53 protein-coding genes and 2 pseudogenes (1 of these 55 running past the window's edge) are annotated in these 56,096 nt (G+C 70.8%); 33 read left to right on the top strand and 22 right to left on the bottom strand.

The features are described from left to right. The 3 genes in view from ACIPW5_RS34935 to ACIPW5_RS34925 are tightly spaced (each overlapping or abutting the next) and all read left to right on the top strand, a layout consistent with a single transcriptional unit that may run on beyond the window. Window positions 1-728, top strand: partial view of a Z1 domain-containing protein gene (locus ACIPW5_RS34935; RefSeq protein WP_401253916.1) — the end only. The gene continues 2,050 nt to the left of window position 1, outside the view; only the last 728 of its 2,778 coding nucleotides appear in the window; the start codon falls outside the window, past its left edge; it ends in the stop codon at window positions 726-728. Then, entirely contained in the window at window positions 725-1,735 is a 1,011-nt protein-coding gene (locus tag ACIPW5_RS34930) for a PD-(D/E)XK motif protein (RefSeq protein WP_401253914.1), read from the top strand. The genes ACIPW5_RS34935 and ACIPW5_RS34930 overlap by 4 nt, the downstream gene beginning before the upstream one ends. Beyond that, window positions 1,728-3,737 carry an AIPR family protein gene (locus ACIPW5_RS34925; protein ID WP_401253911.1) on the top strand — a complete coding sequence of 670 codons (2,010 nt, stop codon included), beginning with the start codon at window positions 1,728-1,730 and terminating at the stop codon, window positions 3,735-3,737. Before ACIPW5_RS34930 ends, ACIPW5_RS34925 begins: the two co-directional genes overlap by 8 nt. 18 nt (window positions 3,738-3,755) lie before the next feature. On the opposite strand, the gene ACIPW5_RS34920 is transcribed toward ACIPW5_RS34925, so the two are convergent. Then, window positions 3,756-3,944 carry a hypothetical protein gene (locus tag ACIPW5_RS34920; protein ID WP_401253908.1) on the bottom strand — a complete coding sequence of 63 codons (189 nt, stop codon included), beginning with the start codon at window positions 3,942-3,944 and terminating at the stop codon, window positions 3,756-3,758. A 55-nt stretch (window positions 3,945-3,999) separates the two neighbouring features. Between ACIPW5_RS34920 and ACIPW5_RS34915 the strand changes: the two are divergent. Next, window positions 4,000-4,173: pseudogene (locus ACIPW5_RS34915) on the top strand (very short patch repair endonuclease); the annotation flags it as partial. A 234-nt stretch (window positions 4,174-4,407) separates the two neighbouring features. On the opposite strand, the gene dcm reads toward ACIPW5_RS34915, so the two are convergent. Further along, window positions 4,408-6,390, bottom strand: coding sequence for a DNA (cytosine-5-)-methyltransferase (gene dcm / locus ACIPW5_RS34910; RefSeq protein WP_401253905.1), 1,983 nt, complete (start codon window positions 6,388-6,390; stop codon window positions 4,408-4,410). Window positions 6,391-6,989: 599 nt separating this feature from the next. Here dcm and ACIPW5_RS34905 point away from each other — a divergent pair. Continuing rightward, window positions 6,990-7,391: a DUF5958 family protein gene (locus tag ACIPW5_RS34905; protein WP_401253902.1), complete on the top strand. Its 402-nt coding sequence runs from the start codon at window positions 6,990-6,992 to the stop codon at window positions 7,389-7,391. 23 nt (window positions 7,392-7,414) lie between these two features. Here the strand turns inward: ACIPW5_RS34905 and ACIPW5_RS34900 are convergent, their stop codons facing one another. From ACIPW5_RS34900 to ACIPW5_RS34885, 4 genes are all read right to left on the bottom strand, one after another. Then, the gene (locus ACIPW5_RS34900) at window positions 7,415-8,251 is read right to left on the bottom strand and encodes a S1 RNA-binding domain-containing protein (RefSeq protein WP_401253899.1); all 837 of its coding nucleotides are present in this window, start codon (window positions 8,249-8,251) and stop codon (window positions 7,415-7,417) included. 87 nt (window positions 8,252-8,338) lie between these two features. After that, window positions 8,339-8,899 (bottom strand): hypothetical protein, encoded by a 561-nt coding sequence (locus ACIPW5_RS34895; RefSeq protein ID WP_401253896.1) that lies wholly within the window; start codon window positions 8,897-8,899, stop codon window positions 8,339-8,341. Window positions 8,900-9,054: 155 nt separating this feature from the next. Continuing rightward, a complete protein-coding gene (locus ACIPW5_RS34890) occupies window positions 9,055-9,879 on the bottom strand; it encodes a DUF4253 domain-containing protein (protein WP_401253893.1) in 825 nt (274 codons plus the stop codon). A 9-nt stretch (window positions 9,880-9,888) separates the two neighbouring features. Next, window positions 9,889-10,377: an ATP-binding protein gene (locus ACIPW5_RS34885; RefSeq protein ID WP_401253890.1), complete on the bottom strand. Its 489-nt coding sequence runs from the start codon at window positions 10,375-10,377 to the stop codon at window positions 9,889-9,891. Window positions 10,378-10,733: 356 nt separating this feature from the next. On the opposite strand from ACIPW5_RS34885, the gene ACIPW5_RS34880 reads away from it, so the two are divergent. Beyond that, window positions 10,734-11,330, top strand: coding sequence for a nucleotidyltransferase domain-containing protein (locus ACIPW5_RS34880; RefSeq protein ID WP_401253887.1), 597 nt, complete (start codon window positions 10,734-10,736; stop codon window positions 11,328-11,330). Here ACIPW5_RS34880 and ACIPW5_RS34875 read toward each other — a convergent pair. From ACIPW5_RS34875 to ACIPW5_RS34865, 3 genes are read right to left on the bottom strand one after another with little or no spacing between them, the layout of a single operon-like run. Continuing rightward, complete coding sequence (locus ACIPW5_RS34875; RefSeq protein ID WP_401253884.1) at window positions 11,317-11,775, bottom strand: PPC domain-containing DNA-binding protein; 459 nt, start codon at window positions 11,773-11,775, stop codon at window positions 11,317-11,319. The two genes, ACIPW5_RS34880 and ACIPW5_RS34875, sit on opposite strands and share 14 nt — an antisense overlap. A gap of 27 nt (window positions 11,776-11,802) precedes the next feature. Continuing rightward, window positions 11,803-12,804 carry an asparaginase gene (locus ACIPW5_RS34870; protein ID WP_401253881.1) on the bottom strand — a complete coding sequence of 334 codons (1,002 nt, stop codon included), beginning with the start codon at window positions 12,802-12,804 and terminating at the stop codon, window positions 11,803-11,805. Window positions 12,805-12,863: 59 nt separating this feature from the next. Then, on the bottom strand, window positions 12,864-14,276 hold the full coding sequence (locus ACIPW5_RS34865; RefSeq protein ID WP_401253878.1) for a helix-turn-helix domain-containing protein: 1,413 nt from the start codon (window positions 14,274-14,276) through the stop codon (window positions 12,864-12,866). 306 nt (window positions 14,277-14,582) lie between these two features. On the opposite strand from ACIPW5_RS34865, the gene ACIPW5_RS34860 reads away from it, so the two are divergent. The 11 genes from ACIPW5_RS34860 (at window position 14,583) to ACIPW5_RS34810 (ending at window position 23,636) form a co-directional block, all read left to right on the top strand. Beyond that, window positions 14,583-15,344, top strand: coding sequence for a hypothetical protein (locus tag ACIPW5_RS34860; protein ID WP_401253876.1), 762 nt, complete (start codon window positions 14,583-14,585; stop codon window positions 15,342-15,344). Then, window positions 15,341-16,027, top strand: a complete 687-nt coding sequence (locus tag ACIPW5_RS34855; protein WP_401253873.1) for a dTMP kinase — start codon at window positions 15,341-15,343, stop codon at window positions 16,025-16,027. The genes ACIPW5_RS34860 and ACIPW5_RS34855 overlap by 4 nt, the downstream gene beginning before the upstream one ends. Beyond that, complete coding sequence (locus ACIPW5_RS34850) at window positions 16,020-16,889, top strand: isocitrate lyase/phosphoenolpyruvate mutase family protein (RefSeq protein WP_401253870.1); 870 nt, start codon at window positions 16,020-16,022, stop codon at window positions 16,887-16,889. The genes ACIPW5_RS34855 and ACIPW5_RS34850 overlap by 8 nt, the downstream gene beginning before the upstream one ends. Before the next feature lie 29 nt (window positions 16,890-16,918). After that, a complete protein-coding gene (locus tag ACIPW5_RS34845) occupies window positions 16,919-17,350 on the top strand; it encodes an NUDIX domain-containing protein (RefSeq protein WP_401253867.1) in 432 nt (143 codons plus the stop codon). Window positions 17,351-17,355: 5 nt separating this feature from the next. After that, window positions 17,356-18,021 (top strand): TylF/MycF/NovP-related O-methyltransferase, encoded by a 666-nt coding sequence (locus ACIPW5_RS34840; RefSeq protein WP_401253864.1) that lies wholly within the window; start codon window positions 17,356-17,358, stop codon window positions 18,019-18,021. Further along, the gene (locus ACIPW5_RS34835; protein ID WP_401253861.1) at window positions 18,018-18,941 is read left to right on the top strand and encodes an NAD(P)-dependent oxidoreductase; all 924 of its coding nucleotides are present in this window, start codon (window positions 18,018-18,020) and stop codon (window positions 18,939-18,941) included. The genes ACIPW5_RS34840 and ACIPW5_RS34835 overlap by 4 nt, the downstream gene beginning before the upstream one ends. Further along, the gene (locus ACIPW5_RS34830) at window positions 18,938-19,804 is read left to right on the top strand and encodes a hypothetical protein (protein WP_401253858.1); all 867 of its coding nucleotides are present in this window, start codon (window positions 18,938-18,940) and stop codon (window positions 19,802-19,804) included. The genes ACIPW5_RS34835 and ACIPW5_RS34830 overlap by 4 nt, the downstream gene beginning before the upstream one ends. Window positions 19,805-19,834: 30 nt before the next feature. After that, window positions 19,835-21,718 carry a radical SAM protein gene (locus ACIPW5_RS34825; protein ID WP_401253855.1) on the top strand — a complete coding sequence of 628 codons (1,884 nt, stop codon included), beginning with the start codon at window positions 19,835-19,837 and terminating at the stop codon, window positions 21,716-21,718. Continuing rightward, window positions 21,715-22,434, top strand: coding sequence for a 2OG-Fe(II) oxygenase (locus ACIPW5_RS34820; RefSeq protein ID WP_401253852.1), 720 nt, complete (start codon window positions 21,715-21,717; stop codon window positions 22,432-22,434). The genes ACIPW5_RS34825 and ACIPW5_RS34820 overlap by 4 nt, the downstream gene beginning before the upstream one ends. Before the next feature lie 92 nt (window positions 22,435-22,526). Next, window positions 22,527-22,688 (top strand): hypothetical protein, encoded by a 162-nt coding sequence (locus ACIPW5_RS34815; protein ID WP_158718651.1) that lies wholly within the window; start codon window positions 22,527-22,529, stop codon window positions 22,686-22,688. 57 nt (window positions 22,689-22,745) lie between these two features. After that, entirely contained in the window at window positions 22,746-23,636 is an 891-nt protein-coding gene (locus ACIPW5_RS34810; RefSeq protein WP_401253849.1) for an aKG-HExxH-type peptide beta-hydroxylase, read from the top strand. Window positions 23,637-23,888: 252 nt separating this feature from the next. On the opposite strand, the gene ACIPW5_RS34805 is transcribed toward ACIPW5_RS34810, so the two are convergent. The 9 genes and pseudogenes from ACIPW5_RS34805 to ACIPW5_RS34765 all read right to left on the bottom strand — a co-directional run bounded on the left by ACIPW5_RS34805 (window position 23,889) and on the right by ACIPW5_RS34765 (window position 36,779). Further along, a complete protein-coding gene (locus ACIPW5_RS34805; RefSeq protein ID WP_401253847.1) occupies window positions 23,889-25,934 on the bottom strand; it encodes an Hsp70 family protein in 2,046 nt (681 codons plus the stop codon). Beyond that, the gene (locus ACIPW5_RS34800; protein WP_401253844.1) at window positions 25,931-26,533 is read right to left on the bottom strand and encodes a hypothetical protein; all 603 of its coding nucleotides are present in this window, start codon (window positions 26,531-26,533) and stop codon (window positions 25,931-25,933) included. The genes ACIPW5_RS34805 and ACIPW5_RS34800 overlap by 4 nt, the downstream gene beginning before the upstream one ends. Further along, on the bottom strand, window positions 26,530-28,260 hold the full coding sequence (locus ACIPW5_RS34795) for a hypothetical protein (protein WP_401253841.1): 1,731 nt from the start codon (window positions 28,258-28,260) through the stop codon (window positions 26,530-26,532). Before ACIPW5_RS34795 ends, ACIPW5_RS34800 begins: the two co-directional genes overlap by 4 nt. Before the next feature lie 77 nt (window positions 28,261-28,337). Next, window positions 28,338-31,874, bottom strand: a complete 3,537-nt coding sequence (locus ACIPW5_RS34790; protein ID WP_401253838.1) for a HelD family protein — start codon at window positions 31,872-31,874, stop codon at window positions 28,338-28,340. A gap of 285 nt (window positions 31,875-32,159) precedes the next feature. After that, window positions 32,160-33,755, bottom strand: coding sequence for a recombinase family protein (locus tag ACIPW5_RS34785; protein WP_401253836.1), 1,596 nt, complete (start codon window positions 33,753-33,755; stop codon window positions 32,160-32,162). Between the two features lie 70 nt (window positions 33,756-33,825). Continuing rightward, window positions 33,826-34,272 (bottom strand): annotated as a pseudogene (gene rsgA, locus ACIPW5_RS34780) (GTPase RsgA); the annotation flags it as partial. Between the two features lie 245 nt (window positions 34,273-34,517). Beyond that, the gene (locus tag ACIPW5_RS34775) at window positions 34,518-35,201 is read right to left on the bottom strand and encodes a response regulator (RefSeq protein ID WP_401253834.1); all 684 of its coding nucleotides are present in this window, start codon (window positions 35,199-35,201) and stop codon (window positions 34,518-34,520) included. Beyond that, on the bottom strand, window positions 35,198-36,286 hold the full coding sequence (locus tag ACIPW5_RS34770; protein WP_401253831.1) for a sensor histidine kinase: 1,089 nt from the start codon (window positions 36,284-36,286) through the stop codon (window positions 35,198-35,200). The genes ACIPW5_RS34775 and ACIPW5_RS34770 overlap by 4 nt, the downstream gene beginning before the upstream one ends. A 28-nt stretch (window positions 36,287-36,314) precedes the next feature. Next, on the bottom strand, window positions 36,315-36,779 hold the full coding sequence (locus ACIPW5_RS34765; RefSeq protein WP_401253829.1) for a DUF1453 domain-containing protein: 465 nt from the start codon (window positions 36,777-36,779) through the stop codon (window positions 36,315-36,317). 364 nt (window positions 36,780-37,143) lie between these two features. Between ACIPW5_RS34765 and ACIPW5_RS34760 the strand changes: the two genes are divergently transcribed. Then, entirely contained in the window at window positions 37,144-37,560 is a 417-nt protein-coding gene (locus ACIPW5_RS34760) for a VOC family protein (protein WP_401253826.1), read from the top strand. On the opposite strand, the gene ACIPW5_RS34755 is transcribed toward ACIPW5_RS34760, so the two are convergent. Then, the gene (locus ACIPW5_RS34755) at window positions 37,476-38,225 is read right to left on the bottom strand and encodes a helix-turn-helix domain-containing protein (RefSeq protein WP_401253823.1); all 750 of its coding nucleotides are present in this window, start codon (window positions 38,223-38,225) and stop codon (window positions 37,476-37,478) included. The genes ACIPW5_RS34760 and ACIPW5_RS34755 overlap by 85 nt on opposite strands. A 26-nt stretch (window positions 38,226-38,251) precedes the next feature. Then, window positions 38,252-39,376, bottom strand: a complete 1,125-nt coding sequence (locus ACIPW5_RS34750; protein ID WP_125815009.1) for a YihY/virulence factor BrkB family protein — start codon at window positions 39,374-39,376, stop codon at window positions 38,252-38,254. 17 nt (window positions 39,377-39,393) lie between these two features. On the opposite strand from ACIPW5_RS34750, the gene ACIPW5_RS34745 reads away from it, so the two are divergent. The 14 genes from ACIPW5_RS34745 to ACIPW5_RS34680 all read left to right on the top strand — a co-directional run bounded on the left by ACIPW5_RS34745 (window position 39,394) and on the right by ACIPW5_RS34680 (window position 53,470). Further along, window positions 39,394-41,037 (top strand): acyl-CoA dehydrogenase family protein, encoded by a 1,644-nt coding sequence (locus ACIPW5_RS34745; protein WP_401253820.1) that lies wholly within the window; start codon window positions 39,394-39,396, stop codon window positions 41,035-41,037. 399 nt (window positions 41,038-41,436) lie between these two features. Continuing rightward, window positions 41,437-42,705 (top strand): GAF domain-containing protein, encoded by a 1,269-nt coding sequence (locus ACIPW5_RS34740; RefSeq protein WP_401253929.1) that lies wholly within the window; start codon window positions 41,437-41,439, stop codon window positions 42,703-42,705. A gap of 5 nt (window positions 42,706-42,710) precedes the next feature. After that, the gene (locus ACIPW5_RS34735; protein WP_401253817.1) at window positions 42,711-43,274 is read left to right on the top strand and encodes a GNAT family N-acetyltransferase; all 564 of its coding nucleotides are present in this window, start codon (window positions 42,711-42,713) and stop codon (window positions 43,272-43,274) included. A 611-nt stretch (window positions 43,275-43,885) separates the two neighbouring features. Beyond that, a complete protein-coding gene (locus tag ACIPW5_RS34730) occupies window positions 43,886-43,969 on the top strand; it encodes a putative leader peptide (RefSeq protein ID WP_312847410.1) in 84 nt (27 codons plus the stop codon). A gap of 219 nt (window positions 43,970-44,188) precedes the next feature. Beyond that, on the top strand, window positions 44,189-45,895 hold the full coding sequence (locus tag ACIPW5_RS34725) for a nitrite/sulfite reductase (protein WP_401253814.1): 1,707 nt from the start codon (window positions 44,189-44,191) through the stop codon (window positions 45,893-45,895). A gap of 28 nt (window positions 45,896-45,923) precedes the next feature. After that, entirely contained in the window at window positions 45,924-46,103 is a 180-nt protein-coding gene (locus tag ACIPW5_RS34720; protein ID WP_401253811.1) for a hypothetical protein, read from the top strand. Further along, window positions 46,100-46,798 (top strand): phosphoadenylyl-sulfate reductase, encoded by a 699-nt coding sequence (locus tag ACIPW5_RS34715; RefSeq protein ID WP_401253808.1) that lies wholly within the window; start codon window positions 46,100-46,102, stop codon window positions 46,796-46,798. Before ACIPW5_RS34720 ends, ACIPW5_RS34715 begins: the two co-directional genes overlap by 4 nt. After that, window positions 46,798-47,379 carry an adenylyl-sulfate kinase gene (gene cysC / locus ACIPW5_RS34710; RefSeq protein ID WP_401253805.1) on the top strand — a complete coding sequence of 194 codons (582 nt, stop codon included), beginning with the start codon at window positions 46,798-46,800 and terminating at the stop codon, window positions 47,377-47,379. The genes ACIPW5_RS34715 and cysC overlap by 1 nt, the downstream gene beginning before the upstream one ends. Next, window positions 47,376-48,317, top strand: coding sequence for a sulfate adenylyltransferase subunit CysD (cysD, locus tag ACIPW5_RS34705; RefSeq protein ID WP_401253802.1), 942 nt, complete (start codon window positions 47,376-47,378; stop codon window positions 48,315-48,317). Before cysC ends, cysD begins: the two co-directional genes overlap by 4 nt. A gap of 2 nt (window positions 48,318-48,319) precedes the next feature. After that, on the top strand, window positions 48,320-49,648 hold the full coding sequence (locus tag ACIPW5_RS34700; protein WP_401253800.1) for a sulfate adenylyltransferase subunit 1: 1,329 nt from the start codon (window positions 48,320-48,322) through the stop codon (window positions 49,646-49,648). A 217-nt stretch (window positions 49,649-49,865) separates the two neighbouring features. Continuing rightward, window positions 49,866-50,996 carry an ABC transporter substrate-binding protein gene (locus ACIPW5_RS34695; protein WP_401253797.1) on the top strand — a complete coding sequence of 377 codons (1,131 nt, stop codon included), beginning with the start codon at window positions 49,866-49,868 and terminating at the stop codon, window positions 50,994-50,996. Window positions 50,997-51,029: 33 nt separating this feature from the next. Beyond that, window positions 51,030-51,821, top strand: coding sequence for an ABC transporter ATP-binding protein (locus ACIPW5_RS34690; protein ID WP_401253794.1), 792 nt, complete (start codon window positions 51,030-51,032; stop codon window positions 51,819-51,821). Then, entirely contained in the window at window positions 51,808-52,701 is an 894-nt protein-coding gene (locus tag ACIPW5_RS34685) for an ABC transporter permease (protein ID WP_401253791.1), read from the top strand. Before ACIPW5_RS34690 ends, ACIPW5_RS34685 begins: the two co-directional genes overlap by 14 nt. A gap of 7 nt (window positions 52,702-52,708) precedes the next feature. After that, complete coding sequence (locus ACIPW5_RS34680; protein WP_401253789.1) at window positions 52,709-53,470, top strand: sirohydrochlorin chelatase; 762 nt, start codon at window positions 52,709-52,711, stop codon at window positions 53,468-53,470. Window positions 53,471-53,490: 20 nt separating this feature from the next. Here the strand turns inward: ACIPW5_RS34680 and ACIPW5_RS34675 are convergent, their stop codons facing one another. Further along, a complete protein-coding gene (locus ACIPW5_RS34675) occupies window positions 53,491-54,492 on the bottom strand; it encodes a ketopantoate reductase family protein (protein WP_401253786.1) in 1,002 nt (333 codons plus the stop codon). Window positions 54,493-54,536: 44 nt separating this feature from the next. On the opposite strand from ACIPW5_RS34675, the gene ACIPW5_RS34670 reads away from it, so the two are divergent. Further along, entirely contained in the window at window positions 54,537-55,388 is an 852-nt protein-coding gene (locus ACIPW5_RS34670; RefSeq protein WP_401253783.1) for an aldo/keto reductase, read from the top strand. Between the two features lie 57 nt (window positions 55,389-55,445). Here the strand turns inward: ACIPW5_RS34670 and ACIPW5_RS34665 are convergent, their stop codons facing one another. Beyond that, on the bottom strand, window positions 55,446-55,994 hold the full coding sequence (locus tag ACIPW5_RS34665; protein WP_401253780.1) for a DUF1697 domain-containing protein: 549 nt from the start codon (window positions 55,992-55,994) through the stop codon (window positions 55,446-55,448). Between the last annotated feature and the right edge of the window lie 102 nt (window positions 55,995-56,096).

Genomic DNA, 56,096 nt, shown 5'->3' with positions numbered 1-56,096 from the left:
AGACGGTGATCTTCAACCTCTCCGACGGGGTACCCGAGCACAACCTCAAGGTACTCGGGGACTTCGTCCGTAGACTTGATGGCCTAGCCACCGCCCAGCAGAAGGCGGCGGGCGCCAACGTGACATGGAAGCAAGTGTCCTCCGACGCCATCGTGGACTTCCTCACGCGCTACGAGACCGACCGCATGGCCCAGAGGGTTCGCCCCCGCTTCATCGCGAAGTACATCGAACAGTGCATGGCCGTAGGTGAGCTCCCGCAGTGGACGGTGGTCCTAGTTGGCAAGCAGGCAGCCAAACCAGAGGACATCGCCGGTTACAGTCTGGGGCCCGTAGAGCGCGCGGCGCTCAACGATGTCAGCAGCGACGGTCGGTACACGATTCGCCGGCTGCTCAGTCCTCCCGACGAGTACCGCGACCTCGCTCCCGACCAGGTGAAAGCCGCCCTGGAAGCGACACAGAAGGCTGCAGCCCTCAAGAAGCGGGAGAAAGTGCCCCAGTCACCTTCGGGAGATCACGTCCGCTGGCAGCGCCGCGCCGACCAGGCGCTTCTGCTCGTCTACCTGGTCGAGCGGCCGGCGACCGAAGACGGTCCGGCACAGCCGCCACTGGTCGGCTTCAAGGTGAGCTTCCCACGCTCCGAGCACCAGTCCGACACCGAGTACGTGGTCAACGCCATCTGGCAGAAGGAGGGCCTTGACACCCTCGACGACGAGGAGGACGGGGAGTGACCGTCACCGAAGCCGAGTGGCGTGACCTGGAGGCACCCCAGGGGGCCCCGGGCAGGTCCCGTATCCGCCTGTACCCAGACGCCCCGTTGGACGTCTTCCTCTCGGTCTCCCACCCGGCACAGCAGCGCATGCTCGTGCTCAGGGCCGACGCTCGCTCCGCCGACCACATCGTGCGCTCCGTGCGCCAGCTGCCTCGTGCTGCCGGGCTGGAGATGAACGTGAGCGCCGTGTCCCGTCTCGAGTACGAGCTCCAGGTGGTCCTCACCGCTGACGAGCTGCGCGAGGTGTTCAACCCGCTCGTCACGGACGTGGCTGACACGGTCCGAGAGGCCCCCGGTGCCGCAGCAGCCCTGACAGCGGCGGTGGAGAGGTTCGAGCGGTGGCAGGACCTCCTTCGCGCCGTCGGCAGAGACGGTCTCGGCCCTGAGGCCCGTCGTGGACTCGTCGGCGAGCTCCTGGTGCTGCGCGACCACATCCTGCCTGTCGTCGGGCCGGCCGAGGCCGTCGATGCATGGACGGGGCCGAGGGGAGCCAATCAGGACTTCCAGCTGCCCGGAGTCGCCGTCGAGGCGAAGGCCAGCACCGCCAAACGGCCCCGCAGCATCCGGATCGCCAGCGAGCGCCAGCTGGACGGCACCGGGACGCGCGCGCTCCTGTTGGCGTTGGCGATGCTTGACGAACGGCGGGGTGGATCAGGGGAGAGTCTGAACCGCTTGGTGGACCGCATACGCGAGCAGCTCACGAGCCCTGTCGTCCGAGCCGCCTTCGACGGGCGTCTCGTGCAGGCCGGCTATCTCCCCAGCCAGCGAGACGTGTACGAGGAGCCTCGCTACACCGTTCGCGACCTGCGCTTCTGGCACGTGGGGGAGAATTTCCCGAGACTCGTCGAGGCAGATCTTCCCGAAGGTGTCGGTGAGTGCTCGTACCACGTGAACACCTCGGGACTTGACCACCACCGCGCCACGACCGACGAGGTGACCGCACTGATCGGGGGACCCTGTGCCTGAGCTCGACCTGTCCCAGTACGCCCACGACGTCGTCACGGACGTCCAGGCCACCGCCGACGCCGAGGGGACCACCACCCCGGAGACGTTCACGCGGCGCGTGTTCGAGGACCTGGAGCGGGCCGGCATCGTGTCCAACACGTTCACCGCCTACCACTCGGCCCACGGTCATCTCGTGCACGGGTACGGCATCGGGGACTCCGGGGAGTGCCTCGACCTCTTCGTGACAGACTTCGACCTGGACCCGCTGGAGTCCAAGCTCACGAAGGGGCAGGCCGAGACCGCGTTCAGGCGCCTGCTGACGTTCGTCCGCCGCTGTCAGGACGGGCTGCGTCAGCACATCGACGAGTCCTTCGACGTGTACGACATGTGCGCGGCAGTGGAGAAGGCGCTCACCGAGGTACGGAGGGTCCGGCTCTTCCTGCTCAGCAACCGCGTCGGCACGAGTACCGCCTTCCCGCCCACCGAGTTCGACGGCCTCCCCGTGACCCACGAGGTGTGGGACCTGGCACGGCTGCACCGCCACGAGACGTCCGGCAGCATCAGTGAGCCCATCGTGGTCTCGTTCGATCCCCCGCTGCCCTGCGTCTCGGCACCCAGCAGCGAGCCGGACCACTCGGTGACCATGGCCGTGATCCCCGGTCAGAGACTGGCCGAACTGTACGGGGAGTACGGGACCAGACTTCTCGAGTTGAACGTCCGGTCATTCCTGCAGGCCCGCGGATCGGTAAACCGAGGTATCAGGGAGACCCTGCTGCACTCACCCGGCAGGTTCCTGGCGTACAACAACGGCATCACGGCTACCGCGTCCCAGGTCGACTTCGTGCACGGCCCGGACGGCACCCCCACGGGTGTCTCCCGGGTGCACGGGCTCCAGGTGGTGAACGGCGGTCAGACCACGGCCTCGTTGCACTACGCCTCGAGCCGGGACAAGGCCGACCTGTCTCACGTGACCGTCCAGATGAAGCTGACGAAGGTCTCTCCCGAGCGGCTCTCGGAGATCGTCCCGATGATCTCCGAGTACTCCAACACCCAGAACCGCGTGACGCTCGTCGACTTCAGCTCGAACCACGCGTACCACGTGGCCGTCCAGCGGATCACCCGATCGCTGTGGGCGCCGGCGACGGACGGCAGCGGCCAGGAGACCCACTGGTTCTACGAGAGGGCACGCGGCCAGTACACCGACGAGGTGGCCAAGGCCCGGACGCCGGCGAAGCAGCGCACCTTCAAGAAGCTCAACCCGACCAGTCGGAAGTTCACCAAGGCGGACCTCGCGAAGTACGTCAACTCCTGGAGCCTCCTCCCGTTCAGCGTCAGCCGCGGCGCGCAGAAGAACTTCGTCGCGTTCATGGACCGCATCAGCGAGGCGCCCCCGCGGGTCGACGTCCAGTACTGCCAGCGCGTGATAGCCATGGCGGTCCTCTTCAAGGCAGTCGACCGCATCGCGGCGAACCACGAGGCGGGCAGCTACAAGAGCATGATCACGACCTACACCATGGCGCGTCTGGCGCTCGCCACGGAACAGCGCATCGATCTTGACAGGATCTGGCGTGAACAGAAGGTCTCGCCAGCCCTCGAAGCCGCGATCGACGACCTGTGCCCCCGGGTCATGCGGGTTGTCACCAGGCCGCGTGAGGGCAACCACGTGGGTGAGTGGGCCAAGAAGCCCGCCTGCTGGGACGCCGTCTCCCGTGTGGCCTGGTCCGTGCCTCGCGATCTGGAGGCCGAGCTCCGTGATCATCCGCTGGACGACGCGGCCCTCGCTGGCGGTGCGGAAGGCGATCGGGGGGCGAGCTGCGAGGTGACGTCGGTCCCGGCGGACGAGTGGTACGCCATCGAGCGATGGGCGAAGGAGACGCACAACCTGGATCCCTCGCAGCGCCAGCTCACGAAGTACGTCGGTCGGCGACTCGAGCTCGAACAGGAGGTTCCCGAGCCGCAAGCGGTACAGGCACTGCACGCGCGCAACGAGGCGCTTTCGCTCGGGTTCGTCCCTGGTCCGTAGGTCCGACTCGTCCCGCCCTCAGAGCTCCCCGCGCTCGAGCAGGTCCCTCATGGCGTCCTCGGCGCGGCGGAGCACAATCCGCCCGTCTCCGTCGCTGAAGGCCAGGAGGTCCGCCCCGGGTGCGATGCCCGCCTCCGTGAGCAGGCCGATGGGGAGCTCGACCCGGCCGTGGTCGTCGACACGGAGTTCTGCAGGTTCACGAAGCATGGGACGAGTGTGGCACCCTCGCACTCGTAGGCCGACGACGGGCTGGGGCTGAGGCATGGCAGCACGTGAGGAGACCACGGGCGCGGATTGGGTCAGCACCGAGCTGAGCGGCCACCTGCGTGGTCGGCGCGTCCGCGACACGAAGCCGGAGGTGGCCCTCCGGCGTGCCGTACACCGGCTCGGCCTCCGGTTCCGCCTACAGCGCAAGGTGGCTGCCCGTTGCACGGCGGAATTCGTCCTCCCCAGGTACAACGTGGCGGTGTTCGTCGACGGGTGCTTCTGGCACGGATGTCCTGTGCACGGCCGAAGGCGTTCCGCGGCCCGAACGCCTCCCTGTGGGAAGCGAAGATCGAGACCAACAAGGATCGCGACCGCCGGAACACCGCAGCAGCCCAGGCCGCCGGCTGGACCGTCGTCCGTGTCTGGGAGTGCGAGATCCGGGCGGACGTCGAGCACGCTGCGCTCAGCGTCGCCCGGCAGTGCGACCAGGCTCGCGAGCCTGGGCCGGCACCGTCTCCCGTCCGTGGGTCCCGGTCAACGCATCTGTGAACAGGTCGCCCGAGACGCTCTCCCTGGCAACGCAGTACTTGCTCAGGGGGCACAGCTCGCAGAGCGGCTCCTTGGCTCGGCAGAAGCTGCTTCCGATGAGCCGCAGCGCCGCCATACGCAGAGGCGCGTCCTCGCCGGCTCCGACGAGCTTCACCAAGTCCACTCGACCGTCGCTGAGCCTGTTCGTGCGATCCGAATCGCTGCCGTGCAGACGGGCGGCGACGCGCAGCGCCCCCTGCCCGATCCACAGGAGATCCTCGCCGACCAGCAGCCGGTAGACCGTGGCCTCAGCCGGCCTCAGCTTCAGCTGCTCGCGGACCTTCTCCTCGTCGCCCCAGACGCTCGACTTGCCGATCACCGCGGCCAGCCGGGCGACCCGCGCCTTCGCTGCCTCGGAGGGTGCCGCCGCAGTGAGTGCCTCGAGCGCGGCCTTACTGAGGGACGTCCGCCCCCGCACGACCTCGACCATCTCCGCCAGCTGCGCGGGCTGGATCCGGGTCCCGGACAGTATGGCCACGACGGCGGCCTGCAAGCCGGACATCTGCTCGCCCGGAAGCTGGTACCAGTCCTCCGACTCACGCCGTCCTTCGGCCCAGGCGGTCAGATCCCTTCGCACCGTGCGCCAGTGCGGCTGGAGTCCACCCTCGCTCGGTCCCTCGTCAGCCACGGCCAGCAGCGCCTCCGCCGCAGCCTCGCCAAGAAGGGGCGGCACAGCGTTACCGATCTGGCGGAAGGCGTCACTGCGCGTGCCGGCGAATCGGAACTTGTCCGGGAAGGTCTGCACCCGCGCGGCCTCACGCACGGTGAGGGTGCGCGGCTGATCCTGGTCGGGGTGGATGTACCAGTAGCCGTCCTTGGCGATGTGTGCGGTGATCGACCTGCTGAGGTCCGCCCAGTCGAGCTTCTTGTACTTGTCCGTGAAGTGGTCGGCCTTGTAGCGCTGCAGATCCGGGGTGATCTCCGAGTACAGGGTCTTGGAGTCCATGCTGGAGAAGATCTCCGCGTCGTCCTTCCGGACCCGTCGGGTCATGTGGTCCCATACCCGGTCCTTGCGCGCCCACTTACGCATGTCCTGAGCGAACTTGGAGAGCTCGGACGGCTCGTCGTACGGGAGTTCGCGCTGCCCGACACGCTCGGTGGGCACGACAGGCAGCACCGGAAGGTCACCGATGGCGTCACGCAACGTGGTCCGCTGATCATGCTCCAGCTCCTGCCGCCACGAGAAGCGCTCCACGTCGTTCCTCGCCAGCAGGATCAGTCGCTTCCTGTGCTGCGGAACGCCGTACTTCCACGCATCGACGAGGCGGACCTGCGTCGCGTAGCCGAGGCCCTCCAGCTGCTCCTCGATGGTGCGTACCACGAAGAAGTCGTCGCCGAGACCCATGTCCGGCACGTTCTCCATGAGGACCGCACGCGGCCGGAGGCGCTTCACGACGTCGAGGTAGGCGCTCCACAGTTCCTTGCGGCGATCATGAGGATCGCGGCCGTGATGCTCCACGAGGCTGCGGATCTTGCTCCGGCCAGCCCTGCTGAACGGCTGGCACGGCGGGCCGCCGGCCACCAGATCGATCTTGGCCGGCGCCAGCATCTCGACGAGCCTGTCACGCTCGTCAGGATTGCCCAGGTCCATGTGGAGGCTCATGCCAGGGAAGTTCGCGGCGTGCGTCTGGAGGGCCCGCTCGTCGAAGTCGACCGCGGCTGCGACCGTCCACCCGGCTCGCTCCAGTCCGAGGCTCAGTCCACCAGCTCCGGAGAAGAGGTCGACGGCCAAGCGCTTGCCAGCGCCGAAGCCACCCAGCCATTTGTCGAAGTTCTCGGGCTTGCAGCTGTTCCTGTGGCGCTTGAGCTCCAGGTAGTCGCTTCGCTCCAGAGGCACCCCATAGTGCTGCCTGCGCACTGCGCCAACCTCCATCGGACGAGAAGAACGAGCACCAGGAGATCACACAACCTCTGGCAAGATCAAGAATCCGGCGTCTACCTCGGAAAACAAGATCGATTGGACGCCCCAGGCGCCCCGAGAATATTACGCGGCACCCACCCCTGTGACCGAAAGCAGCCCCCAGTAACTCCAGAGAAGGTCAATCATACGGACAAACACTGACAACATCACTAGGATTCCTGTTATCCATGCCACCCCGCAGACGGGCATCGCTCGCGGCAGCGCAGACACCGAGGCTCCGGCCATTACGACGTCCGCGGCAGCGGGTTTGATGCCCGGATCCTGCGGTCGGCCGATCTCATGGTCGAGCTGGAAGGCCCCCGGGGTGTTCACGAGCGTCCCTGACCAGGCGCTCCCGAGGCGGGAGAACAGCGCTTCCCGGCTGACTGGAGATCGTTTCCCCCGACACTGCACCGATGCCGCTCGTAGTGGGTTGGTGTTCGAGCGGCTGCGCACGGCAGAGTGGCGTGGTCAGTGGACTGTGGGCACGCATCCTGACGAGGGCGGATGAGTCCACGCCAGCGCCGCGGCCGAGTGCCGCCTGATCTTCCGGGGGCATGGTGAACGAACGGGACGTCTTGCTCAATGAACTCGCGCAGGGACTGCGCCCCATGTCCGAGGGCATCGAGTGGTTCGACAGCCTCGGCCCGGATGAACAGTCCGTGGTGCTGCTATTCCTGCGTCATCACTGTATCCAGGCGCGCGCTGTCGCTGCGGATGCGCCGGAGAGCATCCGCCGTGCTGGGCTGCGCCCGACGCATACGCCCGCGGTGCTGATCTCACGGGGCCGGATCGACGAGCAACTGGGAAAGATCGCCGGTCTCAGGCCTCGCGACGAACGCCGCAAGGCATTCAGGCTGCTGACCGCGGTGCTCACGGTCGCCGACGCCCGACGCCGCGAGCTCTACTGCTCCGGCGGCTGCGGTCACTGGTGGCACCATCTGTCTGCCGCTGAATGACTGCTCACAGCCTGCTTCCTCCCTCAGGAAGATCGCTTCCCGTCCTGTGGCATGTTTCTGGCGGACAGGGTGAGGCGGTGGCGTGTGAGGTCGACCTCGAGGATCCGTACGGTGATCTCGTCGCCCTCGCTCACGATCTGGCCGGGGTCCTCGACGGGCTCGTCACCGAACTCGGTGTTGTGGACGAGGCCCTCAACTCCGTCGGCGATCCGGACGAAGGCTCCGAACGGGATCAGCTTGGTGACCCTGCCGGTCGTGACAAGGCCTGCTTGGTCGGCGAAGGGAGCGAGCGGGTTCTCCTGGAGTGCCTTCAGTGACAGGTGGACCTGTCCACGCCGGGTGTCGACGTCGATGATCTTGCCAATGACTCGTTGGCCAGCCGTGACGGCGTCTGCGGGATGGTCGATCCGCAGCCAGCTCAGTTCAGGGCCTCTGATGAACCCAGTGCACAGATCGGCCGGTTCGCCGTTGAGGTTCACGAACACGCCAAAGTTGTGGACGCTCAGCACCTGACCTTGGTGTGTTGCGCCACGTGTAAGGCCAAGAAGGAACGCTCGCAGAGCCGGGTCCTCACACGCTGAGGCGGAGGCCCAGACGCACTCCTGCTGCCGGTCGACGGCTATCACTTCGAAGGTGAGCCGCTGTCCCTTGCTCACGACTTCGGACGGATGCCCGATCGCCTTGCGGGTCAGATCGCCACGAGGGATACGACCCACTGCTCTACCGGGACCGGAGAACCCGTCCAGTTCGACGAGCACCTCCCGGTCTTCGACGCTGATGACGCGGCCGGTGCGGACTTCGCCGGCCCGCAGCGTGTTCAGAAAGCTCTTCAATGCCTCGCTCGACTGGGGTTCGGTCACGTTCGTGACCCTACGACGCAGAGATCGCGCAGTGCCAAGGCCGTTGCGGGCGCGTGCAGTCCCCTGGTGAAGCCGGCGGCAGGCCTATCACCAGGCGCGGTCCCGCCACTCCTCAGCGGGGATGCAGCCTTCAGTGACGTCACAGCAGCGCTCGGCCCAGGTGGAGGCGACCAACACCGGCCTGCTCAGGACAACGTCCCCGGCGCGCTGGGCGCGGAGGACGAGGCCGAGCGTCTCGGAGCCGGGGTCTGCGTGCTGGGAGTACCGCAGGTCATGGCCGTTCGTGGACGTGTACTCGGTGAAGGCGTCCTCGAGCTCAGATGGGACGCGGCCGACGAGCCGCAGTCCGTCCAAGGTGACCTGTGGACCGCGAAGTGCGTTCACGGCGACGCAAGCCAGGCGGCCGGCGTCGTAGTAAGCCGTCACTGCCGGCGCGATTGCTGCACCGACGAGGGACAACTCCGAACTCTCAACAGGGCTGCCATAGCCGCCACGAGTGGTGAGGGGGCTCAATACGTCCGCGATCGCTGCGGCCGCTTCGTTGTGCGACATGCCGAACTTCAGCGGCCCGACACTCTCACCAGGGAGCATCTCCCACTGAACGCGGTCAGCCTCGTCGACAACCGTCCAGACGCCCACCTTCCACACCGCCTCACCCTGATCACTCAGCCGCCTACAAGGCAGCACAGATTATCTACCTCCGTCCGCGCCCAGAAGGCTTCGGTTGTTCGCCGACGCCAGCCGGATCGCAGGGCTTTGAAGGACGCTTCACCCGGGATGGGTGAGCGTTCCTGGGAAGCGGATCAGTCCCACCAGAAGTCCCAGTGATGGGCACCGGTGATCCGCTCAGCGTATGCGGCCAGTGTGTACGGCCTGTTGCCCTGCCAGATGTTGTCTGGGCAGAAGGCGAAGTGCTCGGCCGCGACCGGGAGAGCCTCGTGCTCGTCCACAGGTGGCGCGGCGAGGCTGAGGTGCAGCGTGGAGAACCCGACCGCGACGACACGGGCACCGAAGCGGTGTTCCCAGTCACGGAGGACCGCGGAGAACTTCGCGGTGTCGTTGTCGTAGTTGCAGGGTCCGGCCCAGCCCGCGGCCGTCAGCGCCTCGGCACCGGATGCTGCGGCGACCAGCCCCAGACGCGTCTGGGGGCGGTCGGCGAGGAATCCCTGCGCGAACTCGGCAGCCAGTTGATCGGGGTTCGTTGTCGTCTCCCGACTGGGCGCGAGACCGGGCCAGGTCTGTCCGAAGGGAGCCGTGACGGCGAGGCGCCTGTCGGCGTCGAGCATGTCGTCTTCGTCGACCGCTGTGTAGGTATCCCACCACCGGGCGAGGAGGTCGGACGAGTCGTGGCTCGCCGGGGAGGACATCTGCTCGGGAAAGACCTCTCCGGATCCCCACGGGCGGAATTCGCCGTCGTTCGGATCCAGCGAGTCGAGCAGCAGCGGCCACAGGCCGGAACGTGTGTGTTCGGTGTGCATCCGCGTCCACAGCTCGATCGTGGCCGGCCCGTCACTGAGCCACAGGGGCTGTACGTCTCCGTCGCCTTCATCGGACGTGACCATCCGACCGGGCGGAAGGCGACTCTCGTCGGAATCGGCGAGCAATTCGGTCAGGTGTCCCACGTTCATGGCGGCACCCTAACCGTGTGCGCTGACAAGGGCCGCCTGCTCAGCCGGCAACGCCGGGGCCAGTACGATCCAGGCGGCCTTGGCGCCACGTTCCGTGAAGTGGAAGCCCCACTGCCCCTGGGCCAGCTCGTTCACGATGCGCAGGCCCCGTCCACGCTCGACGAGCAACCTGCTCGCCTCCTCGACCGGTTCGGCGTCCGACGACGACGTGTCACCGTGGTAGAGGCCCGCGGGGAGCAGAGGGTCCCTGTCATGGATCTCGCAGATGTACCTGCCGGCGACCGAGCGGACGTGCACCTCGCACGGGCCGTACGCGTGCTCGTGCGCGTTCGCCACGAGCTCCGAGACGGCCAAGACCCCGTCACTGACGCCGTCCCCGGACAGCCCCAGGTCCTTGAGGACACGTCGCAGGACCGCGCGGGCTTCGCCCGTCGGGTTGGGAGTGCGGTCGGTCCAGCGGTACACGAGGCCGAGAGCGGCGGATGGCGCGCTGATCATCGGGCGACGGACCTCCTGTGGGTGACAGCGATGACCTTCTCCCGGCGCTGCGACGTGGTCGACGAAGTGCCGCCAGTACGCCGCTGAGAGGCATACGGCCGCAGGAAGCACCTGGCTTCGGGTGCGCGGCCCCGGAAGGATCGTGGCTCAAGCACCGGCCACGAGGCCGGTCTCGAGTCACGCAATCAACGATGGATGCCGGTGTCTCTGATGCTCATGGGCGTTTATGAGCTCAGGAGGCACGAGCGGGTGACAGGGCCCTCCAGCGAGACCGCCGACCCGCCGTCGGCCTTCGTCTCCGCTCCTCCGATCACTGGGAGTATGGGCGGGTGAGTACTGACGTGTTGGGACGCTGGGTGCCGGATCGTCCCGAGGATGTGGCCGCCGTCTTCGCCAAGGCGGACTTCCCGTGGTGGATCGCCGGTGGCTACGCGATCGAACTCGCGGTCGGCCGCGAGCTGCGCGCACACGGCGATCTCGACGTCCTCGTCCTCCGGCGCGACCAGGCCCTCGTACGTGAACTGCTGGCCGACTGGGACCTGTACGTGGCGGACCCGCCCGGCCAGGGACAGCTTCGACCGTGGCGTCCTGGAGAGGTCTTTCATCCGCCGCTCCACGACATCTGGTGCCGCCGCAAGCGCAAGGCGCCCTGGTCGGTGCAGCTCATGCTGGACGAGGCCGAGGGCACCCAGTGGGTCTCGCGGCGTGACCCGGCGATCCGGCTCCCGATCAACCAGCTCGGGCGCACGAGCGAGACAGGCATCCCGTATCTCGCGCCCGAGGTCCAGCTCTTCTACAAGGCGAAAGCGACCCGGGACAAGGACGAGACCGACTTCGAAGCGGTGCTGCCGCTGCTCGGCGCCCCGGCACGCGCCTGGCTGGCGGACGCGATCAAGGTGACCTCGCCCACCCACCACTGGCTCCGGCGGCTCCTGCCGGTCAGCCGAACGTGAGCAGCGGCACGTCGTAGAGGTCGGGGTTACGGGGTCGGGTCATCGTGGGCGACGTGACCTCCACGATCAGCAGCTCGCTGAGGAACTGGACCTTGGCACTGAGGAGGTGGCTCGTCCTGCCGTCGGCCGACTGGGCCTTCAGGCCGGCGGAGACGTGGATGTGCGGAAGTATCCCGCCGGTGGCCGGGTCGTGAGCGAGGGTGCCGGCGCCGAACGCCTCGACGTTGGTGACGTACGTCTTCGCCCAGACCGGTGCGTCCGGGTCGGCGAGCTTCTCGCAGGCACCCACGATCTCGGCCTCCGCGAAGGCCCCGATGAACGAGGGGATGTAGCCCTGCCGTACGCCGTTGTCCCGGCAGAAGGTGGACAGCGCATCGAAGAAGTCCTCCCCGTGGTCGAAGGTGACGCCGAAGGTACGGCCAACGGTCAGCTCGTGAGCACGCATGTGCGGGTGTCTCCTGAAGAGGTGGGGTCAGCGGGCGAAGGCGGCGGTGAAGGTCTCTCGGACTGCGGCCCCGTCGGCGCCCTGGGCGAGCAGGGCCTGCAGCAGGAGCCGGGCCTGGTACGGGCCGAGGTCGCCGGCGCCGATGAGTCCTCGTCCGAGGAGGTCCTTCTCGGAGCCGGGGAAGCCGTACGTGTCGGACAGGACGGGGCCGTTGCCGATACGGGAGGCGAGGACCACGGGGATGCGGGACGCGAGCTTGGTGAGCCCTTCCACGAGACGCTCCGGGACGTGGCCGACGCCGAAGGCCGCGACCACGAGCCCGTCACAGCTGCCGTCCCACAGGTCGAGCAGTGCACCGTCGTCGCCAAGGGCGACGACGTAGAGCCCGACACGCGCCTCACGGTCGGGGGCGCCGACTAGCGGTCCGCGGGGCAATAGGCCGCCCACCATCCGCACCCGGTTCTCCGCGACCCGCGCGATCGGTCCGCACGACGGTGAGGTGAAGGCGGCTGGGCTGGTGGTGTGGGACTTGCGGACGGTCCGGGCAGAGTGGATCTCGTCGCCGAGTACGACGAGGCAGCCGGCGCCCCTGAGTCCACGGTCGGCGGCGGCCAGGACAGCGGCATAGAGGTTGGCCGGGCCATCGGCTCCGGGCAGGGTGGGGTTGCGCATCGCGCCGGTGACGACGACCGGCTGCTCGTGACCGTGGTAGAGGTCGAGGAGGAAGGCGGTCTCCTCGATGGTGTCGGTGCCCTGGGTGATGACGACGCCGTCGACGTCTCCGGTCTCCAGCTCCGCCGCGATAGCGGCCGACAGCGCGGTGAGGTCCTCGAAGGTCAGGGAGGCGCCGGGCAGGCGCCGGAAGTCCCGCACCTTGAGGCCGATGCCGCTCGTGGCCAGGGCGGGTACCGCGGCGAGGAGTTCGTGGGCCGAGAGCGCGGGTACGACGCCTCCGGTGGTGGGATCGGTGGTCATGGCGATCGTGCCGCCGAGGGAGAAGACCGCCACGTTCCTGACCGACTCCGTCATGTCCCCTGCTCCCCTGTCCGGACGCCGCCGAGCGCGGCCTCGCGAGTGGTTCAGGCAGGCTATCGGGTCGGCGCCGTCCGGGTACGCGGAATGATCACCAGCTGTTCGGCCACGAACCGGCAGGTGGCCTCCAGCCCTTCGAGGCCGAGCAACCGGCTGCGCGGCCGGGCCAGCCGCTCGGTGCCGACGGCCGACAACTGTGCGCACCTGCGACCGAGCCAGGACGCATCGAGGTTGAGGTACTCCGCCGTTGCCGCGAGGCGTTGTCCGGCCTTCTCGGCCGCCGTGGCCGAGTGGTGGCTGACGTGGCCCGTCACCTCGGCGAACGTCCGCAGGGCTCCCGGCCGCGCGGTGACCGCGAGATGGGACGCCCCCTCGGTCCGTACCCATGAGGCGATGACGGCTCGGCGCCCGTGGGAGAGGGCGAAACCGTCGGTGTGCGCGAAGCCTCCGTCGTCCGTCACCCAGGTTCGGATACCGAAGGACTCCATGAGCGCGATGGCGAGGAACATCAGAACGCGCTCGTACGCCGGCGAGGAGGCGACCGCCGTCTCGGGGATGCAGAACCCCCGGCCGCTGGTACCGCCTGGATGCCGGGGCGCCATTCGTTCGAGGTAGCGGTACTTGTGCCGGAAGAACAGCCAGGTGGCGGCCTCCTCACCGCGCTGTTCCCTGGTCCAGAAAACCGGTGCGTCGCCCAGGTGGTCACGGTGGCCCAGGATGTACCGGGCTGCGGTCTCCGAGCCGATCAGCATCGTGGACACTTCAGTCAGGCCGTGGTCGGAGGCGAGCGGCGAGCCGGGGGAAGCGGTGAGCGAAGCCAGCAAGGTGTGCAGGGCCTGGTCGTCGCCGAGCAGCGCCGCCTCGAATCCCGACACGGCCCACAGGATGCCGTAAGTCAGGTCGTCCAGTTCGTACGCGGCCGGGATGTCGACCGGTTCGGAGGCGGTGCCGCGTACGCCGCTCGGCCTGGCGTCGGTGACGAACTGCCGGACCGCCCCGTCCACCGTGCGGTTCGCGACGACGAGCGCGCGCATCGGCATGGTGCGCCAGGCGTCCAGCTCCGGGCGGGAGTCGAGTCTCAAGCTGTCCCCGAGGAAGGAGGCCGCTGAGAGGCTCAGCACGGGCAGCGCCGTCGTCGAGACGGACCGGCCGGCGGGTAACAGGAGCTGGCCTGGGCCTTCGGGCAGCGCCACGTACCCACGCGCTGCGGTGTCCGCCGTTCCTGGTCGGCTCGTGGCGTCCGGGGTGTGCGGATCGGCCGTGGGGAGGAGCCCGAGCAGCTCTTCCGGAACTCCCAATGCATCGGTCCACTGAACGAACTGCCGTCGGTCGCGGATCTGTTTGAGCCCGCGCTCGAGTCTGCTGACCTCGGCTTGGTCGATGCTGACCATCCGCGCCACGCCGGCCTGGGAGAGGCCCGTGTGCTTCCTGAACAGCTTGACGACGGCGCCGAGTTCCCATGCGGCCACGGCTCGCCGGACCGTCGGATCACGCCAGAAGGCCGGGTCGGCCCGTCGGGCGGCCGGCCCGTCCTGGCACGAGGCGCATCGTGTACCGGCGTTGAAGCGACTGAGAAGGGCACCGCAGCGCGTGCACCGCCGCTGTCCGCTGTCGACCATGGTCGGCATTCTCCCTTTCTCTGCGACCACCCGGACACGTTCCGCTGGTGGCGCTCATAAACACTCATGAGCGTGGGCCTTCGTGGCGGCCATCTTGGTGGAGCACCACCGACCGGAGCCGCGTGCCGCGACTCCCCGGACGTGAGGATCCGACCTGTGACCTCCTTGACCCTGCCGCCTCGGCCTCCCGGTTCGCCGCCGCTGGCCCATGCCTGGCAGACGCTGGCGGACGGACTGCTGACGCAGCGGCTCCATCTCCATCTCGACGAATGGCGGGCTGCCGTCGCCGAGGAGAAGGCGCTGCCGGACGTGCCGGGCGCCGATCTCTCCGTGCTGGCCCAGCGCCCGTCTCCGCTGCCGGCAGGCAACGGGTCCGCGATGGCGCTGCTGGAGGACGCCGGGCTCGGCTTCTGGTGGGAGCTGCCCCAACGACACGGAACGGAGTCGCGGAACCAGCGCGGGGCGCTTCACCGCGCCGCCGACACCGCTGCCCAGAGCATCCTCGCGGAGCAGTCCGGGGCGGCCTGGTCCGACGCCGTGACGGCCGTCAGCGCCGCCGCCGCGTGGTGGGTGGGCTTCTTCACGGTCATCCGCCACCGCGGGGTGCACCACATCACGCTGGAGCCGCACCCGGGCCCGCTCCATGAGCAGGCCCTGGGCACCGCGGTGAGCGTCGTGGCCCACGGCATGGCCACGCGGGTGCTGGAGGCGGCGCTGCGTGACTCCGACGATGACCCGGCCCTCCGCGCCGCGTACTGCCGGGCCATCGAGGCCGGCATCTGCGCCGAGCCCGAGCTGCCCCGCCTCATCGACGAGTTGGCGGAGCTCCGGCTTGTGGACCTGGTATCCATCACGGCCCGCTGGCGGGGCCGCTTCACCAAGTACGCCGGCGGCACGGGAGCGGGGCAGGTCGAATGAACCACCGCTATCCGTTCATCGTCGTCGAGGGGCTCGACGGCACCGGCAAGACGACGCTGCGCAAGGGCCTGTTCCGGCTCTGGGAGGGGCTCTACGGCGTCACCCCGCTGTGCGTGCTCACCACCAACTTCCTCGCCGCCGACCAAGCCGCCGCCATCGTCACCGGCAAGTACCAGCCGAACGCAGGGAACCGTGACGCCTACCTGTCCGCGATCGCGGCGGACAAGCGGGCCACGCTGGATCGCCTCGTGCTCCCCCAGCGGCGGGCCCGGCCGGTGATCGCGGATCGCTGGCTTCTCAGCGAGCTGGCCTTCTTCGCCGTGAAGCACGGTATGAGGGCGTCGGAGACGTACGAGACGCTGGCCGCGCAGCTCACCGTGGCCCCCGATCTCACACTCGTCCTGGACCTGGAAACCGACGCCTCGATGAGCCGGGCGCAGGCCCGCCAGGGTGACGCCGTCCGGGCCGACTGGGACGTGCACGACGTCCAGAGCCGGGTTCGCGAGACCTACGAGGCCGTGGTCTCGAAACCCGACGAGTTCCCGCTCCTCGGCGACGTGGTCCGCCTGGACGCCCGCCGGCCCCGGTCCGAGGTGCTGCTCGCCGCCTGGGACGTACTGCGTGAACGGCAGCTGGTGCCGCCGGTCGCCGCCCGCACGGAAGGAGGAGAGACCCATGGCTGACGGCACGAAGGCGATGCATCTGCGCAGGGCCCTCGCCGACAGCGAGCGGAAGCACCCGCTCCTGGCGATCGGTGCGGTGAACGCACTCGCCGCACACGTCGCAGCGGAGGCGGGCTTCGACGCCCTGTGGGTGAGCGGCCTGGAGGTGTCCGCCGCCTCCGGGCTGCCGGACGCCAACGTCCTGGGCCCCCGGGACCTGTCCGACGTGGTCGCCTCGCTCGGCCGTGTCACCGAACTGCCCGTCGTCGTGGACATCGACAACGCGGGCGGCTCGGGGCGCACGGCGGAGCGGTTCGCGTACGACCTGATGCGCGCCGGAGCCGCGGCGGTGTGTGTCGAGGACAGCGCGTACCCGAAGTGCAACAGCTTTGCGGCCCACCGGGCCCAGAACCTCGCCGACCGGGACCTGCTGTGCGAGCAGGTGGGGCGCATACGGAAGATCGCCGGTGACGGCCTCGTGGTCGTGGCCCGCACCGAGGCCCTGATCGCCGGTGAGGACATGGCCACGGCGATCGCCCGTGCCGAGGCGTACGCCGAGGCCGGAGCGGATGCGGTACTCATCCACTCCAAGGACGCGGCCGGTGAGCAGGCGCGGGCCATCGGGCGAGCGTGGAGCCACGGCGTGCCGCTGGTCAGCGTGCCCACGGCGTTCCCCGACCTGAGCGCCGCCGAACTCGGCGAGGCCGGCTTCCGCCTCTGCATCTACGCGAACCAGCTCAGCCGTGCCGCCCTCGCGGGTATGCGCACCGCCGCCCGTCAGTTCCGGCGTGGTGGGAGTTTCCGCTCCACCGTCGCGGGATCTCTGGCGGAGGTCGGCGACCTGATGCGCGTCGGCGAGCCGGAGGCGCTGTCGTGCCTCTGACGCCCGAGCTGCCTCGGATCAGCGTGTCCGTGAAGGCAGCGATCGTGCGCGACGGCGCCGTCCTGCTGCTGTCGTACGACGACGAGGCCGGGTTCCACTACAACCTTCCCGGCGGCAAGGCCCAGGTCGGCGAGGACCTGCGCCAAGCCGTGAACCGCAAGGTCGCGCAGGAAACCGGCCTGCAGGTCGTGGCCCGGCGTCTGTTGTGCGTCGTCGAGTACGTCCCCGAGTCGTGGCAGGGCGAGTTCGGGGACGTACAGAAGGTCCAGTTCAACTTCCTCGCGGAGCAGGTGGACGACGCGGAGCCGCGCATGCCGGAACCGCCGGACCCCATCCAGGTGGGCTTCGAGTGGGTTCCGCTGAAACGTCTTGGCGACGTGTACCTGTTACCCCGGATCAACCGCCCGCTGTCGGCGGCGTTGAGCGGGGAGCTCGTCGACCCGTTCGTGGACAGGTGGTGACCTTCATGGATCCGACGTTGAAGGATCTGCGGGAGTGGCTGCTGCGGGAGCACGCCGGGACGGTCTGTGCCGACCGGCTCCGCGTGATCGCCGACGAGCTCGCCGACCTGACTGCCCGCGGTCTGCAAGGCGCTGTGGTGGAACTCGGTTGCTACAGGGGCGCGATGGCCCTCTGGATCCGTGGCGTGCTCGAATCGCTGGGCGACCACGACCGCGAGATCCACGTCTACGACTCCTTCCAGGGCATGCCCGCGCCCGGCACCGAGGACTCGGACCATCTGGCGGCGGGCGAGCTCCGGTCGTCCCCGGACGACGTGCGCGCCACGCACACGACCTGGGGCAGGCCGGCACCGGTCATCCATCCGGGGTGGTTCGACGAGACCCTTCCCAAGGAGCTGCCCGATGACATCGCGTTCGCCTACCTGGACGGCGACTTCTACGACTCGACCCTCACGGGCCTCACGCACTGCGTCACCCGCCTGGTGCCGACCGGCGTGCTGCTCGTCGACGACTACGCGGACTCGACGGTCAACCCGCGGGCCTGGGACGGGCTCCCGGGGGTGAAGCGCGCCTGCGACGCGTACTTCGGCACGCCTTCGCCCGTGACCGTCGTCGTCGGCGAGGGCGATCTCGCCTTCGGCCGGTACGAGAAGTCGGAGTTCCCCGGATGAGCGCTGTCCTGGTGCTACGCGGTGCGGCGGACGCGAGCGCGATCCGCCGCGCCCTGCCCGATGTCCTCGTACACGAGTTGCCGAACCTGGACTCGCCTATACCCACCGACACGGCCGTGCTCGTCCTGCGCTCCGGCATCCGTGTCGGCGAGAGGGAGCTGGACGCGCTCCCTCACCTGCGGCACGTCGTACGGGCCGGCTCCGGCATCGACCACATCGACGTGAACGCCCTCCGGCACCGTGGCATCACTCTGCACCGCAACGCCGAAGCCGGCGCGGGCGCCGTGGGCGAGTGGGTCCTCGCCGCTGCACTCGCCCTGGCCCGGCGGATCCCCTTGGGGCATCACGGGCTGCTGCTCGGCCAGCACGAGAAGCAGGCGTGCATGGGGGCGTCACTCGGCACCCTGGCCGCAGGTATCTGGGGCGCAGGTCCGGTCGGACTGGCCGCCGACTGGGCCCTCGCCCCCTACGTAGGCCGCACGGCCTTCGCCGCGTGGCCGTCGAACCCTCCCGGTCTGCGGGAGCTGACGCCGACAGCCCTCATGGAGCAGTCGCAGGTACACGTGATCGCTCTGCCGCTGCGTCCCACGACCGAACAGCTCATCGGCGAGGACTTCCTCGCGCGCGTCGCTCCGCAGCGGCCTCTGCTGATCTGCGCCGGGCGGCTGGAGACCCTCGACGTCGCCGCCTGCCTGCGGGCACTGGCGGACGGAAGGCTCTCGGGCCTTGCACTCGACCCGGTCGAGCGGGAGCACCTGCCGCTCCTCACCGGCTCCACGACGCCGCTCAACCTCCTGGCCTCACCCCACATCGGGGCCCAGCGCTCCGACGTGCGCGGCGCGCTCGACCGATGGGCCGTCGATCTCCTCAAGCAGATCACCGCTGACGACAAGATCCTGATCGAAGGAGGCCACCGGTGAACCCATCGGCACGACTGCGCCGGGAGATCGCCGACAAAGTCGCCCAGGCGCTGGTCGCTTCCGGCGAGGCCCGCGAGGTCTGGCTGGAGGGAGCCCTCGCCTGCGGCTTCGCCCACGCGGCAAGCGACATCGACCTGCGCGGCATCGTGGACGGCGAGCTTCCGGCGTGGGAGTCGCGCATCGTGGACGGCGTCCGCGTCGACCTCCAAGCGGCGGGGCCGCAGAGGGCGGGGGAACTCCGTCACCTGCTCCGCTCCTTCGACGTGCGCCGCGACGACCTCGGATCGTTCCGCCGGGTACGCGCCTCGATGCACGACCTCATGTGTCTGCGCACCGCCCTCTCATACGGCTCCGGGCGATGGGATCCGGTGCTCGATCCCGGGGAGCGCCAGGGCTACCGACGCTGGGCGGTCGCCGACCAGGCCGAGGTTGCGGCGAGTCTCGCGGAGGACCTGACCGGCCTCGTCGAGGACGGCCTGGCCGAATCGGCCGGCGTCGTGTGCCGGAAGCTGGAGACCTGCCTCACCGCGCTCGGCTGCGCGGCGGCCGGCCACCCGGTCCTGGGCGACAAGTGGCTGCCGCTGCTTGCCGACGCGCAGCCCCGCCCGTCGATCGACCCGGCTCGCGCAGAGACGTGGGAGTGGTTCCGTCCGGTTCAGCGAGGCGTGACGAGAGCGCTTCTGGTCTGCTGGCCCGTCGACGACCCGCTGCAGAAGCCTCCCCATCTTGGTGCCCCTGACGCCGGCTGGCTGCCCCAGCGGTACGCCGACGGGTGGTTCCTTCGCCGTGGCGACGTCCACATCCCCATCACCGGCGGGCAGCTTCTCGGGTGGCTGTCCACGGTCTCCACCGATGACGCCTAGACCGCGTCTCTCCTCCTCCGGAGTCCTCTGATGCCCGTCACCCGCACCGCCTCCATCGACCTGGAGAGTCTCTACGCCCCGCTGCCGAGCACCGGGACGGACACGGCCGTCTCCGTGATCCTCAAGCTCCGCGGGGAGACCTGCGACATCGACTGCCTGTACTGCTTCGAGAAGCGCAAGGAGTCCCCGGGCGGCGCCCGGATCAGCGCGGAACAGGTCCACCGCCTCGGTTCGATCTTCTCCAGGCGTCCGCTCAGCGTCGAACTCCACGGCGGGGAGCCCCTGACCGCCGGCCGGGAACAGATCGCAGAGATCCTGGACGCGCTCGCCGCACAGCCGAACGTCATCCGCGTGAGCCTCCAGACCAACGGCCTCCAGCTCGACGACGCCTGGCTGGACCTGTTCGAGCGGCACTGCCCCCAGCTGGAGATCGGCATCTCCCTCGACGGGGACGCGCTCGGAAACTCGTGGCGCGTCGGTTACGACGGCAGCCCCACGTACCCCCGAGTGGTCGAAGCCCTGGAACTCCTCGGCCGTCGGGAACGCCGCGTCGGCGTCATCTGCGGCGTCACCCCATACGTCCTCGGCCGGGCCTCCGAGGTCATGGAGCACCTCGCCTCCTTTCCCGCCGTGACGACGGTCAGCCTGGTGCCGTGCTTCGACGCGGCGGTCACTCGGTCGACCACGGTGGCCGGATCCCGCACGCCGACCAGCCGGGCACTCCAGCGACGGGCCATCGGCCCCACCGGCCCGGCCTGGGCCGTCACGCCGCGTCAGTACGCCGACTTCGTGCTGGAGGCCGCCCACCACTGGGTCGCCGACGGCCTGTTCCGCCGCGTCAAACTGGAGCCCGTCGTCTCTGTCATCCGCCGCCTGAGGGGACTACAAACCCGTTCCTGTCACTTCTCCGACTTGAAGTGCGACCACGTCCTCACCCTTTATCCCGATGACCGCCTGGGAAGCTGTGACGAGCTGCCCTGGCCGCAGGCTGGCCTGGCCGCGCTCGGTGACGTACACGCTGAGGCGGACGTGGCCGGCGCCCAGGGCAGCTCTCCCCTGCTCCGGCAGGCGCGCTCCCTGGTCACGAAGTGCACGACCTGCGACTACCGCGACACCTGCGGCGCGGGCTGCCCGGCGGTCCGCCTCCGCTTCGCCGCCGCAGGCGACGAAGACGCGTACTGCGACCACCGCATGCGCCTGATCGACGGCGTCGCCGCCCTGCTCGCCCAGCCGGACCTCCCGCCCGGTGCCTCCTGTTCCCGGCTACGCTGGCGTCCCGTCCGCCCCAACGACATGCACCACGTCGTGGCGTTCCTGGCCCGCTGGGATGACCCCGCCGCACCGCGCCCGCGAGCACGCCTCCAGGTAAGCGCCCAGGGCAACATCAACACGGTCGGCCTCCCCGGCGTTCACGAGGCGGACGATCTCGACCCGCGACACCCCCAGTGGTACGAGGGCATCGAGTCCGGCGTCCGCCCGGTCGTCGACGCGCTCACCGCGGGCTGGAACACCGTCACCTATGACAGCTGCCAGGGCCACGCATACGCCGACCTTCCCGGAGCCGAGCCCCGATTCCTCTCGGTCGGCAGCCTGCCGCGCGACCGCGCCGAGTACGCGCGAACAGCGGCACGCCTGTGCCGTGCCGCCGGCCGAGCCGAGTCCTCCCTGCCCGGAGCGTGTTCGCTGGTCCTCGGCCGCAACGAGCTCACGTGCCGGACCACCGGCCGGGCGTATCCGACGCTCGACCTCCATCTCGTACCCTCTGCCGGCACCACACCTGCCCAGTACTTCGAGAACCTCACCGACGCCGTGCACGTACTCACGGAGGCCCTGGCCGAAGCCGCCTCTGCCCCGCCGTCCGCCCTCTGCGCCTGCGCGACCGCAGCCCGCTCCAGCGATGGAGGCGCGCAGTGATCCACATCGCTGAGACGCTGTCCGTCCAGACCGTGGAGAGCTTCCTCAGACCGAACGAGATCGAGCGCCTCAACGACGTCATGGACGACGCGCTCGGCCCCCTCGGGCGCGACCGGTACGGCGCGGGCCGACATACGACTATCCACGAGATCCCCGGCCACTCCCCCGCCGAGGCGCAGGACGTCTACGAGCCAGTCGGTCGGATCGAGATGACCGACATCCCGTACGAGGCGACCGCCCTCCTCGACCAGGCCCTCAAGCTCCACATGGCCGCCATAACGCGCACCCTGCCGTCGGTCACCGGCCACCGGCCGTGGATTTACCTCGAATACGGCGCCGGTCAGTACATCACCCCGCATGCGGACGGCATCGCCCCCGATCCCCTCTCGCGTCCCCGGCAGATCGCCGCCGCGACGGTCACGCTCACGGACACCCAGGACACGGGCGGGGCGTTCTACGTGGAGACCACGGGCAGCGACGCCGCCTGGACCACCGACGAGGCGCCGGCCGGGTCGGGTTACGCCCCGGGGATGCGCTTCGCACACGACGGGACGGACTTGTCCTCTCCCTGGTTCCGCAGCATGCCGCGCACCCGGTGGAGCGTCGCACCCGCTCCCGGCACTCTCGTGGTCTTCGGCAGCCAACTCGTCCACGGCACCGAACCGGTCCGCGCCAGCTGCGTTCGCAAGTTCCTGACGCTCTTCGTCTCCGAGTAAGGAGCCGTGCATCCGTGACCGGCCCCCGCGGCCCGCCCGCACCAGCCCTTCGCCCCGACCCACCGCCCCTACCTGAGGAGAGAGAGCGAGCAGTGGCAGACGACAAGACGTTCGACGAGTTCCTGGAGGCGGTCGCGTCCCTGCGTGACAGCGACCCGGTGCGCACCACCGCGCACACCTCCAACGCGGCCACCGAGACGTGGCTGGCCACCACGGTGCAGCCTGACGCCGCTGAGCCCACCACCGAGTCCTGACCCGCCACGGGGCCGGGCCCGTCCCGGTCCGGCCCCGTTCCACTCCCGGAGCCACGCATGAGCGCTCTCTCCCCGGAAGCCCTGGTCGCCCTCGACGGTATCGCCGACCACCAGCGCCAACGGACCAGCCGGATCGCCTCCGTACTCGGCAACCGCCTCGGCGCGTTCGCCCTCGACTACGCCGTCGCCCACCACCTGCTCGAAGGCGCCGAACACACGGCGCGCGCCCGGGACGCGGACCGCCTCGCCTGGTACCGCCGTACGACGGTCCGAGACCTGACCCACCTGTCGGCCGGCCCGCACATCGTGCTCAGCCCGCGCCCCGCGGACCTGCTCCGCTCGGAGATCTCCGAAACCGCGTACTACCTCGTCCGCCCCGACACTAGCCCTGCCCCAGCCGAGGCCCATGGCCTCGTTCGTGCCGCCCTCGCCTCCGCGACCGAGCACGGCTTCGGCACCCTGCTCACCCAGCATGCCCCCGTCATCTGCCTGCTCAACCGTCGCCGGCTGGACGAGACCCTCCACAGCTGGGCCCTCACCCGCCTCCCGGGCACGGTCTTCACCGACTACACCCCCCACCCCGAGGTCCTGGCCCGCGACCTCATCCACGAGGCCGCCCACAACTGGCTCAACGACGCACTGGCCGCACACGACGTGCGCCTCCCCGCCGATGTCACCTTCTTCTCCCCCTGGCGGGAAACTCCTCGTCCCGTCTACGGCTTCCTTCACGCCTGCTGGGCCTTCTCCCTCACCGTGCTGTACGCACGGCAGGCCCGCCGCGACGCCACGGGTGCTGTGGTCCCCTTCCTCGACGTGCATCTGCGCCAGCAAGAGAGCCAGTTCGCCTCCGCACTCGATTCGCTGGCTAAGGCACTCTCATACGTCTCCGCTGACTCGCTCCGTGATCACGTCAGCCATGCCGTGAGCAAGGCCGTCGAATCGGCGTAACCCGGGGGCTGTCCGAGCTCCCACCCCTGACAGCGCCGTAACAAGGATGCGAACGGAGTTCCTGATCAATAGCGCTCTACGCGGTCGTGAGCAAGGTCGGGGCGCTCGACGGCACCGAGCTGTACCTCAAGGTGGGCCGTAAGGTCGCCGTCTGAGCCTGGGCCCCGGTGCCTACCCACCCGTGTGGGTAGGCACCGTTCTGGTTGGGAGACCGAGTCGCTAGGGGGCACCGCCAGCACACCGGGGTTCCCCTTACCCCCGCCCCCGCGGCGCCACACAGGTACGTTCGGTGAAGAACCAGCCCCCTTTGGAGCAGGTGGCGCCCAGAACCCGGCCTTTCTCCCGAAGCCAGGGATAGCGGCCTTGCAACTCCGCAAAGTTGTCGTTCGTCACGACCGTCGCGCCGGATTCATCCGCGATGACTGCCACGAGGGCGTCGCCCTTGCCCTCGGTGCCGGCTGGCGGCTGGATGATGTCTCCCTTGCTGAGGGCGGCCTCCACGGCCTCACGTTCCGCGTTTGCGACCTTGTGCCGGAAGCTGGCGTCAACCACGACATGAATGTCGGCCTGCGGATACTTCTTGGCCAGCGCCGCCCGCGCGGCCTGAAGCTGAGAGAAACTCGGGTGATCGTCGTCCTCGTAGATCCCCGGGCGAACCGGTGAATGACCGATCCAGGCGAGGTTGGAGCCGTCGACGACTATGGTGTGCGGGCCACCGTCGAGCGGCACCGGACGCGCCTTCGGAGGCGCGGGAACGGGGCGGGTGCCTGCTGCCGAGGCTGCCGTCCCGAGAGGGTCCGGATTCGAGTTGCCCTTCAGCAGGCGGTCCAGCTCTTCTCGGACCTCGGGCGTGGGGCCACCCGAACCGAAGCTCTCGACCTCTTGGTCGACCACGACCTCGCCCGTGTGCTCCAGGGTGGCCTTGACGTGGAGCAGGCCGTTGGAGTCGTACGTGTACTCCAGGTCGAAGCGGGACTCGTCGCGGACCCGCGGCGTGGGGTACGTGAGGGTGAGTTCGGTGAGCTGCACGTTGTCGCGGTGGGCGAGCTCCTTGTCCGGGTCGCCCTCCCAGATCTCCACGGACAGCTTCCGTGCGTGGTCCTTCTGCGGCGTGTAGCTCTTGCGCTCCTTCCAGGGCAGCGGCGAGTTCCTGGGGATGATCTGGCTGAACCGCTTGCGTCCCGAGGAGTCCTTGACCATCGTGCCGAGGGCATGGCTGGTGGCGACCTGGATGACTCCTTCGGTCTCACCGGCGAGCACAGCCGCCGCGATCGACGCGCCGCGCGCGACCGCTGTCATCGGATCGCACAGTTCGGTAGGCACGGGCTCCGTCTGGAGTGCCTCGGCGACTGCGGCCCGCACGCTGGGGATCTGGCTCGTACCGCCGATCATGAGGATGTCGTCCACGTCGAGCGGGGCCATGTGCAGGTCCTTCAGGCATTGCTCCACAGGCCCGAGGGCGCGGTCGACGAGGTCGCCGATCGCCTCCTCCAGTTCGCCCTGGTGGATCTCGACACCGACACCGTCGGGGGTGACCACCGTGACGGACGGCTGGGAGGAAAGCAGGATCTTGTTCCGCTCCACGTCCAGCCGGAACTGGCGCTCCTGTGCCGGAGTCCAGGCCCTGCGCGCAGGCGCTCGCTCGAGCACAAGTTCACGCAGCCGCCGGTCGATCTCCAGGCCGCCGAGCTCTGTCACTCCGCGTGACGCGCGCTCCTCGAAGAACCCGTCCGAGTAGTCGAGCACGGTCACATCAATGGTGCCGCCGCCCCAGTCGAAGACCAGGATCTGGGAGTCCTCGCGGAAGTCGTGGACATACGAGATGGCAGCCGCTGTCGGCTCGTTGAGCAGAGCCTGGACCTCGATGCCGGCGAACCGCGCCGCTGCCCTGGTCCGATACCGGGCGGCGCCCGTCGCGTTGGCGGGCACAGTAATGACGGCGCGATCGATGTCGGTGAGGTTGTGCTGGGCGCCGTCGCGCATCGCGGTGAATACACCCGCCGCGACGGTGGTCGCCGCGAAGCGCCTGCCCTGGATGGTCACGTACTCGTCGCTCTTAAGGAGACGCTTGCAGGCTTCAGCCGCCTCCTCGGAGCGGAGCTTGGCCTCCCAGCCGAACAAGGGGCCGCGTCGAAGCGAGCTGACACCCACGACCGAGGGGAAGAGCTGCTCAAACCCGGGCCGCCGCCAGTCGGCATCAATGTGGTGAGCGTCGAGTGGCAGTACCTCGGCGTTGTCGCCCTGCCACTGGGCCACGACGGAATTGGTCGTACCGAAGTCGATTCCTGTCGAGGTCACTTGGCATCGCCTCCCCGCACGTCCGCCGCACTGGTCCCGTCACGCTCCGCCAGGGTCCTCGGGGCTGGGATGCGGCGGAGTTGGCCGGCGAGCAGCAGCTTGTCCGTCGCCTGGTCCACGTAGGCCGGCCGGAGCAGCTCGAAGCCCTCACCTTCGCCCTCGACGACGACGAAGAGCTCCTGCTCGTCGGCCTCCTCGACCACACGGACCCCCATGTCGATGAGGGAGGCGCGCACCGCCCGGCGGATGGCCTTCGCTCCCTGTTCGGGCGTGCTTGCGAGGACGTCGGTCTCGACCAGCCGCGCGATGTGCTCGTCCCGCGTCCTGAATGCCTCCAGCACCCCCTGACGCAGCGCCGCGTTGACTGTGGCGGGGGTCGGACGGGCGTCCTGCGGAAGCTGCGCGATCAGCTCCGAAGCTCGCTCGGTGAATCGGGCAAGGAGCTGCGCCGGATGAAGGAGTTCCTCCGGCCTGAGGGTGCGCAGTTTCATGTCCGCCGCGAACTCCTGGTTCTCCTTGCGGCGGGTCCGCCCCGTGGGCTTCTTGGTCTGTCCGGCCGCGTTCGGGCTGCTCTTGCGGCGTGCGGACTCGCTGCTCATGAAGTCGTCCTGTGGTCGTGATCGGGGCGCCGGGGCGCGGTCAGCAGGGTGGAGAGGAGATCGGCGATCGCGCGGTTGCGTATCGCTGCGAGGTCAGCGTCGGCCCGGTGCGTGGTCCGGCGCGGCATCGCGACGAGTCCCGGCGTCAGGGACCTCGGTCGCACCGTGAGCAGTCGCAGGGACGCAGGGTCCAGCGGCAGCACGAAGAAGTCGGACCAGTCCTCGGTCCGCTCAGCCTGCTCAATCCGGCGCTTCGCCCAGTTGGCCTGCGCCGCCAGGTCGAGGTCGTCCCGGTCGGCCCGTCTGCGCTCGCGCCACTGGTGCTTCCACTGCTCACTCTTGTGCGGCAGCCCCAGCTCCAGATACGGATTGGCGGGCTGGTCCCGATCGTTGCGCCTGGTTCCCCGCCGACGGTCCAACAGAGCCAGGTTCTCCTCGACCCGCTGGTCGGTTCGGGCGACACGCGCCAGCGAGACATAGGCGAGGTCGAGATCGTCATTGAGCAGAGCAAGGTAGGCGAACATGTTCCACGCCTCAGCCGCGTGCTCGGCTGACGCGCCTTCGTGATCGACGAGCTTGTCCACCTGTGCCTGGGCTTTCTTCCTCTCGCCCTGGCAGATCAGGTCGTAGGCATGCCGCAGCGCCACGAGGGCGTAGAACGGCCCGCGCGCCGGATTTACCGCGGCCCTCGGCTCCCACAGGGAGCACATCAGCCGCCACAGCCCGCGGTCGGCGGGGATGTCCGGGTCCCAGGAGCCCGTGACAGCGCCATCGCGCACCTTGCGCAGGCGAAGCACCAGCTCGCGAGGCAGCAGCCTCTCGAGTTCCTTGAGGACGTCCGTCTCACCATCCGCGACACGCAGGAGCAGGTCGTAGAGGCTGCCCGGTGCCGGCTGGACCGGGTCGCCCGCCAGGAACGCCTCCCGCTCGCCGGGCTCGTCCCAGCCGAGCGAGCGGGCAAGGGCGGCATCCGTCTTCTCCGGTGCGAGCCTGGCAAGCAGGTAACGCTGTTCGCCGGCGTCCGCCCGCAGGGCCCACGGCTGATGGCCGCGGTCCAATACGCCTGCCTCGATCAGGTCGTCGATGATGCCGAGGGGCGCCCAGGGGACGATGGCCCCCAGATGGTGCGTGGACAGCTCTTTCAGGTTCCTCCGGGCAAGAGCCTGCTGAAGCGCGAAAGCCCCGGTGGGGTCCGCCTCGGCACCACGGGGGATGTTGTCCGTGCCAAGGTCAGCCGCCGGGGCCTCTCCCATGATCACCGCGAGTCGGCGCTCACCAACCGGGGAGAGCCAGGGCAGGCCGACTTCGTAGACGGTGGAGAGCACGGCGGCGGTCTGCTCGACGGCCCGGCCCGGTTCGACGGCTTCGAGCAGGGCCTTAACGGCGTGGACGAGTTGGGGTGTCGGCTGTCCGTCCAGACAGGAACGAACGGTGTCGGCGCCCCACCGCAGGGTTTCGTCCTCGGCGTTCGTGGACTCCAGCAGCCCGCGCAGCACATCCTCGACACGCGCCACCGCCTCCGCACCGAAGACCCCGGCCCTGCGCCACTTGCGCAACGCGAATCCGTCGACCACGCCCCCGGAACTGGTGACCGCGGCGGAGCGTCGGGCGGACCGCCGCGCCCGCCACGCCTCGACCATCTCAGCGCGTGTCATCGCCTCCGTAAACGGCGGTGCCCCCGCTCCGAATCCACCGATCCGATCGGCCGAAGCGTCCTCGTTCCCCATGCGCCCCGCTCGTCTCCCGCGTTCGAAACCTGCATCGTATTTTGACAGGTCTTCTCAGGTGGCGGCAGGCACCCTCACTAGGGCGCGATGTGCCGCGCGCCCGGCCCAGCCCAGGTCCCGTCGGCTCGCCAGGTGAGGAGCACGCTGAAAGCGCCATCGACCGCGTCAGCCACCCATGGCTCCGCCGGTTCGCCGCCCAACACGACGACGAGGAACTCCGCCTGGCCTTCCGTACGCAGGTGGGACACCTCCATGAGGTGAAGCACTGACTCCCGGATGGACGGGTACATGCTGTCCTCGCTGCCCAGTACGTCGAAGAGCACGGTGCCGTCAGCCCGCGTGCACCAGGCGTCCACGAAAGCGCTCTCCCCGACCTCCGACGCACTGTCGTAGAGGTCGGCGAGCAGGCGGTGCCGGAGCGCTTCGTGGGACCGGTTCGACCGCGCCGCCACCGTGCGGGCGGCCACCAGGTCTTCCAGGCCGCTGCTCGCTGCGGCCGGCTGGTCTTCCTTCGCCTGCTCCTCTTCGACGAGCAGGGGTGACGGGTCGGTGGGGGACATGGTCGTCCTTCGGGGCTCGGGAAGGAAGTCGGTGACGGCCGGCGGTCTGAGGTAGTCCGTACCGGGTTCGCGCACGGTCAGCAGGGAGCGGCCGTCGGGCGAGAGCCGCCACTGGAAGTGGCTGCCCTTGACGATGACACGGGTCTCGAACAACTCGATATCCGCAGTCCGCAGATCATCGGCGAGCGCTCCACGCATCGCGCGTACGAAGGTTTCATCGGACACACCGCGAATCTGCCCCACCCGCTCGTATCCGGCGCAGGCCGAGGCGGTAGCGTGCACCGCTTCTGCGTCGAGCAGGCGGACCGGTTCCTCGGCACCGAGCAGTGGTCCGCTCTCCCTCACCGGCGCGGTCAGCGCCGATCTCCGCGCAGCCCGGGCGTCCTTGCCCACCCGGGAAGCGACGCCCTCCTCGAACTGCGCGAAGCTCCGCTCCGCGTGCACCGCGTCGTAGCCCGTGATCGTGTCGGCCTCGGGACTGAGCACGATGCGGAATCCCTCGAGGTCTAGCACCCAGGTGCCATCTGCGGCGCGCAGGTGCCGGGCCCGCTCGACGAACGCGGCCAGCATGGTGTGCAATTCCACCGCCGCTTCGCGCAGGCCGCCCCGGTGCCGTACGACAAAGGCCCCGCACGCCCCCGAGCTGAGCCGCACGGCGGCACGCTGCCGCGCATCGAGGTTGAGACGGCCCTGGTCCTGCGCACCGACGATTGGAGCAAGCCTCCGGGGCTGGGCCACGACCACCGGTTCAGCCGTGCGGAAGCCCCCGCAAGGGGCCGTCCTGCACCATTTGTCTGGGTGGTGAGTGGAATGGGTGCACGGAGTCCCGTCAGCGAAGTACCTGCTGCACAGGCTCGCCGCAGGATCCGCGACCGAGCCCTCCGCCTCATGAGGGGACGGCGAAGGAGCGGATGAGGCAGTGGGGGCGGGAACGCGGTCCGGGCCTCCGATCTGCGGGGGCAGAGGCAGGGCGTGGACGACGGTCAGCGACTGGGTACACCGGGTCAGCGCGACATACAAATGCCTCAGGCCGACAGCCTCGTCTGTGACAATCTCGGCAGGCTCCACCACGACGACGTGGTCGAACTCGAGACCCTTCGCCTCAGCCGGGGTGAGGACGGCAAGGTTCCCGAGACTCTCTGAACCGAGCGCGCGCGCGATATCGCTGGCCCACTCCCCGACCGGCGGCACGATCACGCCGATCGAGCGTTCATCCAATCCGGCAGGTGCGCTCGCCCGTAGCCGTGCTACGGCCTCGGCGACCAGAGTGCCTACCTCCGCCCCCTGGATCACGGCGACGCCCGCGCCCGTGTCGCGCACCGAGTCGGGCACTGTCACGCCGGGCGCGCAGTGCTCGCCCAGCCGGGCCACGAAGGCCATGACCTCTCCTGGTACGCGGAACCCCGTGAGCAGCTGAGTGACCCGCCCTCCGCCCTGGCCGGCGAGCACCACCCCAAGGCCGTCCCAGTCCTGGTGGACGTAGGGCCCGGTCGACTGCGCGAGGTCGCCGAGCACCGTCATCGAACCGCTGGGGCAGCGCCGTGCCAGGGCCCTGGCCTCCATCGGCGTGACGTCCTGTGCTTCGTCGATGACCAGGTGCCCGTACACCTTCTGGGGGCGTCCGCCCAGTACGTACTCCAGCTCATCGAGAAGGACCATGTCTTCGCGGCTCAGTTCCGTCCGCGAACGCGCCGTACGGCTCACCGGACCGGCTCCTAGGCGGGATGCGGTGAACAGATCCTGTTCGGCGGCCGACAGAATGCCCTCGGCGGCCCGGCTGAGGCTGGCCCCGCCGGAGAACAGGCCCCGCAGAATGTCCTGGGCCGCAAGGCTGGGGCAGATCCGCTTGAGGAGGCGTACGATGGGGCGGGCCCTGGCCGTCTCGGCCAGGTAGTCGATGTCGGCAGGGCCTGGCAGCAGCCCGACGTAGACATCGGTCAGGTGCTGCGTGATCCGCTGTGTGCAGCGCTCCCGACGCACCTGGTACGGACTGTCGCCGGCCAGCGCCGCAGCAGCGATCTCCGCTATCTCCTCCACAGGTACAACGACTTCGCGGCGGTTCAGCTCGAAGGTGAAGACCGGCCCGCCCACGAGCGCGGCCAGCCGTTCCACCGAGCTCGTCGTCTCGCAGTCGACGGCCCTGCGCAGCACCGCGGCCATCCTCGGATCAGCCTTCACCGCGGCGATCGGACGGGGGTCTCGGGGCGACGCTGCTGCCGACCAGAGCGCGGGAAGTTCGAGCATCGACACGTCGTCACTGCCGAGTTCGGACAGGGTGACGCCCACGTAGTCGAGGAATCCCCGATTGGGGCCGATGACGAGTATTTCCTTGGCGGTCCGGTGCTTGTTGTCCAGCAGCCAGGTCACGCGGTGCAGGCCGACCGCCGTCTTGCCCGTGCCCGGACCGCCCTGGATCACGAGCACGCCCGCAGGCTCCTCCGCCACGAGCCGAAGCTGTTCCCGCTGGATGGTCTCGACGATGTCGTGCATCGAGCCATCACGCGCACGGTCCATCTCGTCGAGGAGCGGATCACGCCACGCCGGCTCCTCGGTCGCTGTATCCGGCGCGTCGGCGGCGGCCGGTGCCGCCGGTATCTCCGGTACCGCCGGTGGTCCCGCTTCCGACCCATGGAGATCGAGATAGCGCTTGACCACCTGCTGGTCACAGATGATCTGGCGCAACAGCCGCACCTGCCCCGGATCCCGCTCGCTGGTCAGCCGCCAGTTCACCGCAGCCTGCGAACTCCAGGAGACCACGACAGGATTCCGCTGCTCGTCGCGCACCACGCGCCGCCCAACGTAGAACGTCTCGCGGCCCTCACCCTCGTCGACATCGGCCCTCATGAAGACGAGGGACTTGCCTCCGATGTCGAAGGACGCCAGCTCCCGCTCCCAGGTCTGCCGGGCGTCAATGGAGTCCTTGCCGCTGGCCGCGACGTCGAGGCCGCTCAGCTCCGACGCCTCCTGCCGGGCCCGCTCCAGACAGGAATACGCATGGTCAACCGCACGCTGTTCAGCAGCAAGCACGGTTGCACGTCGGGTGCGCTTCGGCATCCTCGCTCATCCCCTCCTTCCGCATGCAACGCAACGGGCCAGCGAGCACGGCGGATGTTCCTACTGTAAATGCGCGTTGATCGTTGCTCGGCGCTGCTGCAGGAGAATTAGCCCTGCGGGCGGCTCTCCACGACAGCGGGCTCCCCCGTACTGTGCGCAGCGGTCATCCTGCCGAGGAGCATCAGAAGCTGGACACTCTCCCTCGTCTGACAGATGCACCACCTCTCGCAGATTCCTCCGGAACAGGGTTCTCCCTGTTCCGGGACCACAGCCTCACGAACTACGTCAGGCGGCCCACTGGGGAACAACCCGGCCGAGAATCGGCGTCCGGTCCCCGGGGAACCGTGCGGGAACGATCGTCAGCGACTTCAGGACGCAGCCCAGGAGCATGCGCCGGTCCGCGAGCGTCGACTCCGCCCACGCGTCCGCCAGCGCCTCGCCGTCGGCGAAGAAGACAGAGAGGTCGGCTTCCCGTGCGACTTCGGCCGCTTCGAGGTCGAGTGACCCGATCACCGCTGACTGCTCGGCTGCCAACGTCTTGAACCGGTCTTCGGACAACGTGCCTCCCACGTAGAAGTCGTGTTCCAGTTTGTCGCGGCGTGTCCTCGCCGCATCGAGGCCGGCCATGACCTCCTTGCGGCGCTGTTCCTTCTCCACGTCGTGGAAGACCGCCCAACGTCGAACTATGGCGTCGAGGCCCGGGGATCCGTGTTCGAGAGCCGAGACGTGGCTAAGCCACATCGCCTCGACCGCCGCGTCCATACGCGGCGCGCGGACCACCACACCGGGGCAGGCGTCCTTGCCGTACGCCGATCGGGTGCGGCACCGGTACATGAGGCTGCGGGCGCTGCCGCTGCCGCTCCCGGTCATGCCCTTCCCGCAGTACGGGCAGGAGAAGATGCCTCCAAGCAAGGTGGTGTGCGGGCGTTTCCCGCGTGATCCCCCACCCATCTTGGTGACGCGCGCTTCGATCAGCGCGAGGATCCGGAGCCGCTCCCCCGGGCTGACGACACCGGTCCCGATCACCACCGGGTTGCCTTCGGCGTCCCGCACGGGCTCGGCGGAGGGAACCCATATGTCGAGGGGCTGGCCGTGCTCGTCGAACCGCCTCTCCTTGGTCGGCAGCAGGCCGGCCCATGCCGTCGAGCGCACCATGCGCGTGATCGCGCGGGCGTCCCAGCGGGCGCCGTCGCGCGTCCGAATGCCGTCCCGTTCCAGGTCGTGGGCCACGCGCATCGCGGACTTCCCTGCCAACAGCTCGTCCGCGATGCGGCGGGCGTGCGGGTACTCGGCAGGGTCCGGTTCGATGTGTCCCGACCCCCTGGGAGACCGGACGCCGTACGGGGTGCGACCGCCCGGCCACCGGCCGGCGGTGCGTGCCGCGTTCTTTCCGGTCGTCACCCGGAGGGTGAGGTCCTTGATCTCCTTGCGAGCGCGTTCGGCCAGGATCGCGAAGACGATGCGGGTGCCCGGCTGGCTGGAGTCCAGGCGTTCCTGGAGTACGAAGAGCCGAGCCCGCCGGCGGTCGAACTCGTCCAGGGCCGTGCCTATGGCAGCCATGCCCCGTCGGTCGAAGCGGTCCGTCTTCCAGACGGCGAGCGTCTTGATCTCGCCGTCCATGACGGCGGCCATCGCGCCTTCGAGCTTCTCGCGCCGCACGTGCTGCTTGGAAGCGCTTCGCTGCTCCAGCCAGACCTTGCGGACGGTGAGCCCCTGCCTGTGCATCTCATGGCGCAGGTCGCGCGCGTGCTGCTTGAGGGTCTCGACGGTCTCCCTCTTCTTGCTGCGGCGCAGGTAGAGGTCGACCAGTTCCTCCGGGGTCTTCCCCGCCAGTTCCTCGGGAGAACCGTCCCGGAACTCCTCTGCCGTTTTCTTCGCCATAGTGCCCTCCTACCTCACAGATCCGGCCGCTCCAAACGGCATCTGTGCAGGTGAGGGCTGGTGTGTACTACGCGGCGCTCTCCCAGGCGAGCGCGAGGAACCGCTCGATGCGGCCGAGGTCGAGCTCGACTGCGAGGGAGACCGCGATGACGGCGTGGTCGACGTTGGCGGCGAGGATCTGTCCCTCGGAGCGCTGTGAGGAGGTGGACCGCACGAAGGCGGTCCGGCGCGGCAGGTACGCCTTGACGTAGCGCGGGCTGCCGGTCGTCTCGACGGCGGCCCAGTCGCCCGTGCAGATGACCCGGAGCGGGTCGTGGGGGGTGACGAACGCGGTGTCGGCGCGGATCACGCCGTCTTCCGTCATCACGTCGCACTGGCCCCGGTCGACCCGCACGACGCGGCCCGGGACGAGTCCCCGGTCTGCGTACGGGGCGAACTCGGCCGCCCATGCCTCGTCCCAGCCGAGGGCGGCGAGGGACGGGGTGGAGGAAGAGGAGGAAGCGGAGGAGGAAGTCAAGGGGGACCCTTCACAGGGTGGCCCCGGCAGCGCCCGCCCGGAGGCGGTGCGAGGTGTGTGTGAGGTCAGCCGGAGGCCACAGGGGCGGAAACGATGATGAACTCCTGAATGCGGGCAGTGCCCGTCACCGTGACAGTCATCAATGTCCTCACCTCCTGCTTCCTGCTGGTCAGGGCGGCCGCGGCCGGACGCCGCGTGCCGTTCCTCCGGAACCCTAGACCGCCCCGTCCGGCCGCACCACCGAATTAATCCGCGAGGCCGTTGCGGAAGGCGTAGCGGACGGCCTGGGCGCGGTCGCGAACTCCGGTCTTGGCGAAGAGGTTGTTGACGTGCGTCTTGACCGTGGACCGGCCGATGGTCAGGCGCCGGGCGATCTCGGAGTTGGAGTGCCCCTCGGCGATCAGGGTGAGCACCTCGCCCTCACGGGCCGTCAGGCCGTCGGGCAGGCCCGTGCGGGGGGCCTGCGGCGGCTCCGCGGCGACGGCCGCGGCCACCAGGCGTTCCTGGGCCGCCCGCCCCAGGCTGGTCGCCCCGTCCCGGACGGCCGCGAGGGTGCGGGCGATCTCCTGCGCGTCGGCGTCCTTGGTGAGGTAGCCGCGGGCGCCGGCCCTGAGGGCGGCCAGCACGGACGCGTCGTCGCTGTACGTGGTGAGGACGACGACCCCGGTGCCGGGGTGGCCGGCGGTGATCAGCCGGGTGGCCTCCACCCCGTCCATGCGGGGCATGCGCAGGTCCATCAGCACCACGTCGGGGGCGTGTTCGGCGACGAGCCGGACCGCTTCGGCGCCGTCGGCGGCGGAGGCGACCACCTCGGTGCCGGGGAGCAGGCCGAGGAGGAGCACCAGGCCCTCCCGGACGACGGTCTGGTCGTCGGCCACGACCACGCGTACCGGGGTGTCGGGAGCGGTGGCGGGATCGGTGGCGGTCACGGTGACAGGGGTCCTTCCAGCCGGACGCGGAAGCCGGTGCCGTACGGCCCGGCGTCGAGGGCGGCTCCGATGAGTTCGGCCCGTTCGGCCATGCCGAGGAGCCCGTACCCGCCCCCGGAGGCGGCCCGGTGGGCCGGACCGGTGCCCCCGGAGTCAGTGACGCACAGCGCCCAGCGCTCCGCCGGGTAGGAGAGGGTGATCTCGACGTCGGCGCCGGCGGCGTGCCTGCGGGCGTTGGTCAGGGCCTCCTGCGCGGTGCGGACGACCGCGAGGGCCTGCTCGGGCGGCAGCGGGCGCGGGCCGGGGGTGACGGTGAGGGCGCAGACGGAGCCGGTCGTACGGCGGTACTCCTCGGCCAGGCCTGCGAGGGCCTCGTGCGGGGCGGGGGCGTCGCCGCGCAGCACGGCGACGGCGCGGCGGGTCTCCTCCAGGCCGCCCTTGGCGAGGGCGCGGGCCCGCTCGACGAGGGCGGACGCCTCCTCGTGGCGTCCGGCGGCCAGGGTCAGGCGGGCGCTCTCCAGGTGGATGAGCTGGGCGGAGAGGGAGTGCGCGAGGATGTCGTGGACCTCCCGGGCCACGTGGGCGCGTTCGGCCAGCAGCGCGCGTTCGCGCTCGGCCTCCTCGGCGGCGAGGCGGGCCCGGCGGGCGCGGACGTACGCGTAGGTGCCGCAGAGGCCGACGACGTTCCACAGTTCGACGGGGTCACGGCCGTGCAGCAGGGTGACGGCGGCGACGGCGGCCGCCCCGCAGCCGAGGAGAGCGCCGGCGACGGCCCTCGTGTGCCGGGCGGCGGCGAGGCCGCAGGCCGCGAAGACGAGGACCACCCACGGGGTTGCGGGTGCCAGCAGGCCGGTCGCGCAGGCGGCGGCGAGCCCCGCGCCCAGGGCGGCGGCACCGGCGGGGGTGCGGTCGAGTGCGGTGGCCCCGAGGACGGTCATGCCGAGCCCGGCCAGACCGGAGCCGAGGGCGGCGGCGCCGGGCGGGGGTGCGAGCAGGCCGTAGAGGAACCAGCCGAGGAGCGCCACCAGCACGGCGACCCTGATGTGGGTGGTCGTGAGCTGGGGCAACGGGCGTGACATCGGCATCCGGCCCACTCTAGGGGCGCCGTGTGGATCATGCGGGCAGCGGGACCCGGCGGGCGCGGGCGGCCAGGACCAGGCCCTGGGCCAGGACCCAGGCGGCGAGGGTGAGCAGCAGCGCTCCGGTGTGCGGGGGTATGCCGCCGGCGTAGCCGAGCAGGGCCAGGGCGGCCCGGGTGGCGAGGGAGAGGGCGAACAGGGCGAGGACGGCCCGGTTGCCCTTCGCCCACGGGGTCCCGTCGGGCTCCCGCCAGACGGTCATGGCGCGGCCCATCAGGAGGCCGAGCCCGAAGGCCACCCCGGTTTCGGCGGCGAGCAGCAGGACGGCGGCCACCGGGTGCCGGGGCTCGACCAGCCCGCCGCCGGACACGGCGAAGAAGGCCAGCACGGCGGGGAGCGTCCAGAGCCGGCCCTGTTCCTTGACGGGCCGCCCGGTGAACCGGCGGACGACGACGAGGGCGATGACGAGGGCGGTGACGAGCAGGCGTGCGGCATCCATGCGTTCCACGCTAGGAGCGGGCCGGGCCGTTGTGATCGGCGCGGGGGTGGATCCCGGGTGGACCTCCGCCCTCCACCCGGGGGTGGAGAGCGGAGGTCCCCGGGGCCCGGGAGCGCGCACGCCGAGGGGGCGGGACCCGCGCACCGGGGCGGGACCCGCGCACCCCGGGCCCGGGGACCGCGCGCCGGAGTCCGGGACCCCGCCCCGGAGCCGGACCGCCGGGCCGCGGGCGGCGGCGGCCGGAGGGCCGCCGGCGTGCGCTGCCGCGACCGCGCCACCCGGCCGGACGGTCTCGGGCGGCCGCCGGCGGCCCGTGTCCGTTTCGTTCAAGACCGCAGGCCGGCCGCGTGCCTAGCCTGCGGGCATGACTCCACGACTCGACATGATCGGCCTGGTCGTCTCCGACATGGCCGCCTCGCTCGCCTTCTACCGCCGGCTCGGCCTGGACGTCCCGGCCGGGGCCGAGGCCCAGCCGCACGTCGAGGCCGTACTGCCCGGCGGGCTGCGGATCGGCTGGGACACCGAGGAGACCGTCCGCTCCTTCGACCCCTCCTGGAGCCCGCAGCGCGGCGGGCAGCGCCGGGAGCTCGCTTTTCTGTGCGAGTCCCCCGCGGAGGTGGACGGGCTGTACGCGGAGCTGACGGGCGCCGGGTACGAGGGGCACCTGGAGCCCTGGGACGCCTTCTGGGGCCAGCGCTACGCGGTGGTGCTAGACCCGGACGGCTGCGGGGTCTCGCTGTTCGCCCCCGCCGCCCCCGCCGCGGCCGCCGACGCCGTGTAGGCCCCGAGGGTGGTGCCGGCCAGCGCCCGCACCTCGCGGGCCAGGTGCGCCTGGTCGGCGTACCCGGCGGCGAAGGCCACCTCGGCCTGCGGCAGCCCCCGCCGGGCCAGGGCCAGGGCGTGCTGGAGGCGCAGGATCCGGCCCAGGGTGCGGGGGCCGTACCCGAAGGCGTCGAGGGACCGCCGGTGCAGCTGGCGTTCCCCGAGCCCGACGGCGGCCGCGACGGCCGACACCGGCTGCCCGGCGCGGAGGCGGGCCGTCACCTCGGCGGGGAGCGGGTCGGGCGGGCCCGCGGCGGCGAGGCGGGTCCGGGCCAGCGCTTCGAGGGCCGCGCACGGGTCCTCGTACGCGGCGGTGCGCTCGGTGAGCCGGCGGACCTCGGCGGCGGGCCACAGGTCGGCCAGCTCCACCCGCCGGTCGCGCAGTTCACGGGCCGGTACGCCGAGCAGCGCGGGCGCGCTGCCGGGGGCGAGGCGGAGTCCGGCGAAGGAGCGGCCCGGTACCTCCCCGGCGGGGTGCGGGCCGGTGTCGGGGCCGGCGACCAGCAGCCGGCCCCCGGTCCAGAGGAGGTCCATGCACCCGTCGGGCAGCACCACCCCGCCGGGCCCCTCGGCCCGCCAGCGCACGGCGCCGGGGACGGCCCCGGACGGTGCTTCCTCGTACACACCGCCACCGTACGGGCCGGGGCCGGTCAGTGCTTGCGCAGCCGGGAGGTGTAGTCGTCCGGCGGGAGGAAGTTCGACCAGCGCTCGGGGAACTCCGAGGGCATCCCGGCGTCCTCGTCGTCCTCGGACTCCCCCTCGGCCAGGGCCCGCCAGGCGGCGGCGCGGGCGACGAGCTGGGCGGCCTCGGCCTCGCGGACCCGCTCGTTGGCCTCGCGGGCGGCGGCGGTGGCCACCGAGGGCCAGACCCGGTCGATGGCGGCGTTGACGGCGGCGCCGACGAGCACCGCGAAGGCCGAGATGCCGATCCACAGCAGGATCGCGACGGGCGCGGCCAGGGACCCGTAGATGGTCGGGCCCTCCACCGTGTTGGTCAGGTAGATCCGCAGCAGGAACGATCCGAGCACCCACATCGCGAGGGCGACCAGCGCGCCCGGCACGTCCTCGATCCACGGCGACCGGACGGGGACGGACACGTGGTAGAGCGTCGTCAGGAAGGCGATGGAGAGCAGGGTGACCACCGGCCAGTACAGGACGGCGATCACCTCCGTGCTCCAGGGCACCAGGCGGACGACGGCGTCGGGCCCGACGACCATCAGCGGCAGCACGATCGCGCCGATCAGCAGGGCGATGACGTAGAGGAGGAAGGCGAGCAGCCGGGTCTTGACGATGCCGCGCTGTCCGTCGAGCCCGTACATGACGGTGATGGTGTCGATGAAGACGTTGACGGCGCGGGAGCCGGACCACAGGGCGAAGGCGAAGCCGAGGGAGATCAGGTCGGGGCGGCCCCGGCTGGTGACGTCGTCGAGCATGGGTCTGGCGATGTCGTTGACGCCCCGGTCGGACAGGACGGTGCCGACCGCGCGCAGGATGTTCTCCTCGATGCTGGCCACGGACTGGGTGTTCGTCCAGCCGTCCACGTAGCCGAGGAGGCCGAGCAGGCCGAGGAAGAGCGGGGGCAGGGAGAGCAGGGTGAAGAAGGCCGCTTCGGCGGCGAGGCCGAGGATCCGGTACTCGATGCACGAGTTGACGGTGTCTTTGAGGAGCAGCCAGCCCATCTTGCGCTTGGAGACGTTGCGGTAGAGGGCGCGGGCCCGGTGGAGCCTTCCCGGACGTACCGGGGTCCCCTCGGGTGTTTCTTTTGCTGGCTGCACGTCCTTACGGTATCCGCATGGCAGCCACCACCCACACAGTCAGCAACCAGGCCCCGCCGCTCGTCGGGTACGAGGTCTACCTCGGCGACCGGGCCCTCACCGAGGGCGTGGAACGGCACCTCGCCGACGCGGCCCCCGAACTCCGCGACGAGGTACGGGGGGAGCTCACCTCGCTCGGGCGCGCCGCGGGTTCGGCGCAGGCCCAGCGGTGGGGGCGGGAGGCGAACGAGAACCCGCCGGTGCTGCGGACGCACGACCGGTACGGGAACCGGATCGACGAGGTGGAGTTCCACCCGTCGTGGCACCGGCTGCTCGGGCACGCGGTCGGCGCCGGGCTCACCGACGCCTGGGGCCGTCCGGCCGGGCACCTGCGGCGGGCGGCGGGCTTCTTCCTGTGGTCGCAGGCCGAGTCGGGGCACGGCTGCCCGGTCTCGATGACGCACGCCGCGGTGCCGGCGCTGCGGACGGATCCGGAGCTGGCGGCGGAGTGGGAGCCGCGGCTGACCTCGCACGTGTACGAGGAGGGGCTGCGGCCGGCCGGGCGGAAGGCCGGGGTGCTCTTCGGGATGGGCATGACGGAGAAGCAGGGGGGCAGCGACGTCCGGGCGAACACGACGACGGCGGCTCCGCTGGACGCGTCCGGGGAGTACGTGCTGACCGGGCACAAGTGGTTCTGCTCGGCGCCGATGTCGGACGGCTTCCTGGTGCTGGCGCAGGCGCCGGGCGGGCTGACCTGCTTCCTGGTGCCGCGGGTGCTGCCGGACGGGACGCGGAACGCGTTCGCGATCCAGCGGCTGAAGGACAAGCTGGGCAACAAGTCGAACGCCTCGGGGGAGATCGAGTTCTCCGGGACGTGGGCGCGGCGGGTGGGCGAGGAGGGCCGGGGGGTGCGGACCATCATCGAGATGGTCGCGGCGACCCGGCTGGACTGCGTGATCGGCTCGGCCTCGCTGATGCGGCAGGCGCTGACCCAGGCCGTCCACCACGCGGAGCACCGCTCTGCTTTCGGAGCGCCGCTCATCGAGCAGCCGCTGATGCGCAACGTCCTCGCGGACCTCGCCCTGGAGTCGGAGGCCGCCACCGCGCTGACGCTGCGCCTCGCGGCCGCGTACGACGCCGGGACCGACCAGGAGCGGGCCTTCCTGCGCCTCGCGGTGCCCGCCGCGAAGTACTGGGTGACCAAGCGGTGTACGCCGATGGTCGCGGAGGCCCTGGAGTGTCTGGGCGGCAACGGCTACGTCGAGGAGTCGGGACTGCCGAGACTGCTGCGCGAATCCCCGGTGAACTCCATCTGGGAGGGCTCGGGCAACGTGCAGTCCCTGGACGTGCTGCGCGCCCTCCAGCGGGAGCCGCAGGCCCTGAACGCGTTCCTCCAGGAGATCGGGCTGGCGAGGGGCGCGGACCACCGGCTGGACGCGGCGATCAAGAACCTGCTGACGGAGCTGGCCGACCTGGAGGGCATCGAGGCCCGGGCCCGCCGGGTGGTGGAGCGGATGGCGCTGGTCCTGCAGGGCTCGCTGCTGGTCCGCTGGGCCCCGCCGGAGGTGGCGGACGCGTTCTGCGCGTCCCGGCTCGGCGGCGACTGGGGGGCGGCCTTCGGAACGCTGCCGCACGGCCTCGACCTGGCCGGGGTGGTGGCACGGGCGCGGATCACGGGCTGACGGCGGTCCCCAAACCACCGTGCTCCCGGGCCGCGGTGGTCCCCAAACCACTGCACGGCCGACGGAGCGCTCAGCGCCGGATCCGAGCCCGTGGAGGTGGGACCCGGGGTGGCGCCGCGCCGACTCGGCACCACCCCTGGTCCAAGAGCCCCGAGGAAGGAGCTGTCACGCCGCTCGGCGGCGTGCCGATAGTTTCGGTCGGGTGACCGGAGGTTGGCGAGGGTTGCATACCGTTGCAACCCTGCATTCCTTACGGCTCGGAATTCGCCCGCCGCATGTGCCCGGGAAGTACGCGCGTGCGCCACGGGGGCGGCTCGCGCCGTACGTCCTGTTCAGCACGGGGAGGTTCCGGTGGCCAACACCGCAGGCAGTGCGGTCGACGTGGCGCGCATCTCGGCCATGGACGCGCGGGACGCCACGCGCCTGCTGAAGGGGGTGCGGGCCGCGGCGCTGGCCGGGGACCGCCCGCCGGCCGCCCCCCGGCCCGAGATCGCCGAGTCCTGGCGGCGGATGCTCGCCGGCGGGGTGCACCCCGACCGGGACGCCCGCTCACGGCTGCTGTCGGCCGCCGAGACCGAGGAGCGCCGGCAGGTCTCGCCGCTGCGGGAGATACTCCCGGTGCTGCGCGAGGGGCTGCTGCCCGCGCTGGACGAGGCCCTGCACATCATGGTCGTGGCCGATGCCGACGGGCGGCTGCTGTGGCGGGAGGGGCACCGGTCGATCCTGCGCAAGGCGGACCGGCTGGGCTTCGCGGTGGGGGCCGACTGGGACGAGGCCGTGGTCGGCACGAACGGGGTGGGCACGGCCCTGGTGGCGCGGCGTCCCGTCCAGGTGTTCTCGGCGGAGCACTTCGTCTCCAGCCACCACGACTGGACCTGCGCCGGGGCCCCCGTGCACGACCCGAGGGACGGGCGACTGCTGGGCGTGGTCGACGTGAGCGGGCCGCTGGCCACCATGCACCCGGCGACCCTGGCGTGGGTGAGCTCCGTGGCCCGGCTCGCCGAGCGGGAGCTGCGGGTGCGGCACCTGGAGTCCCAGGAGCGGCTGCGGGCCGTGGCGGCCCCGCTGCTGGCCCGGCTGCCCGGACGCGCCCTGGCCGTGGACCCGCACGGCTGGACGGCGGCGGTGACGGGGCTCGCCCCCGCCGACCGGGTCGCCCTGCCGAAGGGGCTGGGCCCCGGGCCGGTGTGGGTCGCGCAGCTGGGCGACTGCGTGGCGGAGCCGCTGCCCGGCGGCTGGCTGCTGCGGCTGGCCGAGTCCCGGGCCGCGGCGGCTCCGGCGGTGAGCCGGGTGGTGCTCGACCTGAGCCGGCCCCGGTCCTGGTCGGCGACCGTGTACGGGGCCGCGGGCAGCTGGTCCCAGGAGCTGAGCCCGCGCCACGCGGAGCTGCTGTTCCTGCTGGCGGAGTCCCCGCGGGGGCGTACCGCGGCGGAACTGGCCGCCGAGCTGTTCGGGGACCCGACGCGGACGGTGACGGTGCGTGCCGAGCTGTCGCGGGTGCGGAGGCACCTGGCGGGGGTGCTGACGCACCGGCCGTACCGGTTCGCGGAGGACGTGGAGGTGGAGCTGATCCGCCCCCCGGAACCGGGCCGGCTGCTGCCCCACTCCACCGCCCCGGCCGTGATCCGGGCCCGCCTGAGCCGCGGTGGGACACCCGTGATTCCCTGAACGGCATGAGCACCATCACACTCACCACCTGGTCCCTCGAGATGACCTCGCCGTCGGCCCTCGTCCCGGCGGCGGTACCGGGCCCGGAGATCACCATCACCCGGGCGGAGGTCCCGTCCCCGGAGCTGAGCCGCTTCCTGTACGCCTCCGTGGGCGGGGACATCCACTGGACGGACCGGCTGTCGCTGACCCGCGCGGAGTGGGTGGAGCTGCTGGAGCGGCCGGGGGTGGAGACCTGGGTCGCGTACGACCGCGGCACCCCGGCCGGCTACGTCGAGCTGGACCCGCAGCCCGACGGCGTGGTCGAGATCATGTACTTCGGCCTCCTGCCGGACTTCCGCGGCCGCCGCATCGGCGGACACCTGCTGAGCTTCGGCACGGCCCGCGCGTGGGACCTCGCGTCCCGCTGGCCGGACCGCGAGCCGACCCGCCGGGTGTGGGTCCACACGTGCAGCCAGGACGGCCCGACGGCGATGGACAACTACCGGCGCCGCGGCTTCGAGGTCTTCAAGACGGAAACGGAAACCACGGAAGAGTCCCCGACCCCGGGCCCCTGGCCCGGAGCGTGACCCCTGGCCGGGGGTTGCAACGGGACCCCTGCCCTGCCCTGGCCGGGCGGGGGTCGGGGGGTCGCTGCCCTGCTGATCGGGGCTCCGCTAAGCCGCTGCCCTGGCCGGGCGGGGTGTCGGGGGCGTGCTGCGGGGGCCGGGGATGGGGACGGGGTGGGGTGTCGTCCGGGACGGGCTTCGATGTTCGGCGCCTGTTCCGGATCCGGTTGTGCGAGGTACCTCGCGCCGAAATCATCTCGTTTTAGTCCCGGACGACACCCCACCCCGTCCCCACCCCCGGCCGGGCGGCATATCCAGCCTCGCCGGCGTTTGAGGCGCGGGGGTGCGGGGGCGGAGCCCCCGCAAGGGGTCCGGGCGCAGCACGGGGAACGGGCGAAGGGTGGGTAGGGGACCTCGCCCCGCGCAGCGGCAAACCCGGCACCGGCCACCCGCACCGGCCCCGGTCCGACGGCCGGAGGCTGTCGCAGCGGGGGCGAAGCCCGCGAAGCGCCCCGGCGCCGAGCCGCGCGAAAAAGGTGACCCGGGTCACGTGATCTCATGATCCGGGACGAGTTCGTCCGCATCGTGGACAGTAGTGGACTCCTCCAATCGCCACATGCCACGCTTCGGCCATGAATGGAGCTGGAATTGCCTTGGTGAGTCGGCGGCACGTCGACCTCGGCCGCATGTCCAGCGCCATCTGTCCGGCGCGCTGACGGAACCAGCACCCGCCGCACATCGCCGCAGTCCCCGCCGCCGCGGACGCGTCGATCACCCGCAAGCCCCCTGAGGCCGAACTCCACCGCCCGCCCGTCGGCAACCCCGACGCACGGGCGCACCTCGGCCACACCTGCTCAGAGACTCCAGCGTGACAGGGGCGCGCCGCCGCTCCCCCCTGCCTCCGCCTAGAGCCGTTGAAGAAGGACGTACCCGCCATGGCCGCCACCCCTGAAACGCCCGCAGCCGCCCCCGCAGCCGCAGCGCGCCGCAAGACCGGCCGTCACCGCGGCGAGGGCCAGTGGGCCGTCGGGCACCACACCCCCCTCAACGGCAACGAGCAGTTCAAGAAGGACGACGACGGTCTCAACGTGCGGACGCGCATTGAGACGATCTACTCCAAGGCGGGCTTCGACTCGATCGACCCCAACGACCTGCGCGGCCGTATGCGCTGGTGGGGCCTCTACACCCAGCGCAAGCCCGGGATCGACGGCGGCAAGACCGCGATCCTGGAGCCGGAGGAGCTGGACGACAAGTACTTCATGCTGCGCGTCCGCATCGACGGCGGCCGGCTGACCACCGAGCAGCTCCGCGTCATCGGCGAGATCTCCGAGGAGTTCGCGCGCGGCACCGCCGACCTCACCGACCGCCAGAACGTGCAGTACCACTGGATCCGGATCGAGGACGTCCCCGAGATCTGGCGCCGTCTGGAGGCCGTCGGCCTGTCGACCACCGAGGCCTGCGGTGACACGCCCCGCGTCATCCTCGGTTCGCCCGTCGCCGGCATCGCCCAGGACGAGATCATCGACGGCACCCCCGCCATCGACGAGATCTACCGCCGCATCGTGGGCAACAAGGACTTCTCCAACCTGCCCCGCAAGTTCAAGTCCGCGATCTCCGGCTCGCCGCTGCTCGACGTGGCGCACGAGATCAACGACATCGCCTTCGTCGGCGTGAACCACCCGGAGCACGGTCCCGGCTTCGACGTCTGGGTCGGCGGCGGCCTGTCCACCAACCCCAAGCTGGGCGTCCGCCTCGGCACCTGGGTCTCCCTGGACGAGGTCCCCGACGTCTACGAGGGCGTCATCTCGATCTTCCGCGACTACGGCTACCGGCGCCTGCGCACCCGTGCCCGCCTGAAGTTCCTCGTCGCCGACTGGGGCGCGGCCAAGTTCCGCCAGGTCCTGGAGGACGAGTACCTGAAGCGGAAGCTGACCGACGGCCCCGCGCCCGATCAGCCCAGCGGCCAGTGGCGCGACCACGTCGGCGTGCACCAGCAGAAGGACGGCCGGTTCTACGTCGGCTTCGCGCCCCGCGTCGGCCGCGTCGACGGTGCCACCCTCACCAAGATCGCGGACGTGGCCGAGCAGCACGGCTCCGGCCGCCTGCGGACCACCGCCGAGCAGAAGATGATCGTCCTCGACATCGAGGCCGACCGGGTCGACTCGGTCGTCGCGGCCCTGGAGGCGCTGGACCTGCGGGTCAAGCCGTCCCCGTTCCGCCGCGGCACGATGGCCTGCACCGGCATCGAGTTCTGCAAGCTGGCCATCGTCGAGACGAAGGCGCGCGGCGCCTCGCTGATCGACGAGCTGGAGCGCCGCCTGCCGGACTTCGCCGAGCCGCTCACCATCAACATCAACGGCTGCCCGAACGCCTGCGCCCGTATCCAGGTGGCGGACATCGGTCTCAAGGGCCAGCTGGTCCTGGACGACGAGGGCAACCAGGTGGAGGGCTACCAGGTCCACCTGGGCGGCGCCCTCGGCCTGGAGGCCGGCTTCGGCCGCAAGGTCCGCGGCCTCAAGGTCACCTCGGCCGGTCTCCCCGACTACGTCGAGCGGGTCGTCAAGCGCTTCGAGGAGGAGCGCGAGGACGGCGAGCGCTTCGCGGCCTGGGTCGGCCGCGCCAACGACGCGAGCCTTTCGTGAGCGCAGCGAGCGAATCGAGGAGCACCGCATGAGCGAGCGCGCCGCACCGTTCTACTGCCCGTACTGCGGCGACGAGGACCTGTTTCCCCACGAAACGGGCCACGGCGCCTGGGAATGCAGGGCCTGCAACCGAGCCTTCCAGCTGAAGTACCTCGGGCTGCTGGCCCGGGGCGTTCAGTCCGACACCGCTGGAGGGGACGAGATATGACCACCACTCAAGACGTGGATCTCAGAGAACTGGCCGAGCGGGCCGGACGCGAGCTGGAGGACGCCTCCGCGACGGAGATCCTGCGGTGGGCCGTCGAGCACTTCGGGAAGACGTTCTGCGTGACCTCCTCGATGGAGGACGCGGTCGTCGCCCACCTGGCTTCGCAGGTGGCCCCGGGCGTGGACGTGGTGTTCCTGGACACGGGCTACCACTTCGAGGAGACCATCGGCACGCGGGACGCGGTGGAGGCGGTGATGGACGTCAACGTCATCACCCTGACCCCGCGCCAGTCGGTCGCCGAGCAGGACGCCCAGTACGGGCCGAAGCTCCACGACCGGGACCCGGACCTGTGCTGCGCGCTGCGGAAGGTCAAGCCCCTGGAAGAGGGCCTGACCGGCTACCGGGCGTGGGCGACGGGTCTGCGCCGGGACGAGTCCCCGACCCGGGCGAACACGCCGGTGGTCGGCTGGGACGAGAAGCGGGGCAAGGTCAAGGTCTCCCCGATCGCCCGCTGGACGCAGGACGACGTGGACGCGTACGTCACCGAGCACGGGGTGCTGACCAACCCGCTGCTGATGGACGGCTACGCCTCCGTCGGCTGCGCCCCCTGCACCCGCCGGGTCGCCGAGGGCGAGGACGCCCGGGCCGGGCGCTGGGCCGGACGCGGCAAGACCGAGTGCGGACTGCACGGCTGATGACCACGGACAACACGGAACTTACGGAGAAGCGGATGAGCGTGACCGGCCAGGGAGCCACGGTGTGGCTGACCGGTCTGCCCAGCGCGGGCAAGACCACCATCGCGTACGCGCTGGCCGAGCGGCTGCGCGCCGAGGGCCACCGGGTGGAGGTGCTCGACGGGGACGAGATCCGCGAGTTCCTCTCGGCGGGTCTGGGCTTCAGCCGCGAGGACCGGCACACCAACGTCCAGCGGATCGGGTTCGTCGCCGAACTCCTCGCGAGCAACGGCGTCAAGGCCCTCGTCCCGGTGATCGCGCCCTTCGCCGACAGCCGCGAGGCCGTCGCGAAGCGGCACGCCGCCGCTTCGACGGACTACCTCGAAGTGCACGTGGCCACCCCGGTCGAGGTGTGCTCCGAGCGCGACGTGAAGGGCCTGTACGCCAAGCAGGCGGCCGGCGAGATCTCCGGCCTGACCGGCGTCGACGACCCCTACGAGGCACCGCAGAACCCGGACCTCCGCATCGAGTCGCACACGCAGACCGTGCAGGAGTCGGCTGCCGCCCTGCACGCACTGCTCACCGAGAGGGGTCTGGCATGACCACCGCCGCGCACCTGCACACCGAGTCCGGCTCCGACGCGCCCTACGCGCTGTCGCACCTGGACGCCCTCGAGTCCGAGGCGGTGCACATCTTCCGCGAGGTGGCGGGCGAGTTCGAGAAGCCGGTGATCCTGTTCTCCGGCGGCAAGGACTCCATCGTCATGCTGCACCTGGCGCTGAAGGCGTTCGCGCCGGCGGCGGTGCCGTTCTCGCTGCTGCACGTGGACACCGGCCACAACTTCCCCGAGGTGCTGGCCTACCGCGACCGCGCCGTCGAGAAGCACGGCCTGCGCCTGCACGTGGCCTCCGTCCAGGAGTACATCGACGCGGGCAAGCTCCGCGAGCGTCCCGACGGCGTCCGCAACCCGCTGCAGACCGTGCCGCTGACCGAGGCGATCCAGCAGCTGAAGTTCGACGCCGTGTTCGGCGGCGGCCGCCGCGACGAGGAGAAGGCCCGCGCCAAGGAGCGCGTGTTCTCCCTGCGCGACGAGTTCTCCCAGTGGGACCCCCGCCGCCAGCGCCCCGAGCTGTGGCAGCTCTACAACGGCCGCCACGCGCCCGGCGAGCACGTCCGCGTCTTCCCGCTGTCCAACTGGACCGAGCTGGACGTGTGGCAGTACATCGCCCGCGAGCAGATCGAGCTCCCCGAGATCTACTTCGCGCACGAGCGGGACGTCTTCCAGCGCAACGGCATGTGGCTGACCGCCGGAGAGTGGGGCGGCCCCAAGGAGTCCGAGCCCGTGCAGAAGCGCCTCGTGCGCTACCGCACCGTCGGTGACATGTCCTGCACCGGCGCCGTCGACTCCGACGCCGCCGACCTGGACGCCGTGATCGCCGAGATCGCCGTGTCCCGCCTCACCGAGCGGGGCGCGACCCGCGCCGACGACAAGCTGTCCGAGGCCGCGATGGAAGACCGCAAGCGCGAAGGGTACTTCTAACCATGACGACCACCACCGAGCAGCTCAGCGCCACCACGCTGCTGCGCTTCGCGACCGCGGGTTCCGTCGACGACGGCAAGTCCACCCTGGTGGGCCGCCTGCTGCACGACTCCAAGTCGGTCCTGGAGGACCAGCTGGAGGCCGTGGAGCGGGTTTCCGCCGACCGCGGCCAGGACGCCCCGGACCTCGCCCTCCTCACCGACGGCCTGCGGGCCGAGCGGGAGCAGGGCATCACCATCGACGTGGCCTACCGCTACTTCGCCACCGCCCGCCGCCGGTTCATCCTCGCCGACACCCCCGGGCACGTGCAGTACACCCGGAACATGGTCACCGGCGCCTCCACCGCCGACCTGGCCGTGGTCCTCGTCGACGCCCGCAACGGCGTCATCGAGCAGACCCGCCGCCACGCCGCCGTCGCCGCGCTCCTGCGCGTCCCGCACGTGGTCCTCGCCGTCAACAAGATGGACCTCGTCGACTACCGGGAGGCGGTCTTCGCGAAGATCGCCGAGGAGTTCACCGCGTACGCCTCGGAGCTGGGCGTTCCGGAGATCACCGCGATCCCGATCTCGGCGCTGGCCGGCGACAACGTCGTGGAGCCCTCCGCGAACATGGACTGGTACGGCGGCCCGACGGTGCTGGAGCACCTGGAGACCGTCCCGGTCAGCCACGACCTCACCGCCTGCCCGGCGCGTTTCCCGGTGCAGTACGTGATCCGTCCGCAGACCGCCGAACACCCCGACTACCGCGGCTACGCGGGCCAGATCGCCTCCGGCGTGCTGCGCGTCGGCGAGGCCGTCACCGTCCTGCCGTCGGGCCGTACGTCCGTCATCGAGGGCATCGACGCGCTCGGCGAGTCCGTGGACATCGCCTGGTCCCCGCAGTCGGTGACGCTGCGCCTCAAGGACGACATCGACATCTCGCGCGGCGACCTGATCGCCCCGTCGGCGAGCGCCCCGGCCACCACGCAGGACGTGGTCGCCACCGTCTGCCACGTGGCGGACCAGCCGCTGGCCGTCGGCGCCCGGGTGCTGATCAAGCACACGACGCGGACGGTCAAGGCGATCGTCAAGGAGATCCCCTCCCGGCTGACCCTGGACGACCTGTCCCAGCACCCGAACCCGGGGCAGCTGGTGGCCAACGACATCGGCCGCGTCGTCGTCCGCACCGCCGAGCCGCTCGCGCTCGACGCGTACGCCGACTCCCGCCGCACCGGGTCCTTCCTGCTGATCGATCCGGCGGACGGCACCACCCTGGCGGCCGGCATGGCGGGCGAGTCCTTCGCCTCCAAGGCCGAGGCCGTGGCGGCGGACGACGAAGGCTGGGACTTCTGACCATGCCCGCCGACATCTACTCCACCTTCGCGAAGGAGGGCGGCCGCGTGGGCAGCGGCGCCCTCGGCAGCGGCCAGGGAGGGGTGGCGCGATGTGCGCGATGACCGAAATGCCGTCGGCATCCCGCCTTCGCGCCCTCACCCCCCACGCGCCCCCGCATCACAGACGAAGACCTGCGCCGTAGTCCCATGACGGCGCGTCGAGAGGAAGTCCTCCCGTGCCTGCCACCGGTAATCCCCGCAAGACCCTGCGCCGCGGCCTGGTCGCCGCCGCCGCCCTGCCGCTGCTGATCGGCGCCCTCGCCTCCTGCGGCTACGGCTCCCAGGCCGAGAAGCCCGCCGACAAGGACGCCCAGCCGGCCGCCGCCGACGGCGCGAAGAAGCTCTCCGCCTCCGAGGTCCGCATCGGGTACTTCCCGAACCTGACCCACGCCACCGCCCTGGTCGGCCTCCAGGAGGGCCTGATCGAGAAGGAACTGAACGGCACCAAGGTCAAGCCGCAGTCCTTCAACGCCGGCCCGTCCGAGATCGAGGCCCTCAACGGCGGCTCCCTCGACATCGGCTTCATCGGCCCCTCGCCGTCCATCAACGGCTACGTCAAGTCCAAGGGCTCCAACCTGCGGATCATCTCCGGCTCCGCCTCCGGCGGCGTCAAGCTGGTCGTGAACCCGGACAAGATCAAGACCCTCGACGACCTCAAGGGCAAGAAGATCGCCACCCCGCAGAAGGGGAACACCCAGGACGTCGCGTTCCTCAACTGGATCTCCGAGAAGGGCTGGTCGGTCGACCCCGAGTCCGGCAAGGGCGACGTCTCCGTCGTCCGCACCGACAACAAGGTCACCCCCGACGCCTTCAAGCAGGGCTCGATCGACGGCGCCTGGGTGCCCGAGCCCACCGCCTCCAAGCTCGTCTCCGACGGCGGCTCCGTCCTCCTCGACGAGACCTCCCTGTGGCCCGACAAGAAGTTCGTGATCACGAACATCATCGTGTCCCAGAAGTTCCTCAAGGAGCACGCGGACGTCGTCGAGGCCGTGCTGCGCGGCACGGTGAAGACCAACGAGTGGATCCACGCCAACCAGGACAAGGCCAAGGCCTCCGCCAACGCCAAGCTCAAGGCCGACAGCGGCAAGGAGCTGGAGGCGAAGGTCCTCGACCCGGCGTGGCAGAGCATCCTCGTCACCGACGACCCGCTCGCGAGCACCCTGAAGACCGAGTCGGAGTGGGCCGTGAAGGCCAAGCTCCTGGAGAAGCCCGACCTGGCCGGCATCTACGACCTGACGCTCCTGAACAAGGTCCTCAAGGCCGCCGGCAAGCCCGAGGTCTCCGACGCCGGTCTCGGCGCCAAGTAACCCGTAGTCCAGCAACCCCAGGAGGTGACGACCATGGCCACCACGCTCGCCAAGGCTGCCGAGGGCGCGGTAGCGGAGCAGACGCACGCCGCCCGCATCGAGCACGTCTCGAAGTCCTTCTCCGGTCCGGCCGGATCGCAGCTCGTCCTGGACGACATCAGCCTCGATGTCGCTCCCGGAGAGTTCGTCACCCTTCTGGGGGCTTCGGGGTGTGGCAAGTCCACCCTGCTGAACCTGGTCGCGGGTCTGGACAAGCCGTCGGCGGGGTCCATCGAGACCCTCGGCCGTCCGGCCCTGATGTTCCAGGAGCACGCCCTCTTCCCGTGGCTCACCGCGGGCAAGAACATCGAACTGGCCCTGCGGCTGCGCGGCGTGGCCAAGGCCGACCGCCGGCCCGAGGCCGAACGGCTGCTGGAGCTCGTCCGCCTCGGCGGCGCCTACGGCAAGCGCGTCCACGAGCTCTCCGGCGGCATGCGCCAGCGCGTCGCCCTCGCCCGGGCCCTCGCCCAGGACAGCCGCCTCCTGCTGATGGACGAGCCGTTCGCGGCCCTCGACGCCATCACCCGCGACGTCCTGCACGGCGAACTCACCCGCATCTGGGAGGAGACCGGCCTGTCGGTCCTCTTCGTCACCCACAACGTGCGCGAGGCCGTCCGCCTCGCCCAGCGCGTCGTCCTCCTCTCCTCCCGCCCCGGCCGGGTCGCGAAGGAATGGACCGTGGACATCCCGCAGCCGCGCCGCATCGAGGACGCGGACGTCGCGGAACTGTCCCTCGAGATCACTGAACACCTGCGTGGGGAGATCCGCCGCCATGGCCAGCACTGACACCACCCCGAAGGCCACGGCGAAGACCGACGACCTGGCCGGCCTCGAAGCGGGCCTGGACGCCCTCGACGCGGTCCAGACCCACCGCACCCCGGTGCGCGAGGTCCTCACCAAGAAGGTCCTGCCCCCGGTCTTGGCCGTCGGCCTGGTCCTGGTGGTGTGGCAGGTCCTCGTCTCGTTGAAGGTCACCGACGAGACCAAGCTGCCCGCCCTGTCCGCGGTCTGGGACAGCCTGTCCGCGATGTGGCTGAAGGGCACGCTCCTCGAAGTCATCTGGACCTCGGTCTCCCGGGGCCTGCTCGGCTTCCTCCTCGCCCTGGCCATCGGCACCCCCCTCGGCCTGCTCGTCGCCCGGGTGAAGTTCGTCCGCGCCGCGATCGGACCGATCCTCCAGGGCCTCCAGTCGCTGCCGTCGGTGGCGTGGGTGCCGCCGGCCGTGCTCTGGTTCGGCCTCAACGACGCCATGATGTACACGGTGATCCTGCTGGGCGCCGTCCCGTCGATCGCCAACGGCCTCGTCTCCGGCATCGACCAGATCCCGCCGCTGTTCCTGCGCGCCGGCCGCACCCTGGGCGCCACCGGACTGCGCGGCGCCTGGCACGTCGTCCTGCCGGCGGCGCTGCCCGGCTACGTCGCCGGCCTCAAGCAGGGCTGGGCCTTCTCCTGGCGCTCCCTGATGGCCGCCGAGATCATCGCCAGCTCCCCCGACCTGGGCCTCGGCCTCGGCCAGCTCCTGGAGAACGGCCGCAACAACATCGACCTGCCGGGCGTGTTCCTCGCGATCATCCTGATCCTGGTCGTCGGCATCGCCATCGACCTGCTGATCTTCAGCCCCGTCGAGCGGTGGGTCCTGCGCAGCCGCGGCCTCCTGGTCAAGTGAGCACCCGATGTCCCGCGCACTTCTGGTCATAGCCCACGGCAGCCGCGATCCGCGGCACGCGGCGACCGTGCACGCCCTCGTCGGGCGGGCCCGGTCGCTGCGGCCGGGGCTGCGGGTGGAGACGGCCTTCCTGGACTTCAACGGCCCGACCGTCTCCCAGTCCCTGGCCTCCCTGTACCTGTCCGGCGTACGCGAGGTCGTGGCCCTGCCGCTGCTCCTCACCCGGGCCTTCCACGCGAAGGCGGACATCCCCGCGGTACTGGCGGAGTCCGCCGTCCGCCTCCCCGACCTCTCGGTCCGGGTCGCGGACGTCCTGGGCCCGCACCCCCTGCTGGTGGCCTCCCTGGAGCGCCGCCTCGCCGAGGCCGGCCTCGGCCTCACCCCGGCGGAACGCGCGACGACCGGTGTCGTCCTCGCGTCCGCCGGCTCCACGGACCCGGAGGCGATCGCAGTGATCGCTGAAATCGCGCGGGAGTGGCGGCACACCGGTTGGTGCGCCGTGCGGCCTGCGTTCGCCTCCGCTGCCCTTCCCCGCACGGAGGACGCCGTACGCGCCCTGCGTGCGGAGGGCGTCCGCCGCGTGGCGGTGGCCCCGTACGTCATCGCCCCGGGCTTCCTCCCGGACCGCATCGCGGCGGGCGCCGACGCGGCGGGCGCGGACGTGGTCGCGCCCGTCCTGGGCGACACCCCGGAACTGGCCCGCCTCCTCCTCCACCGGTACGACACCGCGGCCCCGGCCCACACCCCGCCCACGGCCCTGACGGCCTGAGGCCCCGCCGGCCGGCCCGCTCAGCCGCGGGCGGCGGCCTCGTCGGCCAGGGCCGTCAGGTCGGTGACGGACATCGCCCCCGGCGGGAGGCCCTCGCGGGCGAAGATGTTCGCCGCATGCCGCAGTACGTCGTTGACCGGGGTGGGCACGCCGTGGAGGCGGCCCAGCAGGGAGATCTCTCCGTTGAGGTAGTCGGCCTCCACCGAGCCCGTGCCGCGGGCCAGGCTCTGCCAGGAGGAGCCGCCGCGCACACCCGCGGGCTGGTCGACCTTGCCGTCGCGGGCCGCCGACTGCTCGGCCTCGCCGGCGTAGGCGATGCCCGCGGCGTCGAAGGCCGCCTTGCCCTCCCGGATCGCCCGCAGCAGCAGCGCCGCCTTGGCCGGGTCCGGCTCGGGGCCGGTGGTCGCCTGGATGGCGTTGCCCAGGTTGCCGAGCAGCTTCGCGTGCTTCCACCGCATCACGTCCTCGACGACGGGCGCCTCGAAGCCCGCCCCGGAGAGGTCGGCGGCGACCGCCCGGATCCGCGCGTCCGAGCCGCCGGCGGCCCGCCCGAGGTGCAGGATCCCGGTGAGCGGGGCGCACAGGGCCGAGACCACTCCCGGCTCCAGGAAGGTGGCGGGGAGCCAGACGCAGACCCCGTACACCCGCGCGAAGCGGCGCAGCGCGAGCCGTTCGCTCTCCACTCCGTTCTGCGCGCACAGCAGCGGCAGCCGCTGCGCGGCGGTGCCGCCGCCCGCGACCTCCGCGTCGCCCCACGCGTCCAGGGCCGCGATGGCGTCCTGCGTCTTCACCGTGAGCAGCAGCACGTCGTCCGGCCGCAGTTCGCCCAGCTCCGCCGGGCCCGTGACCACGGGCAGCCGGTGGACGCGGGTTCCGTCGGCGGTGGTGAGCCGCAGTCCGTCCGCCCTCAGCGCCTCGGCGTGCGCGCCGCGCGCGACGAGGACGACCTCCCGGCCCGTTGCGGCGAGGCGTCCGCCGATGGTCGCGCCGATCGCACCGGCGCCGATGATGATGTAACGCATGCCCCGAGCCTGACACACCCGGCACGCCCGGATACGGTCGGGCCATGGTGGACTCGTCGTTCCTGCTGGGCGGGGACCTTCCCGTACGCCGTCTCGGACTCGGTACGGGCGGCCTGGTCGGCGCCGGCTACTGGGGGCCGCGCGGAAGCCGTGCCGAGGCCCGGGCGCTGCTGCGCGCGGCCGTGGACCGGGGCGTGACGCTGATCGACACCGCCGACAACTACGGGCCCGGCCTGGCCGAGGAGCTGGTCGCCGAGGGCCTCCACCCGTACGGGGAGCGGCTGGTGGTCGCCACGAAGGGCGGGGTGGTGCGCACCGGCCCGGACGAGTGGCACGTGGCGGGCCGTCCGGAGCAGTTGCAGCGGATGTGCGAGGCGAGCCTGCGGCGGCTGCGGGTGGAGCGGATCGGCCTGTACCAGCTGCACCGCTTCGACCCGGCGGTGCCGATGGCCGAACAGCTGGGCGCACTCGCGGAGTTGCGGGCGGAGGGCAAGATCCGGCACATCGGCCTGGACACCGTCACGGCCGACGGGTTGCGGCTGGCGCTGGAGTCGGTGCCCGTCGCCGCGGTGCAGAACCCGTTCAACCTGCTGGACCGGTCCTCCGCCGAGGTGCTGGCCCTGTGCGAGGCGCGGGGGATCGCCTTCCTGCCGTACTACCCGCTGGGCAGCGGGGCCCTGACCCGCGAGGGCGCGGCCGCCGTCGCCGAGGTGGCCGCCGGGCACGGGGCGACCCCCGGGCAGGTGGCGCTGGCCTGGCTGCTGCACCGCTCGCCGGTCCTGTGCCCGACGCCGGGCACCGGTTCCCCCGCGCACCTGGCGGAGAACCTGGCCGCGGCGTCGCTCTCGCTTTCCGCAGGGGACATGGCGCTGCTGGACGCGGTGGGGGCCGGGTAGGGGCAGCGCTCTCACCGGGTGGCGCCCCGCGGGGCGGCCGCCCGGCCCGTCCCGGGTTCACGGGCGGGTCAGTTCCACGAGTTTGACGACGGTGTTCCAGTTGCGGGTGGTGACGTCGAGGCCCTTGACGACGGCGGGCCGGGCGAGGGCTTCGGCGAGTTTGGAGCGGCCGAGGCCGTCCGGGGCGTAGAGGTAGAGGACGCGGTCGCCCAGCCGGTACTCCTCCGGGAGGTACGCGGCTCCGTCGAGCGCGGCGAAGCGCTCCGGGCCGGGCTGTTCGGAGAAGAAGGTGGCGTGGAGCTGCTTGCCCTCCAGTTCGGCCGCCGGGAAGGGGCAGGCCGCGGCGACGGCCGCGAGGTGGTCCCCGTCGACGACCAGGCAGGGCACCCGGAAGCCGAAGTGGGCCTCGATGGCCGCCTCCAGGCCCCGGGCGAGGGCGGTGGGGTCGGTCCCGGCGCTGGTGAAGACGGCGTTGCCGCTCTGCAGGTAGGTCTGCACGTCTCCGTGGCCGAGGGCCTCCAGTACGGAGCGCAGCTCGGCCATCGGGACCTTCTTGTTCCCGCCGACGTTGATGCCGCGCAGCAGGGCGGCGTACTTCTTGGTCATGGCCGCACCCTAGTCTTCCGAGTCAGGAATTCTGTTCAGATAGCTGGCGAGGCGTTCGAGGATCTCGTCCGCGGTTCTGGTCCAGACGTAGGGCTTCGGATC

It is taken from the genome of Streptomyces sp. NPDC090077 (assembly GCF_044747545.1).
Classification (GTDB): Bacteria; Actinomycetota; Actinomycetes; order Streptomycetales; family Streptomycetaceae; genus Streptomyces.
This window is presented reverse-complemented; position numbering and strand designations above follow the sequence as displayed.

Excerpts from the sequence above, each read along its gene's own strand:
- ACIPW5_RS34875 (WP_401253884.1), bottom strand. The coding sequence starts at position 11,775 with ATGCGTGCTCACGAGCTGACCGTTGGCCGTACCTTCGGCGTCACCTTC.
- ACIPW5_RS34810 (WP_401253849.1), top strand. The coding sequence starts at position 22,746 with ATGAGCGCTCTCTCCCCGGAAGCCCTGGTCGCCCTCGACGGTATCGCC.
- ACIPW5_RS34765 (WP_401253829.1), bottom strand. The coding sequence starts at position 36,779 with ATGGATGCCGCACGCCTGCTCGTCACCGCCCTCGTCATCGCCCTCGTC.
- ACIPW5_RS34675 (WP_401253786.1), bottom strand. The coding sequence starts at position 54,492 with ATGCGTTACATCATCATCGGCGCCGGTGCGATCGGCGCGACCATCGGC.
- ACIPW5_RS34725 (WP_401253814.1), top strand. The coding sequence starts at position 44,189 with ATGGCCGCCACCCCTGAAACGCCCGCAGCCGCCCCCGCAGCCGCAGCG.
- ACIPW5_RS34850 (WP_401253870.1), top strand. The coding sequence starts at position 16,020 with ATGGCTGACGGCACGAAGGCGATGCATCTGCGCAGGGCCCTCGCCGAC.
- ACIPW5_RS34685 (WP_401253791.1), top strand. The coding sequence starts at position 51,808 with ATGGCCAGCACTGACACCACCCCGAAGGCCACGGCGAAGACCGACGAC.
- ACIPW5_RS34870 (WP_401253881.1), bottom strand. The coding sequence starts at position 12,804 with ATGACGGAGTCGGTCAGGAACGTGGCGGTCTTCTCCCTCGGCGGCACG.
- ACIPW5_RS34700 (WP_401253800.1), top strand. The coding sequence starts at position 48,320 with ATGACGACCACCACCGAGCAGCTCAGCGCCACCACGCTGCTGCGCTTC.
- ACIPW5_RS34825 (WP_401253855.1), top strand. The coding sequence starts at position 19,835 with ATGCCCGTCACCCGCACCGCCTCCATCGACCTGGAGAGTCTCTACGCC.
- ACIPW5_RS34745 (WP_401253820.1), top strand. The coding sequence starts at position 39,394 with ATGGCAGCCACCACCCACACAGTCAGCAACCAGGCCCCGCCGCTCGTC.
- cysC (WP_401253805.1), top strand. The coding sequence starts at position 46,798 with ATGACCACGGACAACACGGAACTTACGGAGAAGCGGATGAGCGTGACC.
- ACIPW5_RS34690 (WP_401253794.1), top strand. The coding sequence starts at position 51,030 with ATGGCCACCACGCTCGCCAAGGCTGCCGAGGGCGCGGTAGCGGAGCAG.
- ACIPW5_RS34735 (WP_401253817.1), top strand. The coding sequence starts at position 42,711 with ATGAGCACCATCACACTCACCACCTGGTCCCTCGAGATGACCTCGCCG.
- ACIPW5_RS34795 (WP_401253841.1), bottom strand. The coding sequence starts at position 28,260 with ATGGGGAACGAGGACGCTTCGGCCGATCGGATCGGTGGATTCGGAGCG.
- ACIPW5_RS34890 (WP_401253893.1), bottom strand. The coding sequence starts at position 9,879 with ATGAACGTGGGACACCTGACCGAATTGCTCGCCGATTCCGACGAGAGT.
- ACIPW5_RS34885 (WP_401253890.1), bottom strand. The coding sequence starts at position 10,377 with ATGATCAGCGCGCCATCCGCCGCTCTCGGCCTCGTGTACCGCTGGACC.
- ACIPW5_RS34835 (WP_401253861.1), top strand. The coding sequence starts at position 18,018 with ATGAGCGCTGTCCTGGTGCTACGCGGTGCGGCGGACGCGAGCGCGATC.
- ACIPW5_RS34855 (WP_401253873.1), top strand. The coding sequence starts at position 15,341 with ATGAACCACCGCTATCCGTTCATCGTCGTCGAGGGGCTCGACGGCACC.
- ACIPW5_RS34770 (WP_401253831.1), bottom strand. The coding sequence starts at position 36,286 with ATGCCGATGTCACGCCCGTTGCCCCAGCTCACGACCACCCACATCAGG.
- ACIPW5_RS34730 (WP_312847410.1), top strand. The coding sequence starts at position 43,886 with ATGAATGGAGCTGGAATTGCCTTGGTGAGTCGGCGGCACGTCGACCTC.
- ACIPW5_RS34740 (WP_401253929.1), top strand. The coding sequence starts at position 41,437 with ATGGACGCGCGGGACGCCACGCGCCTGCTGAAGGGGGTGCGGGCCGCG.
- ACIPW5_RS34790 (WP_401253838.1), bottom strand. The coding sequence starts at position 31,874 with ATGCCGAAGCGCACCCGACGTGCAACCGTGCTTGCTGCTGAACAGCGT.
- ACIPW5_RS34760 (WP_401253826.1), top strand. The coding sequence starts at position 37,144 with ATGACTCCACGACTCGACATGATCGGCCTGGTCGTCTCCGACATGGCC.
- ACIPW5_RS34670 (WP_401253783.1), top strand. The coding sequence starts at position 54,537 with ATGGTGGACTCGTCGTTCCTGCTGGGCGGGGACCTTCCCGTACGCCGT.
- ACIPW5_RS34800 (WP_401253844.1), bottom strand. The coding sequence starts at position 26,533 with ATGAGCAGCGAGTCCGCACGCCGCAAGAGCAGCCCGAACGCGGCCGGA.
- ACIPW5_RS34720 (WP_401253811.1), top strand. The coding sequence starts at position 45,924 with ATGAGCGAGCGCGCCGCACCGTTCTACTGCCCGTACTGCGGCGACGAG.
- ACIPW5_RS34680 (WP_401253789.1), top strand. The coding sequence starts at position 52,709 with ATGTCCCGCGCACTTCTGGTCATAGCCCACGGCAGCCGCGATCCGCGG.
- ACIPW5_RS34715 (WP_401253808.1), top strand. The coding sequence starts at position 46,100 with ATGACCACCACTCAAGACGTGGATCTCAGAGAACTGGCCGAGCGGGCC.
- ACIPW5_RS34785 (WP_401253836.1), bottom strand. The coding sequence starts at position 33,755 with ATGGCGAAGAAAACGGCAGAGGAGTTCCGGGACGGTTCTCCCGAGGAA.
- ACIPW5_RS34905 (WP_401253902.1), top strand. The coding sequence starts at position 6,990 with ATGGTGAACGAACGGGACGTCTTGCTCAATGAACTCGCGCAGGGACTG.
- ACIPW5_RS34920 (WP_401253908.1), bottom strand. The coding sequence starts at position 3,944 with ATGCTTCGTGAACCTGCAGAACTCCGTGTCGACGACCACGGCCGGGTC.
- ACIPW5_RS34840 (WP_401253864.1), top strand. The coding sequence starts at position 17,356 with ATGGATCCGACGTTGAAGGATCTGCGGGAGTGGCTGCTGCGGGAGCAC.
- ACIPW5_RS34665 (WP_401253780.1), bottom strand. The coding sequence starts at position 55,994 with ATGACCAAGAAGTACGCCGCCCTGCTGCGCGGCATCAACGTCGGCGGG.
- cysD (WP_401253802.1), top strand. The coding sequence starts at position 47,376 with ATGACCACCGCCGCGCACCTGCACACCGAGTCCGGCTCCGACGCGCCC.